This window comes from Streptococcus sp. 2_1_36FAA (genome assembly GCF_000161955.2).
In the GTDB taxonomy this organism is placed as follows: Bacteria; Bacillota; Bacilli; order Lactobacillales; family Streptococcaceae; genus Streptococcus; species Streptococcus gordonii.
In genome coordinates this window covers 1-57,671 of the sequence record NZ_KI391974.1, presented here as the reverse complement: position 1 = coordinate 57,671, position 57,671 = coordinate 1, and the positions used below count along the sequence as shown (strand labels likewise).

Below are 57,671 nucleotides of genomic sequence, written 5' to 3'. Positions count from 1 at the left end.
CAATGCTGCGACATTCGCATCATTGTCGATAAAGAATGGAATTCCAGTAGCTTTTTCAATTTTTTCTTTTACGGGTTGCAAGGTTTTCCAGTTTAGGTTATAGGCACCAATAACAGTACCTTTTTCACGGTCTACCACTCCAGGAGAACCCATTCCGATTCCCAAGAAATGATCTGCTGTTAGCTGAAGCAAGTCCAAACGATGAAGAATAGATTCAATCATATCATCAACGATATGGCTTCCTTCATCTAAAATATTTGTTTTTATAGACCATTTTTCTTGAATTTGTCCTTCTTGAGTTAAAATTGCAAATTTGATGGAGGTACCACCAAGGTCAATACCAATGATTTTTTTAGACATTGTCCTCTCCTCTGATTCTTTTATTCAACCCCATTATATCAGATTTTTTTAAAGTGGAAAAGGTTTGCATAAAGAAAAAATAAAAAGAGTCCTTAAAGACTCATAATTAGTGTAAAACTCTCTATGCTTTTATTTTATTCCTTTGCTAAGAAAACTGGTTGAAGCTAATTTTCTATCATTTTCTCCACAAGAAATCTATTAAAAGCTGGTCTACTTCGGAGTTCTCATGCAATCTGCTATGTTGGCCTCCATGCCCTGATATTTTAACTTCCTTATAGGATTTAGCATGATTGATTAACAGATATTTTAATGCTTGTGATGAAATGTTTAGGACTGATCCGTCTGTATTTCCACCAATATCACCATAGATATTCAGAACGTCTATTTGTTTGTCAGGATAAACCTCTCTTAATCCAGTAAGTTTTTGATATTGTTCATTCATCGCAGATGGCTGTCCTGTTTTGGGATCTAAGGTCAAGTTCGATGGAAGGTTCCAATTCTCTAGACCAGCTACATGATTCGCCAAATTAACCTGCTTAATCAATTTAGGTAGATTTTCTTCACTTCCATACTCTAAAAGATAATAAAGAATGGACATATTTCCCATAGAATGTCCCACCATCTTCATTTCTTGAAATCCATAAGCTTGCTTAAGTTTTTCAACTACTGCTTTAGCATATGCTGCATCTTGTAAATAGTCAGGATTTCTGTTGTCCTCATATTGAACCATGACAATTGGATTGATTGCACCTTTTGGAATACTACCTATTAAAGTGACCTGACCTGTTCTGTCAACATTCGCTTGAATTATTGTTTCTGTTACACCAGCCTTTCTAGCTGATTCTGTCATATGCCTTTCCGCATTAGCACTGGAGCCATAACCGTGAAAGAATAAGGTTGGGGTGGTAGATTGGACAAACTCATTTGATCTAAGTTTTGTATTGCTATTTTTCAGAAAAAACAAGGATGAAAAAATAATAAAGATGACTAACAAAAGGAGAACGAAATATTTCTTTTTCATATGAATCCTCCATCTTAATTTTGTACCAAATTATATCATGTATCAATGATGGTTACAAGCAAATGAATTACTGATTTATACCAATAAAAAGAAAGAAGCTTGAATGCTTCTTTCTAAAACCATTTTAAGAGTCGCATGATATGCATATTCATCTTGACCTGACGGGAATAATAATAATTTCCCCCATTGATATAGAGCTCTGGGCCGTGGAAAATTGAAATCAAGTTATAGTAGACATAGGTCTTGCCTGTTACATTTCCTAAGCTTGGCGCTACTACTTCTTTGGAATATTTCTTGGCCAGCTCCAGTGTATTTTCACCACCGTTTTTAGCTACGTAGTCGATATAGGCTTGACCGAAATTATAGGCTTGTACTGCTGTCCAGACATCTACTTTTTTCTCGCTAGCCAACTCTAAATTATCGGATAGAGTCTGAACACCCTGACGAATACTTTCTTTGTTGTCCCTGATAGCATTGGTCTGACCGGTCGCGCTTTCACTGGACTGCATAACATCAGTATCTTTCCCCTTTGTTTCTGTATAAATCATGGCCAGTACCAATTCCTCATTGGCCGCTGTGTCACGTTCGTCCAATACTTCTCTGACTAAAGTCTGATACTTCATAACCTGCTTGACATCATGATGAATCTGATAAATCTTGTAGCCAGCAAAGAGCACAAAAAGGACTAGAATCAGTCTTCTTAGAAATTTAAACATTATTTATTTTGGATATCCTCGATGTTCTTAATCAAAATAGAATAGGTCCCATTATCGTTTTGGATAAATTCTACCGACTCTGCGTCCTGATAGATATTATTTGGAACGATGAGCTCAATTCCATTTGAAAGGGAGAGTTTCTGATTTTCGAACTTTTTCTTCTGGCGACTACTGTCAATCTCATCAAACTTGACTGGCTCAGGAATAGCTTCCTTGACTTGGTCAATAAAACTAAGTCGAGCTGTTAGATTGTTATCAAAAAGATCGTCAGCCAATTTTTCAGGTGACAGTTCGTCATTTTCTTCCAGATTTTTGAAAATACTGGATTTGACCTTAGACTGGAACTGAAAATCGTCTTTATTAAAACTTTCGGCAACTTTTTGAGCAGTCTTCTCAAGTGCTTTGATTGATTTCTTAGCTGAGATTGTCGGATTGACCTGCAAGAGATTATCTGACATATAATTGAGAAAAGCACCGTTGTACTTGATGCGTTTTTCAATCAGATGGTACTTGCGAGATTTGAGATTGATGACCAAAGCCTCGTCCGCACCAGTACCAAAGCCAGGCAGGTTATTCTGCGTCAGCTTGATAGGATTGTCCACCTCGCCACCTAAGTGGGTCAGAGTTTCCCGCAGAGCAATCCGCATAAAAGCGAAGTGCTCCACACCTTCTTTGTCAAACTGGACAAAAATCAGATCGTTGGTTTTCTGGTTTTCACTGACTGAAAACTCCTCCTGCCAGAGCTTAGCGACTGTTACTGATGTTTCCAATAAGTCATCTGAAATCTGGGCTAAAAAGATGTTTTCCGAATCGAAAACACCTGTTTTAGCATCGTCAGAATAGACCCGCTCAATCTTCTTGCGCAGGTACTCTTCAATCTTGGGAGTAATGTTGAGAAACTTATCCGCCAATAGCAGTTCGGTATCAGCTGGGCTGAATTGATGAATAATCGCTTTTTTTACGTAAATATCCATCTTAGTTCAAGCCCTCATAGAGTGGAAAAGCGTCTGTCAATTCACGAACTTCAGCACGTACCTGATTCAGTATCGCTTCGTTTTCAGCATTTTCCAGAGCTTTGATAATAAGCTCTGCTACCTTGATACTTTCTGTTACACCAAAGCCTCGAGCTGCAATAGCTGCTGTACCGATACGAATTCCGCTAGTCTTAAATGGTGACAAAGTCTCGTAAGGGATGGAGTTTTTATTAAGGGTAATATTGACTTCATCCAAGAGATTTTGAGCTACTTTCCCATTTTCTACAACCTTGGTAACATCGACTAAGAAAAGGTGATTTTCAGTACCGTCAGAAATCACACGGAACTTGTCATGCTGACGGAAGACTTGCGCCATAGCTTGGGCATTATCCAAAATTTGTTGAGCATAAACCTTGAAAGCTGGATCAAGCACTTCTTTAAAAGCCACAGCCTTGGCTGCAATGACATGCTCCAATGGTCCACCTTGAATGCCCGGGAAGATAGCTGAGTTAATTTTCTTAGCCAAGTCTTCATCGTTTGTCAAAATCAATCCACCGCGAGGTCCGCGCAAGGTCTTGTGGGTCGTTGTCGTTGTGATGTCTGCATAAGGTACAGGGCTTGGATGGAGACCTGCAGCAACCAAACCAGCGATGTGAGCCATATCTACCATAAGCTTGGCACCGACTGCATCAGCGATTTCACGGAATTTTGAGAAGTCAATGATGTGAGAATAGGCTGAAGCTCCCGCCACAATCAGCTTAGGCTGAACTTCTTTGGCCTGCTGGAGAATAGCATCAAAGTCCAGCAATTCAGTTTCTGGGTCAACGCTATAGGATACAAAATTATAAGTTTGTCCAGAGAAGCTGACTGATGCACCGTGAGTCAAGTGGCCACCCGCAGACAAATCCATACCCATAACAGTATCACCTGGCTCAATCAAAGCCATATAAGCTGCGCAATTAGCCTGACTGCCTGAGTGAGGTTGCACATTGGCAAACTTGGCACCAAAGATTTCTTTTGCACGCTCAATCGCTAGACTTTCAATTACATCCACTACATCTGTCCCACCATAGTAACGGCGACCTGGGTAGCCCTCAGCGTACTTATTTGTCAAAATAGAACCTTGAGCAGCCATGACAGCTTTTGAAACGACGTTTTCTGAAGCAATCAGCTCAATATTATGTTGCTGACGTTCTTCTTCTTTTGCAACTGCTTCCCAAATCTCTGGGTCAAATGCTTTGTAGTCTTCTTGGTCAAAAATCATAAGGTGTCTCCCTTCTTTTGCGAAAATAGGACCCAAGGTCCTAAAAGTTAAAATTTTATACCATTTACTTGGGCGAGGATATCCTCGCGAGTAATCGCTCCCTGGCGTAAAATATGAGCCTTTTCTCCAGATAAGTCCAGGATGGTTGAATCCTGACCTGTCAAAGCAGCATCATCTTCTACTCCCGAGACTTGCTCTTGAAAATCCATCACAATCTGCTGAAAAGAAGTTCCACTAACTTTTCCAGAAAGATTGGCGGATGGACCAATCAAGGGACCGTACTTGCGAATCAAGTCCAGTGTAACCGGATGTTTAGGAATCCGAAAGCCAACAGTATCCATACCTGAGTTTATCCAAGTCGGCACTTGGTCATTGGCTTGGAGAATAATTGTCAATGGCCCAGGCAGAAAGGCTTGGTAGAGTTGATCTAGATAAGTGGGATGATTCTTAGAAAAGGCATAAATCTCTTCTAAGCTAGCCACATTAAGATTAAGAGCCTTGTCGCGAGGTCTTCGCTTTAACTCATAGACTCGCTCAACCGCCTCTTCATTCAATGCCTGTGCAAAGAGGCCATAAACAGTTTCTGTTGGCAGGACAACTGCTCCGCCTGCTGCCAGAGTCTTTTCTATTTTATCCATTGTCCATCGCCACCATTCTATCTTTGCCAAATTGATCTTTCAGAACTCGGATTCGTTTTTGCGGGAAGAATTGTTTCAATAAATCCACGACACCGTCTCCTTGCTTGTAACCAATTTCCAGATAGATCTTTCCCTTTTCTGTCAGATAGTCTCCTGCCTGCTCGGTTATTTTCCGGTAGACCTCATAGCCATCTTCCTCCGCAAAGAGAGCCATGTGAGGCTCTGAGGTCAAAACATTAAGTCCGACTTCGTCCTTATCCGCTTCTGAAATATAGGGCGGGTTGGAGACGATAATGTCAAAGTTCCCTTGAATTGCATCCAAGCAGTCAGATTGGACAAAAGTGAGGCTGAGTCCGCAAGACCGAGCATTTTCTCTTGCCAAGGAAAGAGCATCTTCTGAAAGGTCAGAAGCAGTAATCTGCCAGTCTGGACGGCTGTTTGCTAGTGCAAGAGCTATGGCTCCACTACCTGTTCCGATATCCAAGACAGACACAGAACTTTCAGGATTTTCTGACAAGATTAGCTCCACCAGCTCCTCCGTCTCGGGCCTTGGAATCAACACTCGTTCATCAACTTTGAGATTCAGACCGTGAAAGTCACTGCTGCCAATGATATATTGGGCAGGTTTGTGAGCAAGCAACTGTTTTTTAATTACTTTTAGTTCCTCACGTTCTTCCTGGCTGACTTCTGCCCGAAGTTTGAGAACAAAGTCGGTAAAGGAAAGCTGATTGAGAGCCCGATAAACGAAAGACAGGCTTTCTGCTTCTTCTCCCGCTGCTACTAGCTCCTGCTCTAGCTCAGCCAAATATTGAGCCAATGTCATTACTTATTCAACTCTTCTAGTTTTTGCGTTTGGTCATAGAGAACCAAAGCATCAACGACTTCATCCAGTTTACCAGCTAAAATCGTGTCCAGTTTTTGCAAGGTCAGTCCGATACGGTGGTCTGTTACTCGGTTTTGCGGGAAATTATAGGTGCGAATCCGCTCTGAGCGATCACCGGTACCAATTGTAGACTTGCGTTCTGCATCCTGCTCATCTTGAGCAATTTGAGCAAAGTGGTCTGCCACACGAGCTCGGATGATTTTCATAGCCTTATCCCGGTTCTTCTGCTGGGTCCGCTCTTCCTGCATTTCAACTTTGATGTTGGTCGGCAGGTGGACAATACGAACCGCAGTCGCAACCTTATTGACATTCTGTCCGCCGGCACCTGAAGCGTGGTAGATGTCCACCCGAAGATCTTTAGGATCAATGTCGTATTCTACTTCTTCAACTTCTGGCATCACCAAGACAGTTGCCGTCGAGGTGTGAACGCGGCCTTGGCTTTCGGTTACAGGAACCCGCTGTACGCGGTGAGCGCCAGATTCATACTTGAGTTTTGAGTAGACCGACTGACCTGAGACCATAGCGACCACTTCCTTGATCCCACCTACACCATTATAAGAAGCCTCCATGACTTCGAAGCGCCAGCCTTGGCTTTCGGCATATTTTTGATACATCTGCAAGAGGTCTCCTGCGAATAACTGCGCTTCGTCTCCTCCTGCAGCTCCGCGGATTTCAAGGATAATATTCTTATCGTCGTTTGGATCTTTAGGTAAAAGGAGGATTTTAAGCTTTTCCTCATATTCTTCTTTTTCAGCCTTGGCATCTTTTAGCTCTTGCTTGGCCATTTCTTCCAAGTCAGCATCACCACCAGATTCCTTGATCATTTCTTCAGCATCGACAATGTTTTGGAGGACTTGTTTGTATTCACGGTAAGCTGTCACCGTGTCACGAGTGGAAGCTTCTTCTTTTGAAAGCTCCATAAAACGCTTGGTATCAGAAACCACATCTGGGTCACTCAATAACTCTCCTAACTCTTCGTAGCGATCTTCAACCGCCTGTAACTGTTCATAGATATTCATAGATTTTTCATCATCTCCTTTATTTCAATCATTCAATTATTAATGTCTGGCTTAAAATAATGTTTGCGACAGACTGGGATATAAGTTTCATTACCACCAATTTGAATCTGTTCCCCGTCATACACTGGTTTGCCGTGATCTGTTCGCAAAACCATAGTCGCTTTTCGTGAACAGTATTGGCAGATAGTCTTGATTTCCTCTATCTTATCAGCCAAGAGCAAGAGGTGTTTAGAACCTTCAAAGAGTTCATTGCGAAAATCATTTTTCAGGCCAAAGGCCATAACAGGAACATCTAGCTCATCCACCACTCTAGCCAAATCATAGACATGATGGCGTTTCAAGAATTGAGCCTCATCGATTAAAATACAGTAAGGTTTTTCTGGTAAATTTTTGATATAGCCCAAAATATCTGTATCATCTTCAATTGCCATTGCCTGGCGTTTCATACCAATTCGGCTTGATACATACCCAACACCGTCTCGAGTGTCAACCGCGCTGGTCATAATCACAACACCCTTGCCCTGTTCCTCGTAGTTATGAGCAACTTTTAAGATCTCAATAGTCTTTCCTGAGTTCATTGTGCCGTATTTATAATATAATTGAGCCATAATCTCTAACTTTTTCTTCTTCCATTCTATAAGTTAATCCATTTAATTGTACCATAATTGGACAAGCATTAAAACCTAAATTGTGATAAAATAATGTTAAGAAAATAAAGGAGGCAATCTAATGCCATTTGTTAGAATTGATTTATTTGAAGGTCGTACTCTGGAGCAGAAAAAAGCTCTTGCCAAGGAAGTAACTGAAGCCGTTGTCAGAAATACTGGCGCTCCTCAATCTGCAGTCCATGTCATCATTAACGATATGCCTGAAGGAACCTACTTCCCACAAGGGGAAATGCGTACAAAATAATCTATAACCGCTAGCCAAGCGGTTTTTTTATTTGAAAAAGGCCATAAATGTACTGACTCCAAAAGTTAGACAGTAGAAATCTAATTTTTGGAGTGCAGTTCAAAAACAGCCTTTTATTTATTTTTTCGATTTAAAACAGCATTTAAAATAATTGCTATCAGACTGGCCATGACAATGCCATTTGAAAAGAACATCTGTAAACTAGAAGGCAGACTGTTAAAAAGGCTACTTCCGTTTAAACCAACCCCAGCCGAAATAGAAACTGCTGCGATTAAGAAATTGTGTTCGTTGTGTTCGAAATCAACACGAGCCAAGATTTGCATCCCTTGAATTGAAACAAAGCCAAACATGACTAGCATCGCCCCACCCAAAACAGGATTAGGAATAATTTGAGCTAAAGCACCAAATTTTGGTACAAGTCCCAAGAGAACTAGGAACCCTGCTGCATAGTAGATTGGCAGACGAGTCTTAATTCCAGACAACTTAACCAAACCAACATTTTGAGAAAAACCTGTATAAGGGAAGGTATTGAAGATACCTCCAAGCAAGACTGCCAAACCCTCAGCCCTGTAACCATTACGTAGACGTTTGCTATCAATCGGATCTTTGGTAAGATCAGACAAGGCCAAATAGACTCCTGTTGACTCTACCATAGAAACTGTAGCAATAATACACATCATGGCAATCGAAGAAAATTCAAACTTGGGAGCACCAAAGTAGAAAGGTGTAGGAATATGAACAATTGGAGCCTGAGAAACAGGAGTAAGATCTACTAGCCCCATACAACCTGCAATAAAAGTCCCAATAACCAGACCAATCAAAATTGAAATAGATTTGACAAAGCCTTTAGTAAAGATATTAATCAGTAAAATGATCAGGACAGTAACAGCTGCTAAGATTAAACTTTGAGCAGTTGGTTTCTCAACATTATTTCCCATATTACCAATCGCAACTGGAATGAGAGTCAATCCGATAGTTGTAATGACAGACCCTGTCACAACTGACGGGAAAAGATCAGCAACCTTAGAGAAAACACCTGAAATCAAAACGACATAGATACCTGACACAATGAGGGCACCAAACATGGCACCACTTCCGTGACTTTGTCCAATCATAATTAAAGGCGCAACAGACTGGAAGGCTACTCCCAAAACGACAGGTAAACCAATACCAAAGTATTTATTTAACTGCAACTGGAGAAAGGTTGCCACCCCACACATAAAGATATCTGTCGAAATTAAATAAGTCAGTTGTTCAGCAGAATATCCTAAAGCTCCAGCAATCATGATTGGAACCAAAATCGATCCCGAATACATAGCCAATAAGTGCTGCAAGCCAAGAACGGCTGCTTGCGAATGTTTTTCTTCTTTGTACTCCATCTTATGCATCTGCCTTTCCAAATACAACTTTTCCATTTTCAAACTTTTCAATCCGAGCTAGAGAAACTACTCTTTGTCCATCATCTTCCAATAATTTTCTTCCAGATTGAAAAGACTTTTCGATGACAATTCCAATAGCTTCAACACTCGCTCCTGCTTGGCGAATGATTTCAACCAAACCTTTAGCCGCCTGTCCATTGGCTAAAAAATCATCAATCACTAATACCTTATCCGAAGGACTCAAGAATTTTCCGGCAATCGAAACCGTCGAAGTCACTTGCTTTGTGAATGAGTATACTTCAGCTGTTAAAATCCCCTCAGTCATAGTAATATTTTTAGCCTTTTTAGCAAAAATCATTGGAACTCCTAACGCCTCAGCAGTATAGACAGCTGGGGCGATTCCAGATGCTTCAATCGTCACGACCTTTGTAATTCCTGACTCACGGAACCTATCAGCAAATACCCGGCCTATTTCTTTCATTAAAGAAAAATCAACCTGGTGAGTCAAGAAAGAATCTACTTTGAGAATATTTTCCCCTAAAACATTTCCGTCATGGAGGATTCGTTCTTCTAATTTTTTCATTATATCTCCTTTTTAAAACAAAATAAGGACCTGCTTAAAGCAAGTCCTCATACAACGACAGTAACCTGTTACAAAAGTAACAGGAAACTTGTAAGACTCACTTATTGTTAGATGTTTGGCATCTTGTAGAGACCTTGCCCCAATCATTAGCAAGATAAATAAGCTTTTCTTTATTATACCTTAATGTGCATCGCCATTCCAAATAGAATTTTTAACGATAACATAATCCACTCTAGTCAAACTGTGCAAATCTCGACCGCCTGCATAAGAAATCGAACTTTGCAAATCCTGCTCCATCTCAGTCAAAGTATCCTGTAAATGACCTTTAGCTGGTAGCAGAATTTTTTTGCCTTCAACATTTTTGTAGGCACCCTTTTGGTACTCAGACGCAGAACCATAATACTCTTTGAATTTATCACCATCGATTTCAATAGTCTCACCTGGGCTTTCAATATGACCGGCAAAGAGCGATCCAATCATAACCATACTAGCCCCAAAGCGAATAGACTTGGCAATATCTCCATGTGTCCGAATCCCACCATCAGCAATAATCGGCTTGCGGGCAACCTTAGAACACCATCTCAAAGCTGATAATTGCCAACCGCCTGTGCCAAAACCAGTCTTCACTTTGGTAATACAAACCTTACCTGGTCCAATCCCTACTTTTGTCGCGTCCGCACCAGCATTTTCCAATTCACGAACCGCTTCGGGTGTACCAACATTACCAGCAATGACAAAAGTCTCAGGCAGTTCTTTTTTGATATGTTGGATCATTTTAATTACACTGTCAGAGTGCCCATGAGCGATATCAATGGTGATATATTCAGGTGCATCTCCTTTCAGGCTACTGACAAAATCATATTCATAATCTTTAACACCAACCGAAATAGAGGCAATCAAGCCTTTTTCATGCATTCGTTTAACAAATGGCTTGCGCCCTTCTTCATCAAAACGATGCATAATATAAAAATACCCACCTCGAGCAAGCTCTTCCGCAACCGACTCATCAATAATCGTTTGCATATTAGACGGTACAACTGGCAAGCGGAAGGTGTGATTACCAAACTTCACTCGTGTATCTGCCTCAGATCGACTTTTAACCACACATTTTGCTGGGATGAGTTGGATATCTTCATAATCAAAAACTTGAAAATCATTTAGCATAGAGCTTTCCTCGCAATAATCTTTATTTAGACCTACCTATGCACTTTCGCATCGCTACGTCTTTCTTGACGTTTCCTAATGAAGTTTACCACAAAAATAAGATTTAGCAAAATTCTAAAGCTATTTAATGAGTAATTGTTCGGATATCACGAACTTATATCAAACAAGAAAACTATTACATTTTATTAGGATTTCTTTTCGACTTGCTTCAAACGAATTTGATAAAGAATACCAGTGACAACCAAGCTGGCGATTAAACCAATCCAGTAGCCATAAGGACCAAATTTACAAATATTATCTAAAAATAATCCAAGCGGAAGGGCTACTCCCCAATAGCCACTTAGTCCAAGGTAAAATGGTACTGTCGTATCCTTGTAGCCACGAAGAATACCCTGTAAAGGAGCCGCAAACGTATCTGCTAGTTGAAAGAATAGGCTATAAGTTAAGAAGATGGAAGTTAGAGCGATAAACTCTGAGTTTGTACCATAAAGAGAGGCAACCTGATTTCGAAGTAAAAAGAGAAATACAAGCGTAAATCCTGAAATAAGCAAAGCCGTAACCCTTCCTAAGCGACAGTATTTTTTTACATCATCATAGCGTTTTGCACCAATTTCATAAGAAACCACAATTGCCATTGCCGAAGAAATCCCAGCAGGAAAGGCGTACATAAGATTTGAAAAGTTCATTGCCGATTGATGGCTAGCTATCACTATTGATGGAAACTTGGCCATGATAAGTCCTACAACAGAAAAGATAACGACTTCAGCAAAAACAATTCCACCAATTGGTAAACCAAGCCGTAATCCCTCCTTAATTCCCTCGGCTACCACTTTTTGTCTTTTCCAAAGCTTATAGGATTTAACCTTTGGATGTTTGAATAAAATCAAGACAGAGATGAATAAGAGAACCCAGTAAGCTACAGAAGTTCCAAGACCAGCTCCCGCACCTCCCATTTCTGGAAAACCAAATGCGCCATATATCAAGGCGTAATTAAAACTGGCATTTAAGGGCAAAAGTAAAAGCATCAAGTACATGGAGAGGCGAGTTAAACCAAGTGCATCTAACAGTGAACGTACGACACTAAAAAGTAAAAGCGGTATGATGCCTAGAGATAAATACATAAGATAATGCTTAGCCACTACTGCTACTAGGTTTTCCAAAGACAAACTGTCTAAAATTAGAGGAGCTCCAAAAAGAACTAACAAAAAAAGAACAATGGATAAACCAAGCGACAGATAGATAAACTGATAAAAATCTGAGGTAATCTTTTTCTCATCGCCTTTTCCCAAATGATGCCCAACAATCGGCACTAAAGCAGATACAATCCCTGTTAAAAAGGAGAAAAAAGGACTCCATAGACTTGTAGCCATAGACACACCAGCGAGATGGAGAGTATCATACTGTCCAGTCATGGTTGTATCTACGAATGACGCTGAATAATTTGCCAACTGATAAATCAAGACGGGAATAAAAATCGAAAGAAATAACCTCAAGCGCTGGCTAAAATGATAGGTCTGATGCATAAAAATCTCCTCTAACCTTCTTTTCTCTAACTATACTATAAGCAAGGATGATAGTCAAAAAGAAAAAGGGTTACTCCCCTTTTTCTTTCTTTTCTTGCGAATCTGCATCTTTTTCATTATTGTTCATAGCATTTTTAAACTCTGAAAACATTTTTCCAATTGATTGTCCAAGCTCTGGTAAACGCTTGGGACCAAAAATTAGCAAGGCTCCTAATACAATAATAATAAGACCTGGCGCTCCAATATCTCTTAAAATGCCCATTATTCACTCCTCTTTTCTTTCTTTTTGTATATATAATAGCTGAGCAACAGACTGACTTCATAAAGTAAAATCAAGGGAACTGTCATAGCTAAATCGCTGATAAAGTCAGCAGGTGTCAAAATAACTGCTAAGACTAATAAAATAAAGTAAGCATACCTTCTATATTGTACCAAAAATTGTGGCTTGAGCAAACCAAGCGACGTAAAAAATGATACTAGAACTGGAAGTTCGAACAAGATACCAAGCGGAATTGTTGTATGAAAGAGAAATGCCAGATAATTTTGGGCGGTAAGCTGTGTCTCAAATAAGCCTTCTCCCAACGAAAGTAGGACTTGTAAAATAGCCGGACTAACCAGATAAAAACCAAAAGCCAATCCCAAAACAAAACAGATAAAGGTCGCTGGTATATAAGCAAAAATCGCTTTCGATTCCCTTGAAGTCAGAGCCGGCCTAACGAACTGCCAAATTTGATAAACCATAAAAGGCAAGGTCACACTAAAAGCTATCAGGCTAGACAAGCTGACGTAAATCCAAAGAATATCATTCGGTCCTAAGACAAGCAACTTCTTTTCAAATCCACTGGTCAACCAGCTATAAATATCACCTGCGTAGATAAAACCAAGTAAAAATACCAGAAGAAAGCAAGCTAAAGTCCAAATGAACCGTCTACGAAACTCGGTCAAGTGTTCTACGATAGTTTGTTTTTTATGATCCATGGCTATTCTCACGATTCTTCCATGTAATAATAAGTACAATAACTACAAAAATTAACTGACAAGTTACAACTTCTAGACTTGGATAAATTCCAGCCCAATCAATCGACGTGAAACCATTCATCAGATGACTTGGTAAAATGTTAGTTAGCTGGAGAGCATGGATACTAACCCCCAGCATTTTAAATGCCAGAGCATAAATGAGCCAAGTCAGAATCAAGAAAATTCGATGTGGTTTGAAATAAGCAGAAGCTTTATTCATAACTAAAGCAAGAACAAACAAAACAAGAAATGCCAGTCCTATCCCTAGGAAAAAACTTGCCTTATCAATTCTAGGATAGATTCCCGCATAAAACAGAATCGTCTCTGCTCCTTCTCGAAACACAGCGAGAAAGCTCAGTGCAAACATAGAAATGAAACTGCCGGTTGCTGTGACAGCCTTCATCTGGCTTTCCATAAAGTCATTCCACTTTTTAATTGAAGACTTGCTATGTAGCCAAATCCCGACCATAATCATCATCAAAACAGCAAAAATCCCGACTGCACCTTCGATAATCTCACGGTTAGAACCTGAGGATACTGCTGGGAAAAGGAATTGAAGCAAAACAGCAATCGCTAAGCTTGCCAAAATCCCCATAACTGCTCCTGTATAAACCCACTTTAGCCCCTTTTTCATCTTGGCTGCTTTTAGTGTTGTAACAAGAGCCATAACGATCAAGAGAGCCTCTACTCCTTCTCTCAAAAGAATGAGCATAGCATCAAAAAAGTTATAGGATGCACTCGTATCAATCTGCGACAAATCATTAATTAAGGCCTGTAGCTGATCTTGATATTTTTTTTCATTTCCCTTAACCATGATGACTGGTGTTTCACTCTCGACTCGAGTATAGAGAGTGGCGTTGCGCGTGCTGACATCTCCTTCAATACTTGGCCAGATAGTGATGAATTTTTTCATATTTGAGCTAGCTTCTTGAGTTTTTCCAGCTTTAAATCCATCCAAGGCTTTTTCGAGTAACTGAATTCCGTCTTTTAAAGTAAGATTTCCTTCGGTTGTAGCAAGCTCTTCGCCCTTTACAAAACTATCAATAGCAGTCTTTAAGTCATCAAAAGAAGATTGAACACTTGAAAAATCTACTGGCTCAGTCTCGATTGCACTACGTAAAAAAGAAATCGCAGTTTCAATCTTACCATAGTGAGCTGTACTATTATCACGAACAACACCTTCGTTCACCGTCCAGGTCGAGTTCATTTTTTTATAAGCTGAACGAGTTTGTTCAAGATTTTTTGCAGAAATAGCTGCCTGTAGATCCGCAAATCTTGACTCTAACCGACTAACCAACTTTTCTTTTTCAGCATTAAGATCGACTGGATGTTGCTCCTTATCAAACTTTAAGAGCTCAGACGAAATCGTGGTTAAGTTTTCCTTAGTCACTTCATTTATTGTCAATGCTTTGCTAACTTCTTTACCAGCTGGTGAATCGTGGTTCTCTAGTTGTTCAAATCCTTCCTTTATCTCAGCAACCAATTGCTTCGCCTTAGCCTGGTTGCCTTGCTCTACAGCTCTTGTAGCATCCGTTACCTTTACAAAAAGCTGGCTAAAGCCCTCTTCAGCAAAAACAGGTTTAGCGAAAAAAAGGAAGGCTATTGCCAAGATAATTAGGAGTTTATTCAAATAATTTTTGACCAAGGTACTCTCCTTTTTTCACACCAGCAAAGCAAGCAAAGAGGCCACTACCAATATGTGTTACATATTCATTCATCTTGTCCTGAGCTCCAAGATTAGTCTGTACTTTTACAAAACTATCCGGATTCTTTTGGAAGGCAAGAAAAAGAAGACCTGTATCAAACTGACCTGTTTTCTCGACGATACCATCGGAATAAGAATAAGATCGACGATAGATTGGTTTGTTTACTTCTTTAGCTAAGCGAACGTGAGAATCGACCGGCAAGAGAGCTAAATCAACCTCATCGAATTCATCTTTCTTACCAAAGGGGGCACCACTTTCCTTATAACGACCAAATGTGTTTTCCTGCTCCTGTAGGTTTGTCCGATCCCAAGTTTCAAGAAACATTTGAATACGACGAACAGCCATATAAGTGCCACCTTTCATCCAGTCGTCACTATCAGTCCAAATTACTTGATCAAAGTCCTTTTCTTTGGTCACGTTGGCAGTTCCATCCTTGAATCCAAAAAGATTTCTAGGAGTTGACATACGGTCTCCAATCGCTGCAAAACCTGATTGACTCCATTTCATGGTAACAGTATTTCTGGCCTTACGAACTAGATTTCTGACTGCATGAAAAGCTACTTGTTCATCATCAGCGCAAGCTTGGATTACAATATCACCACCCGTGTACTTTTCTTGCAATTGCTCTTTTGGAAATGGAGGTAAGTCACGAAATTCTTTAGGACGCTTCTTTTCCAAGCCCATTTTTTTCAAAAAATCAGCTGACACACCAAAAGTAAGAGTCAAACGATAGGGATTTAGACCCACTGTTTCACCAGTGTCGCTAGGTGGCAAAAGGGCATTAGAACCATCTTTTTTGACCAATTCTCCATCCACCAACTTGCTGCTATAATCAGTCCAGTCCTTAAACATTTGAATAACTTCTTCTTTGTCGGTACTATGCAAATCAAGCACTACAAAATAGATATTTTTTTGCATTGGAGTCGTAATTCCTGCTTGATGCTCACCGTAAAAGCTGATTTCTTCGCCACCATCGGAAATTTTCTTTTCTTCTTGTGCTTTATTAGCGAAAAAAGCAGAGGCACCAGAAACACCCAGTGCTAGACCAGCGCCTCCAATCCCTGCTTTTTTAAGAAATTCACGACGGTCCATCTTTTTTTCAAACCATTTTTCGTCGTTTGTCATATCATTACTTCCCGTTTAAAATGACTCCCATTTGGGATAAAGGTTCACCAAGTTTTGTAACACCTTCTGCTAATTCTTTAGTATCCTCTTTAGTTAAGTCTGTATATAGCTTATAGTGCTGACTATCTGTCATATGTTTATCCAAGAGGCTATTAACATTTTTAAATTCTTTTTCTAAAGAAGCTACAAGCTTTTCGTCTTTATTCTTGATAAGTGGTTTAAACAATTGGAAAATTTTCTCAGCACCCTCAATATTTGCACGGAAATCGTACAAATCTGTATGAGAGTAGATTTCCTCTTCACCAGTAATCTTGCTTGTTGCAACTTCATTTAATAAGTCAACAGCACCAGTCAGCATCATATCAGGAGTAACCTCTACTGTTGCAACTTTCGCCTTCAATTCTTTAATGTCATTAACCAATTGATTAGCATAAGTTTCTGTTCCAGAAGTGGTATTTTGTTCCCACAAGATTTTTTCAATACGGTGGAAGCCTGACCATCCTTCTTCAGTCTTGTTCTCATCCATATAATCTGCTAAACGAAAATCAATTTTTACATCAGACTCACCAAAACTTTCAGCAATCGGTTCTGATCGCTCATAGCTCATTCGAATAAGTGGATAGATTTTCTTTGCTTCGTCAAGCTTTCCTTCCTTAAGAAGAGAGGCGAATTTTTCAGTATCAGTCAGCAACTGATCAATTTGCCCTTCCACAAAAGTCTTATATTCCGACGTAGCCTTATCTAAAGCCTTCTTATCATTAGACGATAAGGTCACTTTTGCTTCACTACTACTTGAAGAAGTTTTGCTTGTGTTCGTATTTGCAGAACAAGCTGTCATGAGAACAGCTGCTGAAAATAGGACAAGTCCCATTTTTTTCATGGTCTATCTCCTTTAAATTCTAAATAATGTTCAAGAAATTATATCAAAAATTTTCTCATTTTTCAATAAATTGTCAGATAATTTAATCCAAATAAAAATCCCTTGTCAATTTCAAAAAACAAGGGAAGTAAATCTTATAGTAATAAGTCTTTTATTTTTCCAATTTCATGTTGTTTAACTACCAAATAAATCGTATCCCCTAAGTAGAGTTTAGTACTTCCGTTAACAGTATTCTTCTTACCTTTATGAATATTCATAACAATCAGAATGTCTGGCGGAAGATTTAAATCCCTCACCTGCCTATTCGAAATTTTTTCGGAAACAGGGATTTCTATTAAAGTTGTCTCTCCATCATCTCCTATATTATCTGGGAGCATTCTTTCTAACATAGCTTCATAAACTGGTGCTCCGCCTAGCAGATCCATTATGATATAGGCTGTTAAAGTCACGATTGCTAAAGGCATTAGGTTTCTGATATCGCCAACCATCTCAGTTACCAAGATCATAGCTGTCAGGGGAGCTTTTGATATCGCACCAAAATAACCACTCATGCCTAGAATGATAAAAATTGGAAATTGATTCCAACTAACAAGGCCAAACTGCACACAGATATTTCCAACAATCGCTCCTAATAGAGATCCCAGTGCTAAAATCGGAAGAAAAATACCACCTGGCAAACCACTTCCATAAGAAATCATACTCCAAATAAATCGAATAAGAAAGAAAGCAATAAGGCTTGTAAGTAAATAATTTTCTGAATGCAAGGAGAGAATCAATTGATTCCCTCCTCCTAAAATTTGAGGCAGAAAATAACCAAGAGGTATAATCAAGACAAATGCCACTGCCGGGTAGTAGTTCGGTGATAAGTGTAAAATCTTACCGATTTTTTTATATAAGTCTGGCATATACAGGACAACTTTTTCGTAAACATAACCTGAAATTCCTAAGAAAAGGCCCATAAGTAGATAAATCCAGTATTGTTGCAATTGCATTGCTGGGATATTATCAGGCATATCTAAAACAGGTGTAAGTCCAAAAATCACCAAGGAAACAAAATTTGCTACCAGACTAGCTACCAGAGTTGAGATCCAAAAAAGTTTTGAAAAATGGCGATAAACTTCTTCGACCACAAACAATAAACCCGCTATCGGAGCATTGAAGGCAGCAGCCAGACCAGCTGCAGCTCCACTAGCAATCAAAACCCTTTCTTCAACGGGACTAAGCTTAAGCCATTTTGCTAGCCCTTTGCCTCCAACAGCCCCTAGTTGAATACTAGGTCCTTCCCTACCTAACATGAGACCACTTGAAATAGCTAAAAAGCCAGCAAGAAATTTTTTCCATAATACACTCCACCAGTCCAAGGACATGAGCCCCTTCAGCTCAGCCTCTACTTGAGGAATACCCGATCCTTTAATATTCTTTTCAGACTTCATTAGCCAAGCAACCAAAAACATAATAAGTAGGTAAAGGATTAAAATTATTCCTAGGAAAGTAAAATTTTCATGGCTTTTTTCATACAAGGATTGAATCCAATGAAAACTCTTCTCAATCATGAGGCGAAAAAGACCTACAATACCTCCAACAAACAAGCCCACTAAAATCCCACGAAAAACTTGAGAAATAATAGAACTATTTGCCGACTGAAACTCTCTTTCAGGAAGAGATTGAACTACTTTTTCTTCCATATCTTCTCCTACCCTTTTTGAAACTATTGTACCATATTTTAAAATGGACCTAAACTATTTTTAAAAGTGGAACTGACAAGCAAAAAGCTCCTCAAAAAGGAGCTTTCTTCGTTTTATTCAGCTGAAAGTGCAGCCATAGTGATGTAATTATATGGCTTGTTGAAGTGTGGTAAGAAGAACAAGTCCATGAGAGCAAGCTTATCTATTGTTACTTGTTCTTGAATTGCTAATGAGAACATGTGGATACCCATTGAAATCGAGATATCACGAGAAACCATTTGTGCACCTAAAACAATACGAGTATCCTTGTCATAAACAATTTTCAATGCTACTTCATGGTTATCGTGCTTGATAAATTCTGGTTTTTGCAAGTCGTTGAAACCAGTTTCTACAGCATTATAACCTGCTGCTTTCGCTTTTTCAAGAGTTAAACCAGTTGACACCATATGAAGGCCGTAGATTGAAATACCATTTGAACCTTGAACACCGATTCCTTCCAATTCATGTCCGCAAGCATTGTGTGCACCCACGATACCAGAACGAACAGCGTTAGATGCTAAAGCAATGTAGCTTGTTTCTTGACGAGCATTGTCGTAAATCGTTGCACAGTCACCAATAGCAAATACACCAGGGATTGAAGTTTCCTGTTTCTTATCTACAAGGAAAGCTCCGTTTCGGAACAATTCAATCTTTCCTGCTCCCAATTCTGTATTTGGACGGAAACCAACAGCAAGAACAACCATATCTACATCAAATGTTTCTTTATCAGTTACTAAGCGTTCAACCTTACCATCGCCTTCAACTGCCTGTACAGTTTGACCAAGCGCTAAGCGAATATTGTGGTCTTCCAAATTCTTAGCCATCATTTGAGTAAAGTCTTTATCATAGTATCCATTCAAGACAGTATCTACGATGTCAACCAAAATAACTTCTTTTCCGAGACGCTCAAAAGCTTCAGCAAGTTCAACACCAATGTAACCACCACCAACTACAGCAACACGTTCAATATGCTTGCTCTTGTCTTGAAGTTTTTCAATAACTTCTTCTGCATTTTGGTATAGTTTTACAAATTGAAGATTTTCAAGAGTTGCTTTGAATTCACGATTTCCTTCAACAATTTCAGCACCTTTGATTGGAGGAATGATTGGAGTAGAACCTGTTGCAAAAATTAACTTTTCATAAGATTCAACATGTTCTTTACCATCTACTAATGCTGTAACTTCTTTTTTATCATAATCAATTGAAAGAACCGGAGCATTCATGTGAACTGTTGCGCCTTTTGCTTCTAACTTTTCTTTATCAGAGTAAAATAGGCCCTCAGCTCCATCGATTTGCTTTCCAATCCAAAGAGCCATACCACAACCAAGGAAAGAAATGTTTGAATTTTGGTCAAAAACTACAATTTCATTTTCTGAACCATAATTATCAAGCATAGTATTAATACATGCTGTACCCGCGTGGTTAGCACCTACTACAACAATTTTACTCATAGAATAAATCCACCTTTAAAATTTAATTTACCAGAGTATTATACCATCAATCTGTTAGCGGTTTCAACAAAAATGCTCATTATTTTTCAATTTTCTAAAAATCATATAAAACATCAAGTCATAGACCTTCATTAAAAATCAGATCAACAGTAGGGTTATCTGCAAAGAAAGCTACTTATTTTTTTCTGAAAATATATAAAATTCATTTGTGAAAACGTTGTCTTTTTGATATACTAATAACGTAGATTATGAACTATTTAGGAAAGGTTGTGATAAAAATGGATCTCACTTCTAGATCCATTCGTTTAATGGGATCAACAATTAGCATTTCTATTTTACATGAGAATGCTGACTTTCTTCTAGATGAGGTTTTTTCCTTATTAAAAATATACGAAAATCGTTTCAGCGCTAATGATGACAGCTCAGAACTAATGCAGGTCAACCACGCTGCTGGAAAAGAGCCGATCTGTGTTCATCCTGATTTGTTCGAGCTAATAGAACTAGGAAAAAAACACAGTCTTATTCCAGGCAGTCATCTCAATATCACTATAGGGCCCCTCATTCAAACTTGGCGTATTGGTTTTAAAGATGCCAGAGTTCCGAGTGCTTCAGAGATTGAAAAGGTTCTTTCCTTGACCAACCCCGAAAATATTGAATTAGATCCAATATCCCGTTCAGTATTTTTGAAACAGTCTGGGATGAAGATTGACCTTGGTGCCCTCGCTAAAGGATATATCGCTGATAAAATCTCCCATTTCCTAAAAGAAAAAGGTGTCACTTCTGCACTCATTAATCTTGGAGGAAATATCCTGACTATTGGCCAGAACCAACAAAATAATCGTTTATGGCGCATCGGTATTCAGAATCCAAAGCTAGCTCGCGGAAACAACTTAGCATTACTATCCATCCAAGACCAGTCCGTTGTTACTTCCGGAATCTATGAAAGAAATCTGAAAGCAAATGGCAAAGTATATCATCATATTTTCGATCGAAATACTGGCTATCCAATTGATAATCAGTTAGCCAGCCTCACCATTGTTTCAGATAAATCAGTTGATGGAGAAATATGGACAACACGCTTATTTGGTGACAGCCCTAGTTCTATCTTAGAAAAAGTTGAGCAAGAAAATGGAATCGAAGCCTTCGTTATTACAGAAGATAATCAAATTTTTTATTCATCTGGTCTTACCCCAGAAATTATATCCTAAATCCAGAAAGGAACCTACTATGTTAAAACTTATCGCAATTGTTGGAACAAATTCTAAACGTTCCACAAACCGGCAACTTCTTCAATATATGTCTAAGCACTTTGCTGACAAGGCTGAAATCGAGCTGGTAGAAATTAAAGATATCCCAATGTTTAATAAACCTGCTGATAGAAGCGTGCCTGAGTTAGTATCAGAAATTGCCGAGAAAATCGATGCAGCAGACGGTGTACTCATTGGAACACCTGAGTACGACCACTCTATTCCAGCTGTACTCATGAATGCTCTAGCTTGGCTTTCTTATGGCATCTATCCCTTGCTGAACAAGCCGGTCATGATTACTGGTGCTTCTTATGGTACACTTGGTTCCTCTCGTGCCCAGTTGCAGCTCCGTCAAATTTTGAACGCTCCAGAAATCAAGGCAAATGTACTTCCAGACGAGTTCTTGCTCTCACATTCTCTTCAAGCTTTTGATCCAAGCGGAGATTTGGTGGATCTTGATGTTGTCAAAAAATTGGATGCTATCTTTGATGACTTCCGTATCTTTGTCAAAATCACTGACAAATTGCGCAACGCTCAAGAATTGCTTCGCAAAGATGCTGAAGAATTTGACTGGGAAAAATTGTAAGATAGGAGACTGAAAGAATGAAATTTGTTGGAATTGTAGGATCAAACTACGAACAATCATATAACCGAAAATTATTGGAATTCATCCGTCGCCAGTTCAAAATTAAATTTGAATTGGAAGTCTTAGAAATCGATGAAGTCCCAATGTTTAACCAGGATGAAAAATGGGATGAAAGCTTCCAATTGCGTTATTTGTATAACAAAATCACGCGTGCAGACGGAGTCATCATCGCAACACCTGAGCATAACCATACTATCAGCGCTCCTTTGAAGAGTGTCTTAGAATGGCTCTCTTACGAGGTTCATCCTTTCGAAAACAAGCCTGTCATGATTGTTGGTGCATCATACTACGACCAAGGAACTTCCCGTGCTCAAGTTCACCTGCGTAAAATCCTAGACGCTCCTGGTGTCAATGCTTACACTCTTCCAGGCAACGAGTTCTTGCTGGGCAAAGCCAAGGAAGCCTTTGACAATGATGGCAATATCACTAACGAAGGAACTGTTAAATTCCTTGAATCATGCTTAGATAACTTTATCAAATATGTAGAGGTGGTTTCAAAATTGAAAAAACCAAAACCAATTGAACCTGAAGACTTAGACTGTGGAAAACCAATCGCTACAACGGTTACAGAAGTTGATCCGGATGATCCAGAATGGGTAGAAAAAGTCGCTGAAATCACTGGTGCTGTTTCTGGTGATACCTATGTCAAACTTGACCATGGTATCTTGACTGTTAACCAGATTGATATGTTCTTAAAAGCTATGCCATTTGAATTGACATACGCTGACGATAACAACCAATTCCTCTACTATAACAACGCTCATCAAGATCCAGATACCATGTTTGCCAAACGCGTGCCACCTCAATCAGGTAGCCGTATGTCAACCGTTCATGGTTCTCTTCCGCCAGCACGTATGAAGAATGTAGAGTGGGTTATCGGAACGTTGCGCAACGGAAACCAAGAATACGTACGTACCATTGTTCCAGGTTCTCCTGCTGGTGTAATCAACACTCACAACTACCAAGCTATGTACTATCCTGATGGATCATATGCAGGTATCAATGAAATCGTCTTTAACTTCCAACCATGGCTTGACTGGTATCTAAAAGAAACTGGACAACGTTTGGTAGGAGGCAGCGGACCATTTGCTCCTGCTGGAGGTCATGGAGACGCAGATGCTACTTCTGGCGCTTCAGATACTGGTGGTCACGGTGACGGCGGAGGAGATGCGGATGCCTCTTCTGGTGCAAGTGCTTAAGTAAAAAAAGAATGGAAATTTTATCCATTCTTTTTATATTCTATTTACTTCATTTCTTTAAAGGCTGCTTCAGCATCTTCATTGCTGATAGCTCCAAATTGAATTTTACCAATTTTTCCTTGACTATCAATCAAGATTTCTGTTGGAATACTTCTGATTTGATAGGCCTGGAAGGTAGTTGCTTGACTATCATATAAAACCGGAACATCTTTATAGCCCTGTTCTTCAAACCATTTAGGGAAGTCTGTTTCAGACTTTTCACCCTGTATTCCTGGGGCAATGACACTTAAAATTTCGAAATCACGGTCTTTCTTTCCAGCCAATTCTATTAGTTCTGGCATACTTTTCTTACATGGTCCACACCAAGAAGCCCAGAATTTCAAGTAAACTTTTTTTCCTTTATAATCAGATAACTTAACAGTTTTTCCGTCCATAGACTTCAAAGTAAAGTCAGGAGCTTCCTGACCTACAGCTATCTGACCTACAGCATTCTGAGCAGGTTGATTGCTACTGCTTTTTGTTTCCATTCCCATCTCGTCAGAGCAAGCAGTTAAAAACACTGCAGCTAACAAACCAACACCAAAAGTTAAATATTTTTTCATCACTTTCTCCTTTTATTAGAAAATATCAAATCAAAAAACATCAAAAAATTTTTTTCAATCTGTTTAAGACACTTATACTTATCCAAATAGACCTGACAAGGCGTTCAATTGTCCAAGCATGAGCAAGATTCCCATCAGAATAATAATAGCACCACCGATTTTTTTCAGAAGCCCCATGTAAGGTTTAATTTTATTAAAATACTGCATAACAAAGCTTGAAGCCAGAGCTAGAATTAGGAAAGGTAAGGCCATACCCAAGGTATAAATCAAGGTCAGAATAGCTCCCTGAAAAGCACCATTCCCTCCTGAAGCAGCCAGCGCTAAGACTGAACTTAGAATAGGACCAATACACGGAGTCCAACCAAAACTAAAAGTAATCCCCAATACAAATGCTGAAAGAAACTCGTTGCGTTTACTATCTTTTTTAAAGGCGACATTTTTTTGCATTTGCAAGGGTTTAATATTGATTAATTCCATTTGGTGAACACCAAGTAGGATAATGATGATACCCATAACATAGCGGAACCAAGAAGAATTAATAATAGCTCCTAAAAAGCCCGCCCCAAATCCTAAAATGAAGAAAATACATGATATACCCGCAATAAAACAGAGAGTTTTAACAAGTCCATACCAGGCGATTTCTCTGCCTAAAAATCGAACTGTTCTGGGCTTATCTTCTGAATCTAATAAGATTCCGATATAAACAGGAAGTAAGGGAAAAATACAGGGAGAGAAAAACGATAGCACTCCCGCTAAAAAAACTGAAACTGAGAAAAGAAATGTTTGCATATCTAATCCTTCTTTTTTATTTATAATAGAAAAAATGGTTTTCACAATAACTCTATTCGTTTTCTTCTGAACGGAGTTCTATTAATCCTATAAACCATTATAAATGAAAGCGGATTATTTTTCACAAATTTGCTACGGTATTTTTAGTTATCATTTTCGTTCTAGCAAAATAATAAATTTTATTTAGAAAGTTTCAAACAGAAAAAGCCGGAAAAATTCTTTCCGACTATATGTCATTTTATTCAATAAACTACTATTTATCATTGGATAGTGGCAGATATATTTTGATCAGAGTAAAGATATCTTGCTCCGACTGGATTTCCATACGATAGCCTTCTCCAAACTGCAATCTCAAGCGTTGATCGACATTTTTGAGACCAACCCCACCTAGGCGAAGAAGAGTCTTTTCTGATGAATCTTGGAGATCAAAGCCACAGCCGTTATCATAGATAGACAATACCAGTTTTCCTTCTTCAACTGTCGACGTCACACGAATTATACCTGGTCGGTCGATTTCTTTGATTCCATGATAGATAGCATTTTCAACCAAAGGCTGAAGTATCAGCTTGGGCAGTTTATAATCAGCTAGAGATTCATCCTCTTCAATCTCATATCGGAGCTTGTCACCATAGCGTTGCTTCTGTATAAAAAGATACTGACGAACGTGATCAATCTCATCCTTGAGAGCAATCTGTTCATGCCCTTGATTGAGCGCCAAGCGGAAATACTGAGCGAGTGATTTTGTTAGCTCAACAACACGCTTGCTGTCGTTAAACTCGGACATCCAGACAATAGTATCTAAGGTATTATAAAGGAAATGTGGGTTAATTTGAGCCGAGAGAGCTCGAAGCTCATAGCGACGGACATTTTGCTCTTCAGTCTTAACAGCTTCCATCAGTTGTTCAATTTGGTCCAGCATTTTATTGAACTGCTGAGCTAAGTCAACCAACTCTGGAGAACCTTTTTCTTCTGCCCGAAGGTTTGACTCGCCCGAGCCAATCTTCAGAATGACAGCTTGCAGATTCTGCAGAGGCTTAATCCACAAACGTAGGACAAACCAAATACCAATCAAACACATCAGAAGCGCTAGAACACCCATTCCTACAAATGAATAAAGCATCTGTGACTGAAGCATCTGTAATTGCTCTAATGAGGTGATGCCAATTAAAGTCCAGTCACTATCTGGAATATCAATCTGATAGACAAAAGCCTGCTTCTGGTCTGCATAACCATCCTTGACCGAGATATAGGGCTGCATAGCTTTCATTTCTTGACTAGAAGAATAAACACTTTTCTTGGGATGATAGACAAATTCATGCTGGCTATTGACAATAAAGCTAAAGCCCTTCTTTCCTAGCTGAAGCTGATCCAAATAGGCTTTGAGACTGTTATAGCCGATATCAAGACGCAAAACACCAAGATTCTGCCCTGCTTCATCCACTACTTCCTGAGTGACAGAAACAACCCACTTCTCCTTCTCTGACGACAGAGACTCTTTGCGAGCAGGGGTCAAGACAGGCATGGCTCTGGTATGGACAGCTTCCTGATACCATTTTTCATTCATCATATCAGAAGATGTCTGCATGCTGATTTGAGAATCTGTTGAGACCACGCGCCCGTCCTTGGTAACCAATACTGCCGACACCAAATCCGGATCAGTCTCAATGATGGTTTTCATCAAAGCTTGCACTGACGTTTCACTGCTTTCTTGATTCTGAGCAAACTTCCGAATCGTTTCTTCCTTACTCAGTGTAGAGGTGGTTTGTTTTAATTTTTGCAAATAGGAAGCAATGAACTGTCCGCTTTGCTCCATGCTATTACGCGTCGTCCGCTCTGTCAGCTGCCGAATAGTACCCGAGCTAGTCTGATAGTAGAGGCTTCCAACAAAGCCCAAGAGTAAAAGAACCAGCAGAAAAATATAGACAATCAACTGGATAAGAAGCGGATATCGTTTCATTTCTCCTCTCCTTTTTTAAACTGCCGAGGTGTCAGCCCAACCACCTGCTTGAAGCGCTGAGAAAAATAGTTCATATCTTCAAAACCTACCTGCTCTGCTATTTCATAAATCTTCAAATCTGTAGTCAAGAGTAAGAGTTTAGCTTTTTTCATCCGTTCTTGAATCAAATAATCTTGAAAGGGCAAGCCTAGTTCTTTTTTTATGAGAACACTTAGGTAGGATGGGCTAAATCCTAGTTGAAAAGCCAAATTTTTCAGACTTAACTCTGAATCAGCTAGACGCTCGTGAATAGCCTCTTCCAACTCAGAGTGCTGTCCCTGATCGACCAAGTTTTGAATCTGGGCTTTTTTTCGTTCCTTATCAAGTTTGGTCTGCACCTTTGCCAACATCTCCTCAACATCATCCTTGGAAAATGGCTTGAGAAGATAGTCATCTGCACCTAGCTTAATGGCTGTCCGAGCATAGTCAAAATCATCATAGCCCGTCAGAAAAACGATATGGCACTTAGGAGCCTGGTCTCTGACTAGCTTGGATAGTTCAAGGCCATTCATCTGTGGCATATTGATATCGGTCAGTAGGATGTCAGCAGGATTATCCTGAAATTTCTGCCAAGCTTCTATTCCATTTTCAGCCTGGGAAATAACTTGCATACCAAACTGCTCATAGTTTACTAAGGACGCAATTCCCTGTCTTACCAGATATTCATCCTCTACAATCATAATTGAATACACAAGATTCAACTCCTTATTCTTACTGGATTTATTATAGCAAATTTTCAATCAAAACGCTCTTAAACGTAATCCAAAAGATAACCGTAGCCCTTCTCCTCCATCTCGGCTTTTGGAATGAACTTGATTGACAAACTATTAATACAATAGCGCAAGCCACCCTTGTCCTTAGGACCGTCTGTGAAAACATGGCCCAGATGGGAATTTCCAACACGACTGCGTACTTCAGTTCGAGTCATATTGAAGCTCTTGTCTTCTTTGTAAGTCGCAACATCTGGACTGATAGGACGGGTGAAACTTGGCCAACCGCACCCTGAATCAAATTTATCCTTTGATGAAAAGAGAGGCTCGCCTGTCACCACATCCACATAGATACCAGCATCGAACTTATCCCAATAGCGGTTAGAAAAGGCCCGCTCTGTGTCATTCTTTTGTGTGACTGCGTATTCTTCAGGAGAGAGCTTGGACTTAATCTCTTCATCACTGGGCTTAGTATAACGACTAGCATCAATAACAGGGTAGGCGGCTTGATTAACATCAATATGGCAATATCCATTAGGATTCTTTTTTAGGTAATCCTGATGATAGTTTTCAGCCTTAACATAGTTTTTTAATGGTTCTTTCTCAACAGCTAGAGGTTTATCGTACTTCTTAGCCACTTCATCAAAAACTTGATTGATGGTATTCAAATCAGCTTCATCCTTATAATAAACACCTGTCCGATATTGTGTACCTTGATCATTACCTTGTTTATTTTTAGAAGTTGGATCAATAATACGGAAATAATGAAGTAAGATTTCTTTGAGAGATATCTTTTTAACGTTATAGGTAATTTTTACAGTCTCAGCATGACCAGTTTGGGAAACTAATTCATATTTGGTCGTGTCATCCTTACCATTTGCATAGCCGGACTCAGCATCAATGACACCTGGTACTCTAGAGAAATATTCTTCTACACCCCAGAAACAGCCACCTGCCAGATAGATTACCCGCTTATCAGCTTCTTTAACATCTTCTTTCTTTTTCTTTACTACTTCCGTCTTACTCATTGAAGCTTTCTTAATCTGTTCAGGAGATGACTGATTGCTATTTCCTGCAATCACATAGACTAGTCCAAAGCAGACAAACAAGCTAAGGATAACCAGAATAATTTTCCATTTTCCTCCCATGTTTATTGCTCCTTTCTACTTGATTTCTTTCAGTGTTTTCTCAATATCTTCCTTGCTCATGTAGCCAATGTGTGTCTTGGCAAGAGAACCGTCACTGCCTACGAAAAGAGCAGATGGGTAAGAGCGAATGCCATATTCTTTCAGCAATTCTCCCTTGGTGTCCATCAGAACTGGGAAGTCTTTGTAGTCCAAAGACTTATACCATTTCTTAAAATCATCTGCTGACTTTTCTCCATTAAAAGTCGGAGAAACAACTGATAAGACGACATAGTCCTTTCCCTCCTGCTCCTTAGCCAAATCATTGGTATCTCCAAGGGTGGATAGACAGATAGAACACCAAGAAGCCCAAAATTTTAGATAGACTTTCTTACCTTTAAAATCAGATAACTTGTAAGTCTTGCCGTCCACACCCTGCAGACTAAAGTCTTTAGCCATCTTGGTAGATTGACCAGAATCAGCTTTTGTTTCTATATTACTTTTAGCACTTTTAGAAACTTCCGAGTTTGTCTTCTGATTTGAACAGGCTCCCAAAAAGCCGACACAAAGTAGACTGACAGTCAATATTGATAACTTCTTCATCGTTTTCTTTCCTTTCAAAATAAGGAGAAAGCCGACAAAACTGACGACTTTCTTTCCTATGGTGGATTACTATTTGTCAGATGACATTTCGGATGAATCTTTCATGTCATCCTTCATGCTTGAATCGCTTGACTTCATATCATCCTTTTTCATATCATCTTTCATATCAGACTTGCTGTCGGACATCATAGAAGAGTCCTTCATGTCATCCTTTTTCATTTTATCATCAGACATGCTGGAGTCTTTCATATTCTCCTTCTTCATGTCGTCTTTTTTCATATCGTCTTTCTTCATCATACTGCTGTCATCCGTCTTCTTCATATCAGAATCTGATTTTTGATTAGAGCAGGCAGCTAGGACAAAGATACTAAGTGCAGCGATTGTAAGTGAAGCAATTTTTTTCATGATAAGTCTCCTTTAATTATATAATATTTATCCAAATAATGATGCTAAAGCGTTTAGATTCCCAAGCATCAGCAAAATTCCCATAAGTATAATGAGAGCACCACCGATCTTTTTGAGAACTCCCATATAAGGTTTTAGTTTAGAAAAGCGTTGTAATACCCAACCGGAAGCCAAAGCCATTGCTAAAAAAGGAAGCGATAAGCCCAAAGTATAGACTAGCATGAGCAAACCACCTTGCAAAGCACCATTACCTCCAGAAGCCGCAATTGCTAAAACAGAACTTAGGACTGGTCCTACACAAGGTGTCCAACCAAAGCTAAAGGTAATCCCCAAGAGAAAAGCATTAAGAAAGTCACTTCTTTTACTATTCTTTTTAAGTTGAATACTCTTTTGCTTTTGCAGTTGTTGGATATTGATAAGTCCCATCTGGTGGATTCCCAGTAGAATGACAATCCCGCCCAAAACGTAGCGAAACCAAGGGGCATAGAGGACTTGCCCTAGAGCACCAGCTCCATAGCCCAAAACCAAAAATACAGTTGATAAGCCAGCTATAAAGCAGAGCGTCTTAACTAGACCATACCAGGAAATATCTTTTCCCATAAATCGAACTGTTTTCGGCTGATCCGAATCCAGTAGAATTCCTACATAAACTGGCATAAGCGGTAAGATACAAGGCGAGAAAAAAGATAGAATCCCCGCCAAAAAAACAGAAATAAAGAACAAAAAACTTGTTGCCATTTCAAAAACCTCTCTATCAATTTCTGACTCTAGTATAAAATAAAAATCTCCCTAAAAATAGGGAGATCGATTTGAAAAAACTTGAATTTGGTTTTATCTTTGCTAAATCAAAAGTTAAAAATATTTATCACTTATTGTGGATTTATGTTAAGTTGAGAGTAAATGTAAAAGTGCTTCCTAGGCCATACTGGCTTTCGACCGTTATTTCCCCACCCAGCTGATGAGCCAACTCACGTGCAATAGCAAGGCCCAGACCATGCCCACCTGTCTTCATATTTCGAGAAGTTTCCACACGGTAAAGGCGTTTAAAAATCTTATCCAAATTCTCAGGAGCAATACCCCGTCCCTCATCCTTCACACTGATTGTCAAGATTTGCTCAGTTAATTGAGCCACGATCTCAATTTTAGTTCCAGGTTCCGAGTATTTAAAGGCATTATTTAGCAAGTTGACCAAAATACGGGAAAGCTTATCGTAATGGCTCTTAATTTTCGCTGACTCGGGAGACACTTGAATGTAGATATCCCGCTCCTCCCGCTCAATCAATAGTTGAAATTCACTCATAGCCTCAATCAATAGCTGGTCTAGAAAGACTATTTCAGCTTCTCCATCTGATTCTATTTGAGGCTGGGCATTAAGAGTCAAAACATCCAATTCTTCCACCAATTTATTCAAACGCTCTGTCTGACGGCTAATCGTGGTTAAGTAATGAATCTGCTCCTCTTCTTCAATCACTCCATCTAAAATCCCCTCCACAGTCGCCTGAATAGAGGTAATAGCAGTTTTAATATCGTGAGAAAGCTGGGCAATCATCATTCCTTTTTCTCGTTCACTTTCATTAAGCGATTCAAATGTTTCTTGCAAATTATGCGACATATCATTAAAAGCCTGACCCAACTCTTGAAATTCGATAGGGCCCTGGCCCTTGGCGTCAATCTCTGTACTAAAATCCTTGTCAGCTATACTCTGAGCCTGTTTTTCAGATGCCAAAGGGAAGAAAATACTGGCGATAAAAGAAAGAGACTGACTGCCGCTCCTATAAAACTAGCAATCAATGTCATTCCAACTAGGAAATAAATCTCGCTTTTTACAATCAACATTCGCTGGACTGCCCAGAAAACGAGTAAAATCGTTAGTAGGCTAGAAATTAGGTACCCTACTAGAATGTAACTTTTTAATTTCATTTTCCACCTCGTAATCTTTCCATTTTATAACCAAGACCCCAGACAGTTTTGATAGCAGGAGTTTCTGAACTGGCATACTTGGTCAATTCCTGTCTCAGAGCATGGATATGAACATTAAGTGTATTGGTATCATCTACGAAGTCTTCCTGCCACACCTTCTCGTAAAGCTCCGTCTTTGAAAAAACTCTCTCAGGATTACTAGCTAAAATCCAAAGCAGTTCAAAGGACTTCACTGTTAATTCCAAAAAATACTCCCCTATACGAGCCTCATGAACCACATGATGCATCGTCAAGTCACCGAGCTCAATTTGTTCGATCTCTCCTCCACGATGAAGTCGGCGCAAAATATTATTGACTCTTAGAACTAGCTCGCGCGGACTAAAAGGTTTGGCTATAAAATCATCTGCTCCTAAGCTCAAGCCATAAATTTGGTCTTGCTCGCTGGTCTTAGCCGTTGTAAAAAGAAAAGGTTGATCAGGTACTATATACTGGACCTCACTGATAAAGTCATAACCGTCCATATTTGGCATCATGATATCCGTGATAATCAGGTCAACAGATTTCTTTCTGAAAAGATCTAATTCCTCCACACCATCTCAAGCCACTAAAACATGGTAGCCTTCCTGCATAAGATAGCGCTTTTGAATATCTAGAATATCCATCTCATCATCAACGAGTAAAATTGTCTTTCCCATTTGCCAATCTCCTGATAAAAACAGTGTTATACTGGCTTTAGTATAACACTATTTTTAGTAATTATTAAATGATTTGAACCTTAATTTTTTTGTTTTTCTTTCAAACCTAGAAGGCTAAGAATTCCTGCCAAAGCTAGTCCTAAGAAACCAATGGTAGCTGTAGCTGTTTGAGCTTCACCAGTTGTGGGTAACGTAGCCTTATCATTTTTTTTCATCGTATCTGCCATCGGCTTAGAAGTTGGGTGTTCCCCCTTCACATCAGTCATGCGATGATCTACTTCCTTCGTACCCTCAGCTGTACTCATAGAATCTGTTGCAGAAGGCTTCTTATTCATCTGACCTTCTTGAGATGGTGTTGTAGAAGGTTTCATATTCATTTGACCTTCTTGAGATGGTATTGTAGCCATTCCTTTTCCACGAAGCTGAATCGTTACTTGACGAGTCGCGATAAGATTTGTCAAATCTGGTTTGCCATCTTTGGCACCATAGACCTTGACAGTAGCTTGGTAACTGCGAGTGCCATTAGCACGAAGTTGGTCGAGAAGGGCTTGTCCGTCTTTACCTGTAGTATTGTCGTTCAAATCCACTTCGTAGAAGTATTGACCTTTCGCCAAGCCTTCAAGTGGCAAGAGGGCTGGATTGTTAGCTGAACCATTATCTGACCAAGGGGCTTTATCAGAAGATTTGAGCAAGAGACGCGTCAACATACCATCTCCACCGAAAGCTTCATACGGAATGACTTGATTGACACCAGCCAAGAATGGACCGGGAACGTTCGCTTTTTCTAAATAGCTAGCTGGGACATCAATATGGTCTTTGATATTTTTAGTGACTGAATCTTTGACTGCTTCTTTTGAAACAAGGCCGTTCAAGTTAACAGTTACATTTTTTGTAGCTACGAGATTGGTTAAATCTGCTTTTCCATCTTTAGCACCATAGACTTTGACAGTCGCTTGGTAAGCATATGTTCCATTAGCACGAAGTTGGTCAAGAAGGGCTTGCCCGTCTTTACCTGTAGTATTGCCGTTCAAATCCACCTCGTAGAAGTATTGACCTTTCGCCAAACCTTCAAGCGGCAAGAGGGCTGGATTGTTAGCTGAACCATTATCTGACCAAGGTGCCTTATCAGAAGATTTGAGTAAGAGACGCGTCAACATACCATCTCCACCGAAAGCTTCATACGGAATAACTTGATTAACACCTGCCAAGAATGGACCAGGAACGTTTGCCTTTTCTAAATAGCTGGCTGGGACGTCTACTGAGTCCTTAGTATTTTCTTCAACTCCTTTTCTAACTTCATCTGGAGTTGTTACCGATTGAGAAGTAGTCGCTTCACGATCTTGGTTTGAAACATCAACAAGAGTTGCCTCCGGTTTAGCTTCTTCTTTTTGATTGCTAACTTCTGCCATAATCTGTTCTTCTTTTGGTTTTACCACTTCTTCCTTAGGAGCTAGGCTAGACTTATCTAGAGAAATAGTTTCATCAACCTCTTCCTTAGGAGTTGACTGATTTGCAGGTAGAGCCGAATCCATTTCTTCTTTTAAAGCTGTCTCTGGCAAATTATTCTTTTCTAATAATGACGAATCTTCTTGAAGAACTTTAGTAGGAGTTGAGGTGAGATCATCCGCATGTACGGTATTTGGTTGACCAACTAGCAAAAAGAAACCACTGGCAACAACGACGGAAGCCACACCCACGCTTAAACGACGGATTGACCAGCGGGTATATTTTTGATTTATATTGAATTTCATAAGATTCTCCTTTAGGTTTGTTTTTTTATGACTCTAGTATAAAATAAAAATCTCCCTAAAAATAGGGAGATCGATTTGAAAAAACTTGAATTTAATATCTTGATAAAGAACTTTTTATTCATTTTAGGATTCCTCTGCTTCTCTTTCTGCTTCATATTCTTTATTCCATTCTTCAAGATGTTCAAGATAACTATTTAAATACTTTTCAAAATCTGCTTCATTCTCATAAGGATATGAATACAGACGTTTGGTATACCACTTAAGTCCTTTTTCTCCTTTGTAAAAATAATCAATTTTTGTAGGAAGAAAATCTTTATTAAAAGATATCCGAACTTTGCTAAAGCCAAACTCTTTATCCATGAATAATTCTTCAAATTCTGGAGATTTTTTAGCTTTGTAGAGCGATTTATTCACAAGAGTCTCTGGGGACATGATGATTTCATAATTTGCATTTTTAATTTGATTGGGCGTCACCTTAAGGGTAAGGAGAGCTGAGGTAACTTCGCTGTATAGAGCCTTATTATAAGAATCTTGCGCATCTTCTCGCCCATACTTGCTATACTCTTGCCCATCTTTAATGGCCCATCCATTACTAGTATCAAAGAATTCCCTTTTCTTTAAATCAAATGCAATTCCTTTCGAATAAAACTCCTCTTCTACATCTGTCACTTCCTGTACAAATACAAAATGTTTTTGCAGAAGAATGCTAGAAGCTTTGGAAGTGTAAAAAAATAACAAGTTCTGCATTACGAGGACTAGGACAATAAAGATAAATAGAGCTATGCAAGCCCTAATATAACTTGACCATTTTTTAAACATTCTCACTCCTTTTGTTATGAAGGTAATTATCTATTATAAGAAATCCTACTTTTTACTTTTCTTTTTATCTGCTTCTATTTTCTGTTGATCCTTGTATATCTTGTAAACACTATCCAAGTCTTCTTTAAAATCAGCTTCATTCTTGTAAGGATAGGAATAGGTTCGCCAGCTATACCAAGCTAGACCATTTTCACCCTCATAATAAAGTTCAACTTTCGTAGGTAAGTTTTCTTTATTAAAGCTAATCCTCACTTTTTTAAAACTATCTTGATAAATTGAATAAAGTCGTTCAAGTTTTGGTATATGCCTTTCCTTCAGCAGATCCTTATTGATAACTTCATCTGCCGAAAGTGTGATCTGATAACTTTCTATAAATATTTGATCGCTCGTCAATTTAGGGTGAGACAAGATAAATGAAAACTCATCTAAAAGAAGCTGGTCAAATCGATCTTTTGCATCTTTTTCCCCAACGCCATCATATAATTTTCCGTTTTTTATAAGGTATTGGTCATTTTCAAAAGCCTCTTTATTTTTAAAATCAATTCCTCTGACACTATGATATCGGCTTTCAACGTAGACAAAACCTTTATTTTCTAACAGCTCATACATGGGACCTTTTTGAAGAGAATCCCTAGGAATCATAAAGAAATAAAAGGCAATAGAAAGAAAAGGTAAAGAAGCAAGGATTAAAATCAAACTTTTCTTATTTTTCATTCTTTCAATTCACACCTCCTTAAAGAAAATAAAAAGCTGTTTCATAAATATATCTTAACTGTTCTAAAAAAAGCTATTCACTAGAACAATATTATACCAAAATACTTCAACAAGAGCTTGAAACAAATAAAATCCCCAAGCAACAAAAACTTGAGGATTATACTCTAGATCATTTCAAAAGATTCACTTTTTTGTTTATCAGGTAAAATGAGTGACAAAATAATTCCTAAAAGAGCTGGAAGTAGCCAAGGCAGAGAAGCTTGTGAAAAAGGCAAAGTATTTATTGTATCCATAACTTCCTTGACTTTGAATAAAGAGCCCAAAATGCTTGCAAGAGCAATCAAAGTCACTAGCGCAACCGTCACTTGCATACCAATTTTTGACAAGGGTAAGAATTTATTTACAATAACGATCATCACAATCACAATCGTAACTGGATAAAGAATTTTCAAAACTGGTTCTGAATATTGGATAATCGCATTCAAACCAAGGTTCGCAATGGCATAACCAATCAAAGTAAAGATGGTTGCATAAGTTTTATAAGATACTTTCGGGAAAGTATTGTTAAAGAACTCTCCTGTTGAAACGATCAAACCAGCTGTGGTCGTAAAGCAAGTCACTGTTACCATAGCTGCTAGGAAAATTTGAGCCGTTGGGCCAAAAATAGCCTGAGTAGCTTGAGATAGAACATAAACACCAGCATTGCCCTTAGCAATCACTTCGGCAGGAACTGGAAAATGATTACCTAGATATCCTAAACCAATATACATAGCACTAAAGGCAAGGGCAACAATTAGTCCGACAATCCAAATAGTTGAAACGTATTCTTTTTTATTTTTGAACCCCAGTTGATTCAGTGTAGTTACAGCAATTACGCTAAAAGCTACCGAAGCCAAGGCATCTAAAGTATTATATCCTTCCAAGAAGCCTTGTCCAAATGCTGATGCAGCGTAGGCAGCTGATGCCTGCTGAGGTGCTGCTGAACCATATTTAAAGGCACCCAGTATAATTAAAACAATAATTAAAATCGCAAAAACTGGAGTTAGAATGCGACCAATCCGATCTAAAATCTTTGATGGATTTAAAGAAATCAGATACGCTGCAGCAAAATAAATTGTCGTGAAAACAATCAAACCAAGACCAGTCATATCTTTAGGAAGTAAAGGAGATATCCCAACTTCATAGGCTACTGTTGCAGTCCGCGGAATCGCAAAGAAGGGACCGATGGACAAATAGAGAGCAACCAGATAGACGATAGCAAACCAAGGTGCAATTTTCTGAGAAATCTCATGAATGTATCCCTTAGGATTGAGAGTCCCAATAACCAAGGTTAATACAGCAATCCCGACCCCAGACAAGACAAAGCCACCAATAGCTGGCCAAAAATTAGAACCCGACTGAACACCCAAAGATGGTGGAAAAATCAAGTTTCCTGCACCAAAAAATATTCCAAACAAGAGCAAGCCTGTTAAGGCACCTTTTTTTATCATAATAACTCCTCTTTATTTATAACATTTTCACATTATAACAAAAATATTATATTTTGCAAAACAAGTGAAATCAAGAACAAATCAATCATAAAAAAGACAAGTACATTCAGACAAAGACCTCTGAAAAACAGTTCAGAGGTCTTATTTATTTACGCATCACTAAATCTTCTATACTTAATTTCAAATTCAAAAAAGTTCTTCTCTTGGAGCATATGAAAAATATCCCGATAGGCTTCCTCATCAAAGTGATCGCCTAAATATAAGATTTCAAAGCTTAGGTCATCATATTCTAGAAAAGCATTACTCGTTTTGAATCCATTTCTTTTATAGAAATCCATACGTGCTTGACGTTGCTCTAGATTATCACACTCTTCATCTAAACGTTCTACTTCTAAAACCATGGTTTTTTGGTAAAACTCTGTTAGTTTATGGATGATTTCTCCACCATAACCGTGACTTCGAAGATGTGGCATAATCGCAAAAAAACTAACATAAAAGCATTTTTCATTGTAGATCGCAAAAGCAAAGCCCACAAACTCTTCTTCATTGTAAAAAGCAAAGAAATGGGACTGCTCATCATTGGTATAGCGGAGAAATTCACTAATAGGAACTCTCTCTTCTTCAGGAAAAGCTTCTCGATTAAGAGCTTCTACCTTATCTAAATCAGGAAATTCTGCTGTAATAATTTGACTAGTTAAAGACATTGCTACCTCACTTCGTTTAATATTCTAGCAGTTACCAAACATTTTAGCAAGTTTTTCAAGCTTCTTCTGCTTTCTTAGAAAATTGACTTTGATAAAGGTCATAATAAAATCCTTTATCTGCCAAGAGACTCTCGTGATTGCCTTGCTCGATAATCTGACCATCCTTGAGCACCAAAATCTTATCTGCCTCCTGAATGGTCGACAGTCGGTGAGCAATGACAAAACTGGTCCGCCCTTGCATGAGTGTCTTCATAGCCTTCTGAATCAAGAGCTCCAGACGTGTATCGACAGACGAAGTTGCTTCATCCAAAATCAGAATCTTAGGATCTGCTAAAAGCGCTCGTGCAATCGTAAGCAACTGTTTCTGACCCAGCGAGATATTGCTGGACTCTTGGTTCATTTCCATATTATATCCACCTGGTAATGTACGGATAAAGTGATCCACATTAGCTGCCTTGGCCGCTTCTACAATTTCCTCATCAGTAGCTTGTAAATTCCCGAAACTAAGATTTTCCTTGATCGTTCCCTCGTAAAGCCAAGCATCTTGCAACACCATACCAAACTGTTTGCGGTAGTCCTGACGGGAAAGATCTCGAATATCGTGACCATCCACCGTAATCGCACCTTTGGTCACATCGTAGAAACGCATGAGCAAATTAATCAATGTGGTCTTACCAGCACCAGTCGGACCGACTATGGCTACCATTTCTCCAGGTTTGACTTCCAGATTGAAATTCCGAATGAGTGGCTTATCTGCCACATACTGAAAGTCTACATCATGAAAGCTGACCTGCCCAGTTAAATCATGTTCCAGTCTTTCAGACACATCATTGACTTCGTCTGCCTCATCCAGCACTTGGAAAACCCGGTCTAAAGAAGACTTGGCGCTTTGCAATTGACCTGCTAACTGTGTTAGGTTTTGAATTGGCTGACTAACCTGCCAAACATATTGAACAAAAGCTTGCATATTCCCAATTGTTAATTGACCAGAAATAACTTGCAATCCACCAATAACTGCTACAAGTAAATAAGTCAAATCAGAAATCGCGTTCAAAACAGGCATCATCAAACCTGAAATAAAACTAGCCTTAAAACCTACTTCTTGAAGATTTTGTGTAATAGCTTCAAAGTCTTGACTGGAAGCCTCTTCTCTTCCGTAAAGTTTTAAAACATTAAAACCACTTAGATTCTCTTGGACAAAACCATTCATTTCTCCCAAAATATCAGCCTGCTTTTTAAAGTAAGGTTGAGATTTCTTCAATATAAAGTTTGCCGCAAAATAGGTCAAAGGAATACTGATAATCACAAGCAGAGCAAGTGACAGGTTTAGATACAGAACCATAAACATAACCAAGGAAATAGTAAATACAGCATTCACTACTTGCAAAAAACTTTGTTGCAAGGCGTTTGATACTGTCTCTACATCACTAGTAAATCTGCCCAGTAAATCCCCAAACTGGTGCTTATCAAAATAAGATACGGGAATCTGATTAATTTTATGGCTGAGTTCATTTCTCAAATCTCGAATGGTATTTTGTACTGCATTGGTCATGAAATAGTTGGAATAGTAAGAACCGATTTCATAGAAGAGTGCTCGAACAAAGTACAAGACCATGACCCAACCAACATAACTGGCATTAATGTGAGCTCCTTCAACTCCCTTAGCCATATCCAAAAGATTGCTAGTCAGTTCTGTAATTGCAAGCCCCAACACAAATGGCTCCAAAACACTCATAACGACACTGAGAATCTTGAGGAAAACAGCTAAAATGACAGATACTTTATAGACTTTTAAATAGCTCCATAAACGAGCAAAAGAATGTTTTTTCTCCATGTTTCCCTCCTATTCTTCTGTTAATGATTGACTGTTAAGCTGGGATTGGGCAATTTCTCGATAAATGGCATTGGATTCCATGAGTTCTTCATGTCTTCCCCGACCAACGATTTCACCCTTATCCAAAACGATAATCTGATCCGCATCCATAATCGTACCAACCCGCTGGGCAACTATTAAAACTGTTGCATCTTTGGTTACTTCTTTCAAACGACGACGTAAGATAGCATCCGTCTTGTAGTCGAGAGCAGAAAACGAGTCATCAAAGATATAAATATCCGGCTCTTTTACAACAGCACGAGCGATTGACAGACGTTGTTTTTGCCCACCAGAAAGATTACTTCCCCCTTCAGCCAAGTGTGTTTCAAATCTCTCTTCGCGACTTTCGATAAATTCTTTAGCTTGAGCCACATCTGCAGCTTGATTTAGTTCTTCGTGACTTGCATCTTCTTTACCATACCTCAAGTTTTCTGCGATGGTACCTGTAAATAACAGAGCTTTTTGGGGAATGAAACCAATCTTTTGACGTAAAGCTTTAAGCTGATAGTCTCTGACATCAACTCCATCTACCAAAATTTTCCCTAGAGTAACATCATAAAAACGTGGAATCAACTGTACTAGGGAAGACTTACCTGATCCTGTAGAACCAATAAAGGCGATAGTTTCACCAGGTTTTGCTTTGAAAGAAATATTATGAAGAACTGGACTTTCCGTCTCACCTGGATAAGCAAAGGTAACATTATCAAACTCCAGGTAACCATGACTTTCAGTTTCAGTAATACCATCTTCATTAGGATTAATGGAGATAGGCATATCCATAACTTCCTTTAGACGCTCACTAGAGACGGCTGTTCTAGGATACATGGTAAAGAGACTTGATAAAAATAAGAAAGACAGTAAAGCATGAAAACTGTACTCAATAAAGGCAACCAAGTCACCAATTCTTAATTCACCACTTCCTAAAGGCTGCAAAGCAAACCAAACAATAGCGACAATCATGGCAATAATGATTTGAACAAATAAAGGTTCTGTTAATCCTGTCAGTTTGAATAGTTTATTGGAGTTATCAGCATAGATTTCATTTTCTAAAGCAAAACGTTCCTCTTGAAACTCTTCTCTTGCAAATGCACGAATGACCCGTAAACCTGTTAAATTTTCCCGAGCATATTGGTTAATTTTATCCAAAGTCTTTTGCTGCTTCTCTGATAGAGGACGCGTCTTAACAGCCACATACCAAACCACTACCGCCAAAAAAGGAACAGAAATGGCAACAATCCAAGCCAAGGACGGACTTGTTAAAAAGATCATAAAAACACTTGAAAGCATCATCATGGGTGTAATAACCCCCATTTTTAAGCTCTGCTCAGCAAATTGCATGAGAACAAAAGCATCACTTGTAATCCGTGTCACAAGCGAAGACACACCAATCTGTTCATATTCATGATGAGAATACTCTTGTAGCTTAGCGTAAAGATCATTTCTCATATCACGAACCATACTAGTTGTTAATTTACCAGCCGCATAGGATAGGACAATTCTTCCAAAGACGCCTGCTACAATAACTAATAACATTATAAATGCCCAAAAATACAGACGACTGGTATCTCCTTGGTTAATCCCCTCATCAATCATACGAGCAAGAACTGTAGGAAGACCTAAATTTACAACGACAAAGAAAATCGCTCCTAGGAAATCCAATAAGAGCCATTTAGGATATCTTCTTAAATAAGACCAAATATATTTCATCTCTCCTCCTAAAAACCATTTTTAAACAATAAAAAAGCACTCTCCAGCACTTTTTCATACTCAACTGAAAAATTGAATTCTTTTGCTTCAATTCATCAATATTATACCAAAAGCTATCTCTTTTCTGCAAGAGAAATCTGAAGAAAATGAGCATATCTTCTTTGAAAGTTTGTAGTTTCAATAAAGCTATTCATATCTGCTATTAATTTTGTAAGTTATAAATCATTGAAAAAAGTGAGATTAAAAATCTCACTTCGTTCACTATTTAGTTCGTTTAAACTTAGCATCTTTGAAGATTGCCAGAGTAGCTTTATCAGCTTGACCAGATTCCAACTGAGAAAGATCCAATGTCAACACATCGCCTTCAATTTTGTACTTAACTTTGTCGTTGCCACCCTTTTCTGATTCAAGAGTTTTATTCTTTTGATCAACTTTTAATTTATAATCTTGATTTTTCTTATTTCCCATAGCTTTAGCTTCAAGAGTTACTTTACCTTTGGTATCTTTGATTTCAATCGTCATTTTCAAAGAAAATTGATCAGCGTATTTTTCTGCTTCTTCACTTGAAGCACCTTGCTCCTTAAGTGTGTTCTTGATAAAATCCTTAGAAGCTTCATAAACATAGGTTCCGTTGTCACTCTTAGCAGCACCTGAACATGCTACAAGGATAATAGCACCAATTGCAAAAATTGTAGCTAAAACAATATGTTTGATAGATTTCATTGTATACTCCTATAAATTTGATATTGCTATTATAACAAAAATTTCACTATCTAACAATAGCTTGAAAAGAGAAATTGATTTTTGGAAGTTATATAGTCTTATTAGAAGAGGAGATTCTTTTTTTAAACCTTAGAAAATGATATAAACTAAAAATCACATACTAAAAAAACCGAAGCCTAAACTTCGGTTTGATTTTTGATTGGAAACTCTATTATTTAAGAGTAACTGAAGCTCCAGCTTCTTCCAATTTAGCTTTGATTTCTTCAGCTTCTGCAGTTGCAACGCCTTCTTTGATGATACCAGGTGCACCATCAACAAGTTCTTTAGCTTCTTTAAGGCCAAGACCAGTGATTTCACGTACAACTTTGATAACGCCAACTTTTTTGTCACCAGCAGCTGTCAATTCAACGTCAAATGAATCTTTAGCAGCACCAGCGTCAGCAGCACCAGCTGCAGCAACAGCTACAGGAGCAGCTGCAGTTACACCAAATTCTTCTTCGATAGCTTTTACAAGGTCGTTCAATTCAAGGATTGAAGCTTCTTTAATTTCAGCAATAATGTTTTCAATGTTCAATGCCATTGTTATTTCCTCCAAATAAGTTTTTTAATTTTAAATATTTTTTCGTAGCTAGGCTACGCTGCGTAGCTTAAAATTAAGCTGCGTCTTCTTTGTTGTCTGCGACTGCTTTGACAGCAAGTGCAACGTTGCGCACTGGCGCTTGAAGTACAGAAAGGAGCATAGAAAGAAGTCCTTCGCGGTTTGGTAAGAGTTGCAAGTGCAAGAATCTCTTCTTTTGATGCGACAGCGCCTTCGATTGCACCACCTTTGATTTCAAGTGCGTCAGCGTTTTTAGCAAAATCGTTCAAGATTTTCGCTGGTGCGATAACATCTTCGTTAGAAAATGCTACTGCAGATGGTCCAACAAAAACTGATGCAAGATCTTCAAGACCAGCTTTTTCAGCTGCACGACGTAAAATTGAGTTTTTGATAACTTTATACTCAACTTCGCTTCCACGAAGCTCACGACGAAGAACTGTATCTTGCTCAACTGTCAAACCACGAGCGTCAACAACGACGATTGATGCAGCAGCTTTCATTTTTTCAGCTACTACGTCAACTAGTTCCGCTTTTTTAGCAATAATTGCTTCACTCATTAGTGTGTTCACCTCCGTAATTATTTTGCTTGGGGAATTTTTCTAAAAGAAAAACGCGCCCAAACCTAGACACGAAAGTACAATACGCTTCTTTTTACATGATACGTTTTGTCCTCGGTAGGATCTTTATGAGTCGAGCTCCCCTACTGTCTTAGGCAGTTTTTTCAAACCATTGATAATCATATCATAGATAAAAAAAGATTGCAAGGCTTTTTTGCAATCTTTTAAAAATATTTTTTATCAAATTTCTTATTCATCTAGATAAGGTGCTAAATCCTGTAGAGCCCGTTCGGCAATCTTCTCATAACGTTCTTTCTTGTCACGAATCCGAGGGCCATCCAGCTCTTTTATAATGCCAAAATTGACATTCATGGGTTGGAAATGCTTGCTGTCAGCATGGGTAACATAATGTGGCAGGCTACCGATAGCTGTTGTTTCTGGAAAGACAAGCGCTTCTTCTCCCTTGAAGAGTCGAGCAGCGTTAATACCAGCAACCAAACCAGAAGCCGCTGACTCAACATAGCCTTCAACTCCAGTCATTTGACCTGCAAAGAAAAGATTTGGCTGTTTCCTAGAGCGGAAAGTTTGTTCAAGCAGATTTGGAGAGTCCATATAGGAGTTACGGTGCATGACACCATAGCGGACAAATTCTGCATTCTCAAGACCTGGAATCATCTGAAAGACCCGCTTTTGCTCGCCCCACTTGAGATGAGTTTGGAAGCCGACTATGTTGTAAAGGCTGCCTGCAGCATTATCCTGGCGAAGCTGCACCACAGCGTATGGCGTCTTATATTCACCATCTCGAGGTCCTTGGTAGTCATCTGGATATTCTAAACCAACTGGCTTCATCGGACCATAAAGCATGGTTTTAATGCCACGTTTGGCCATAACTTCAATAGGCATGCAGCCTTCAAAGTATTTTTCCTTCTCAAAGGAATTGAGCGGTGCTTCTTCGGCATTGACCAAAGCATCATGGAAATCCATAAACTCTTGCTTGGTCATTGGCGCGTTGAGATAGGCTGCTTCGCCCTTATCATAACGAGATTTGAGATAGACCTTGGTCATATCAATGGTATTGACATCAATGATTGGCGCTGCTGCGTCGTAGAAATAAAAACCGTCGCCTCCATTGAGCGCGTGAATTTTTTCGGCCAGAGCATCACTAGTCAAGGGTCCTGTCGCAATGACTGTGATAGCATCCTCTGGAATTTCAGTGATTTCTTCGCGAATAACCTCAACCAATGGATGATTGGACACTAGCTCTGTTACCATCTGAGAAAAACCTTCTCTATCAACTGCTAGAGCACCACCTGCTGGCACCCGAGTCGCTTCTGCTGACTTTAAGATGACCGAGTCCAATCTTCGCATTTCTTCCTTGAGTAGACCAACTGCATTGGTCAGCGCATCCCCTCGCAGAGAGTTGGAGCAGACCAGTTCTGCAAAGTCTGTAGTCTTGTGTTGAGGCGTCAACTTAACACCCCGCATTTCATAGAGTTTGACTGGAATTCCACGCTTGGCAATCTGGTAAGCTGCTTCACTACCAGCCAGACCAGCACCGATAACATTGATATAAGATTGAGACACGACACTAATACCTCTTTGGGTGGAGCCTAAGTCCATATCAAAACAATCCACTGAACTGTTTGACACCCACAAATCTTTCTAAATTAATACTTGGTCCATTATAACAAAAAGCCAGCAAAAAAGACAGACAGGAGGATTCCTGTCTATCCATCATTTTGTCATTTTTTCCAAATAAGCAATCTTAGCAAAATCCTTATGATTATTATTATCATTTCGGTAAGAATCTTGGGAAGAGGCACGGTAGATAGCTAAAAATTGTTCTGCAGTTGGCAGTAGAAACTTTACACCTTCTACTTCTTTTCTAGTCAGCTTCTCTAGCGGCACACCTGAAAATGCCTCCAAGGTTTCCATGGCTCCGAATTCAATAGATAAGCCTTCTTTTTGAAATTCATGCTCGTGCAGATCGACTAAGCGATAGCCCAAGCGCTCCATCATAGGCTCAATCTTGTCCATATCATAAATACGTTCTTCATCTGGTGCTTCCCAGCCACGTTCATCACCATGAACATGAATATCAATATCCCGCGCCTGCCAGTCCTGACCAGTAACCTGCTCCAGCCCCAAGGAACCCATCAGCAGAGGAACAATTCCCATCTTATTCAGTTGAGACGCGATTTTTAGAAATTCTATAAATTTATTATCCATACTATTTTCTTTCAAAACTTTACTTTATACCAATCCAGGCTGCAAGCAAGGCTGACAAAATACTGACCAAGGATCCAATCAAGTAATACTCTGCAAATGCTGGACTTTCTGATATTTTGTTATAGCGGGCAATGGATTTAGCTGTAAACACTAAACCAATCGAAGCAAACTGTCCATAAAGAAGACAAGCTCCGATAACCAAACGCTCTAAGAAACCAATCATGGCTCCTGCCCCATCTATCGTATCTAACTCCAGACTCGTTTCAGGTTGAAATTTACCAAATAAAATTCTAAAAGCAATATTGGTTGGCTTTCCTACCAATAAGACAAACAAAACGGCTTTTAAGAAAGTTAATGGAAGGAAACTTGGCAAAAACTCAGTATTCATATTAGAGAGTCCGTAGATAATAGCCAAATGAAGGAGTTGATCAAGCACAAAAATGATTGACACTTTTAACTTGAATATCCTTTGTAGGATTGGTTTGAAATAATCAATAAGAGCATGGCTTAAGAAAACAATGAAAGTCTTCCACCACAAACTTGGTATTATAATAGTTAAGACAAATAAAGGTAGTCCTACAAGTAAAATATGAAATGCAAGGACTCGAATGTTTTTGTCCTTTTTGTCAGCCATTTTTTGACTTTGAAAGTAATAATCTGATAACAAATGACAAATCAACAAAAGTACGAAAAGGTGATATGAATCCATACTAGAAAATCCGTTCATTCTGACCTCCTTCTGTAACATCAATGGCTTGGATAGCTGCAAGTGCAGCTGCTCTACTTCGAAGATAGACTCTGATGCTACTACTCTTTAGGCGTTTAGAAAGGGCACTGGGATTTAATGAAAGTGCCTGAGCCAGCTCTTGCTGACTAAAATCCTCACTATAGATGGATAGTTTGAGTAAGCCCCTTAAAAGTTCTTCCTGACTTTCTCGCCAGTCTGATTTGATTGCCTCTCCTGCAGCTAATAAAGCATTTATTTGAAAATCTTCTTCCTTTTTTCCACTAGAAAAATACAACTGAGTATTTCCATAATCATTCTTTTGATGAACGAGATTAATAGCAGCTCGTGCATTCCAATAGGCAGGTCCATCAGCACCGATACTCTGTAAAGGGTCAATGTCAGTCACTATTTTCCCCAAACCAATCCCAAAGCGTAGCTGAGCAGGCTTCAAATCTTGACGTAGGGAGTCAATAATTTGAAAAATTGGTGCATCTAAAGTAAACAGAGCCTGAAATTCATCTCCAAGAGTCAAAGTTAATCGCGAAGCTAAATAAGTTTCAAAGCGATTGTTTATATGAAAGAGAACTGCTTCCAACTTCTTTTGTAAGTCTGATCTCTCTTTAAACAGTTTTGAGTCAATGACGTCTGCAATTAAGGCTATATACACTTCACTACCTCCTTTTGTCTATTATAACAGACAAAACAAAAAATGTCCATTTTAACAGACATTTTTTGTTTTTGCCGTTAAAATGGACTAAATTGATTGGTAAAAAGACTTATTTGACCTTTTCTTCTTCATAATCACCATTGCTACAAACTACCTGCTTGCCGCCGCCACGAACTTTCTTTTCAATCAGATAATGGTCGCATTTTGGACAGTTCCGGCCGACAGGCTTATCCCAAGATGTAAAGTCACAGTCTGGATAACGATCACAACCGTAGAAAATACGATTCCTCTTAGTCTTACGTTCAATAACATGGCCTTTTTGGCACTGCGGGCAGGTCACGCCAATTTCCTTGACAATAGCCTGAGTATGACGACAATCCGGGAAATTACTGCAGGCATAAAATTTCCCAAATCTACCCAACTTGATGACCATCGGACTGCCACAAACCTCGCAGTCAAAACCAGCTGGCTCATCTTTGATTTGGATTTTTTCCATTTCAGACTCAGCTTTGGCTACTTCTTTTTCGAAAGGTCGGTAAAACTCGTCAATAACCTTCTGCCATTGCTCTTTTCCGACTTCTACATCGTCCAGTTTTGCTTCCATTTCAGCGGTAAACTTCACATTTACGATACCTGGGAAAAATTCAACAATTAGAGAATTGACGATTTCACCAAGTTCTGTTGGCTCAAAACGCTTGGAAACCAGCTTAACATAATAGCGTTTTTGAATGGTCTCAATGGTCGGTGCGTAAGTAGACGGCCGGCCAACTCCATTTTCTTCGAGAGTCTTGATAAGAGTAGCTTCAGAATAGCGAGCAGGTGGCTGAGTAAAGTGCTGTTCTGGATTAGTATTGACACGTTTGACAGTATCACCCTTTTCCATATCTGGAAGCATCTTATTTTTATCAGAGTCATTATAAATAGCTAGATAACCATCAAACTTGACCTGACTTCCATTGGCCGTAAATTGAACACCATTTTGTTCAATTTTAACATTCATAGTATCAAAGACTGCAGCTGTCATTTGACTGGCTACAAAGCGGTTCCAGATCAGTGTATAGAGCTTCAGCTGATCTTTATCCAAGTATTTCGCAATGCTCTCTGGTGTATTAAAGACACTAGAAGGTCGGATAGCTTCGTGGGCATCTTGAGCTCCAGAGGCATTTTTAATCTTGCTACCGTGTTTTGAATACTTAGCTCCAAAACGATCGGTAATGTAATTAGCAGCTTCATTTTGCGCAACAGGACTAATACGAGTTGAATCCGTACGCATATAAGTAATAAGACCTTGAACGCCAGAACCGATATTGATACCTTCATAGAGTTGCTGAGCCACCATCATAGTCTTACGAGTCCGGAAATTGATCTTATTAGCCGCATCCTGTTGCATAGAAGAAGTCGTATACGGCAAGGGAGCATTACGGCGACGTTCTTTTCTTTCGACACTTTCAACCTTAAAGTCATCTCCCTTAAGATGTGAAAGAACTTCTTTCACTTCATCGTTATTGGTCAGTTTCATTTTTTTGCCATTTAAGCCATAAAAACTAGCTTGAAATTGTCGACTGCCCTTTTTAAAGGTAGAGTCAATAGTCCAATACTCTTCAGGCTTGAAAGCATTTATTTCATTTTCCCGGTCAATAATTAACTTGAGAGCAACAGACTGAACCCGACCAGCTGACAGACCTTTCTTGACTTTTTTCCATAGAATAGGAGAAATAGAATAACCAACTAAACGGTCTAAAACACGACGAGCTTGTTGGGCATCGACCAAATCCATATTAATCTGACGAGGCTCTTTGAAAGCATTCTTGACTGCGTCTTTAGTAATTTCGTTAAAAACTACACGATTCTTTTCTTTTTCATCCAAGTTAAGAATGTGTGCCAAATGCCATGAAATAGCCTCTCCTTCTCGGTCTGGGTCACTTGCCAGAAAGACTTGTTTAGCTTTTTTTGCTTCTTTCCTTAAATCATTGATGAGCGGTCCCTTGCCTCGGATATTGATATATTGTGGTTCATAATTATTTTCAAAATCAATGGACATTGTTGACTTTTTCAAATCACGAATATGCCCAACACTGGCTAAAACTTTATAGTTCCTTCCCAGGTATTTTTCTATTGTTTTTGCCTTGGCAGGCGACTCCACGATAACCAGATTTTTCTTGGTTGTGGACTTTTTACTTGTTTTTGTTACCAATTTATACACCTTCTATCAGAATAAATCTCATAGAGTGTAAACTATTTTTCTAGGCTTGTCAACTGTTAAATTCTCCTATAGGAAAACTTGTTTTAAAAATCAAACTCAGACAGGACATCAGAGCCTGACATAATGCACTTAGCGCCTTCTTGAATCAAATGATGGCAGCCATCAGATTTTCCATCTAGAATTGATCCAGGGATAGCAAATACATCTCTTCCTTCTTCCATCGCTCGCTCACAAGTTATCAAGCTTCCAGATCTCATCTTAGCTTCAGCAACAATGACGCCCCTGCACAAACCTGCAATAATTCGATTTCGCTCAGGAAAATGAAACTTCAAAGGCTGTTCACCGGGACCGTATTCTGATAAAACCAGATGATTTTTGCCAATATAGGACTGAAGTTTTTTATTGGCTTTAGGATAAAAAACATCTAATCCAGTTCCAATAACAGCTATAGTCCTTCCGCCATTCTGTAAAGCTGCCATATGAGCAGCCGTATCAATCCCACGCGCTAACCCGCTCACAATGATTAATTCATTATTCAGTTCTTTAATAATTTTTTGAACGGACTGATTTCCAAGCTTACTACTATCACGACTTCCGACTACTGCTACTTTTGGCAATTCAAGCAGATCAATATTTCCCTGATAAAACAAAAGAGCAGGTGGGTTATATATCTCACTCAAATCCCATGGATAAATATCATCCAAGATAGAAAAAGAGGGAAATTCCTCAAAGGATTTTTTTAAGAAATCGTCGTCAATTTGCTTATAGCGTTCTATAAACAGGGCGGGATTACGGCACTCTGAAACCACCTCAATATCACGCAAAGAAAGCTCCTTTTCCTTGTTTTCAGCATATCTCAAGACATTAAGAACTTGTCCATTAGTCAGTCCAGCATGTTTCAATTTATAAATATCATAGTTTTTCATTTTTTCACCTCACTATTATATTCGTAAAATCTACAAAAAAAGACTGTAAAACAGTCTTTTTTTATATCCTGACTAATTTCTTTAAAAAAGCATCTCTTCTCATTGAAAGTAAATAGTCGAATATTAATCATACCAAGGCTTTATCTGTCATAGCATTAGGAATTTCTTTGATAATCCGAGCAGGATTTCCAGCTAAAACTACATTGTCTCCAAAAGACTTGGTCACAACTGATCCTGCTCCTACTACCACATTATCTCCCAGTGTCACACCAGGCAGAATAGTCACACCGCCTCCAGCCCAGAAATTATCACCAATGGTAATGGGAGCTCCATACTCAATACCAGAATTTCTTTCCACAGGATCCAATGGGTGTAATGGCGTTAGCAATTGACAATTGGGACCAAACATGGCATTATCTCCAATCCTAATCGGACAAACATCTAACATTGTCAAATTCCAGTTAGAGTAAAAGTTCTCTCCTATATGGATATTAACACCATAGTCACAAACAAAAATTGGATGAATTGAGAGATTCTCACCAGTAGAACCAAACCATTCTTTGACAATAGCTTTTCGTTTATGACCATCTTGTTCTTGATTAAAAGTATATTGATATTCCCTTGATTTAGCTGCTAATTGCCTTAATTCCTGATCTTGAGGGCGATAGGGTTCACCAGCAATCATTTTTTCGTATTCTGTTTTCATGGCAACTTCCTTTTCATACGAGATAAATGGATGATTAAATAGAGCTGTTCATCTTCTGATGTGATGTAATTGCGAGTTTTTTCAAGATGACCAACAATCTTTTGGGTTGTTTCAAAAGCATAAGGGTATTTTGACTTCATCATCATAAACATCTCATTATCTTCTAAATCTCTATATCCAGAACCTGTCAACACCCGCTCGCAAAAAAATTTCAAATGAGTCACAAAGCGTTGTACATATATATCTTCCTCATCTAGAGAAATTTCTAAACTGTACTTGACAATAGTCATGATTTCTTCCATCAACATGGTCAAATCTCTTGCAGCTGCACCGTTCTCTAATTCCGCATTCACAATTGTTAAGGCCATAAAACTAGCCTCATCATCTGGTAAGTCTTTACCAAAATATTGACTTAGAAGCTGATTTGCATATTTTCCAACTTCAAATTCCTCCGGAAAAAATCGCTTGATATCCCACATAAGAAAATTTTTCAAATAGATGTCATCCTTCTCTCGCAAAACGACTCCATGCATGTGGTCAGCCATTGCTATAAAAGCATGATGATTTAACTTCTTAGAAATCTTTTTATGGGCAAATGCAATAACTTCACCAGCCATTTCTATAATTTCAGGATCAATTTCGTTAATCAACTGCTTCCTGTCTGCTGACAAAATAAATTTTTTCTCAATCAGATCAAGCGAGATCTCCTGACCCACTTTTCTACCAAAAGCCAGCCCTCTTCCCATGAGCACAATTTCTTCTTGGTTTTCTTCAGAAATAACGACATTATTGTTTAAAATTTTAATAATCTGCATTTCCAACCTCTTCATGACTAGTCAAGCATAGACTTAACAGGTTCAAATGTCTTCCGGTGAATTGGGCTCACCCCATAATGTTCTAGGCCCTCCAAGTGACTCTTCGTTCCGTAGCCAGCATTTTGCGCAAAGGCATAACCAGGAAATTCTTTATCGTAGTCTGCCATCAGCCGATCACGAGTGACCTTAGCTACGATACTAGCTGCTGCAATAGATAGTGAATTAGCATCGCCCTTGATGATGGAATCTTGCGGGATATCAACATCCAGTTTCATGGCATCAATCAGCAGATAATCGGGCTTGAGAAAAAGCTTAGACAAAGCCTCTTTCATAGCAAGCTTGGTCGCTTCATAGATATTGACTTGGTCTATAATATCATTGTCCATCAGGCCAATACCAACTGTCAAGGCTTTATTCATAACTGCTTGATAGATTTCATTATGCTTTTTCTTAGGAATCTTCTTACTGTCGTTTAGCCCCTTGATTTTACATCCTGGAGGCAAGATAACAGCAGCAGCGACAACTGGTCCAGCTAGAGGACCACGACCAACTTCATCAATCCCGGCGATTGCCTGGTAGCCAGCTTGATAAAGCTCTTTTTCATACCGTAACATCTGCTCCAGACGCAAATCCTCATCTAACTCTGCCTGAATAGCTCTTTTACGCTTTTCAATAGCCTTTTGAACTCCACTACGCTGATCCTTCGCCACCTCTTCTAAAAAAGAATCAGACAACTCTGTCACTAACTCCAAGCGCTGCTGAATTTCCTTAATCGTTGCCATCTAATTCTCCTACTGTATCCAGGCAGAAACGGCCCAGCTTACCATCACGAACATCTTTGACAAATAAGCTATAAAAACGATCGTAGTCATCACGGAAACCAAGTTTTGGGGTCATATCCATAATTATATCTGGCGCTTCTTGACTTAGATCTAACTGTTTATAGCGACCCACTAGCTCTTCAGGATAATGCTCCTTAAAATAATTGAGTCCAAAAATCGTCACTTCATCCATAGGTAACAGATTATCCTTGATTGCACCAGTCAGAGCAAGCTTAAGAGCAACCATCTCGTCTTCAAACTTAGGCCAAAGGATACCTGGTGTATCCAAGATTTCCAAATCTTTATTTGACTTGAGCCATTGCTGCCCTTTTGTCACACCGGGCTTATTCCCTACAACAGCAATTTTCTTACCAGCCAAGCGATTCATCAGAGTTGATTTTCCAGCATTGGGAATGCCGATTATCATGGTACGCAGAGTTTCGATGCGAATTCCCCTCCCCTTCTGACGAGCTAATTTATCAGCCATCAGTTTCTTAGCAGCATCTGTCACCTTTTTAACGGCAGACTGTTCTTTAGAATTAAGAGCCAAAGTAGGAATTCCTTGACCTTCAAAATAAGTCTGCCACTCCTTGAGACGGACAGGATCAGCTAAATCTGCTTTATTTAGAATCAAAAGCTTTGGTTTATCACCTACAATTTTAGTTAGCATGGGATTTTGACTAGATAAAGGGAGACGGGCATCAACCAAGACAGTCACAAAATCAACAAACTTAATACTTTCTTGGACCTGTCTCCGAGCTTTGGACATATGCCCAGGGAACCATTGAATCGTTGCCATATTTTTTCCTTTCAGCGAATATCTTTCAGAATAATTTCATCTTTATCTATTTTAACATATTTCAAAATTTTAAGAGGCAAGATTAAAAATTCTCAGTGAAACAAAAAAGCCCCAATGGGCTTTATCATTTATCTAACTTGTTCAAAGTGAAGGTGCACTGCAATATGATCTCCATAGCCACTGCGCTCTAGATCACGTTGCAAGCGATAAGAAATGTAATGTTCAGCAATAGTAATGTAGCCTGCTCCCAAGAGACGGCTTTCAACCATTGATTGAATCATACTAATAGTTGCTCTCTCTACTTTTGCTTCTTGCAAATCAAGAACTACCTTTTTTGTAACTTGTGCCAAATTTTGCCGTAAATCATCAGTCAAAACATAGACTGTCTGAGCAGCCTTTAAGACAGCTTGATAGATTTTATCCGGATCAAAATCTACAACTTCACCACTGCGCTTAATTACTTGCATAATAAACTCCTTTATTTATCTATTTCTAATATAATGTAAGTCACTAACATGACTTCTGCCAATCTAGTTCTTTACAGCCTGCTCAAAAAGAAAACTCAAAGCTAGACCATACCTTAACATTATATAATTTTTTCCAATATTTTTCAAAGGTAGCTTTCTTTTTTTAGACTTTAAAAAGCGAAAAAGAAAGGAAAGCACTTGGCAATCCTTTCTTAAATGCTCTTCATAAACTATCAGATACTGAATTCACTTTTCAGTTTAAATAAATACGACTAAATAGAAAGCCAAACATTATGTATCGGATTTCTCTAATGCTATGTCCTGTCTTTTATAACGATAGTGCATTTTCCAGTGATTTTCAGATACTTCTTCTAATTCCAGAGTCTTGTTAATCTTATTAAAAGGTAATTTCTCTTCCTCGACTTTCCTTAGAAGCTCAACTAATAAGTCACCCCCAGCGTTTAGAGAGATCAAACTATCATCCTCACTATCGTATTGAAGTAAAACTTTCTTTGTTGGTTTGTGAACGACATTATAAAGATTAAAAGCCCTTTTAATGTCAAAATTCTTCTCTTTATCTGCTATCATTGACACAGTATGTAACTCTAACCGACCAATTTTAAAAGCTCCAAAAAGACTGACAACAATCCCTAATCCAGCAAGTGTTTCCCAGATGAGAGAGAAAAGTTTTAAATCCCAATCTGTTATAACATTAAGAAGTAGATAAAGAGCCCCTAAACCAAACCCTAACAAAATTAAACCTGCGCCATAAAAACTGGCCTTATCACCAGTTCGAATAATTGGCTTGTCGTAAACTCTCTTCCCCTCAAGTTTTTCCAGACTGCGCTTTGCCTTATACTCCTCAATTCGTTGACTATACTTTTCTGGCATATTATGAAATTACACCTCACTTATTTATATAAACTCTAAACTCAAATTGCCGATCAATAATCCGGTCTCAGGACACCTTTAACAGTCTCTTTGGTTGCTTGGTAGTCTCCATCAACGACGACCTTAATAATTCGTTTGGCATCTTCTTCAGGTGCAGGCACAAGTGGTAAGCGAGTTGGGCCTGCCGCAAAGCCCAAGTAATTAAGAACAGCCTTGACTGGAGCTGGGCTCGGGTAAGAGAAAAGAGCATTGACTTTGGGAATGAATTTCCGTTGAATAGCTGCTGCTTTTTTGATGTCATTGTGCTCAATTGCGTCCAGCATTTCAAACATTTCATCACCGTTTGTGTGAGAAGCAACAGAGATAACTCCATCAGCCCCCAGATTCATAGCATGAAAGGCATCACCGTCCTCACCAGTATAAATCAGAAACTCTTCTGGACGATGCTCAATCAAATAAGCCATATTAGCAAGACTAGTACATTCTTTAACGCCGATAATATTTGGATGTTCTGCTAGTCTCAACATGGTCTCGGGAGTCATCTCAACTACTACCCGTCCTGGTATATTGTAGATAATGATAGGCAGGTTTGAAGCATCTGCAATGGCTTTAAAGTGTTGGTACATGCCTTCCTGTGAAGGTTTATTATAATAAGGAACAATAGCTAAACCAGCTGCAAAACCACCAAATGCATCTACTTCTTTAACAAATTCGATAGAGTCGCGTGTTTCATTGGTACCAACACCCGCTATTAAAGGGACACGTCCTTTAACAACCTTTTGAACTGCCGCAAATAATTCCAACTCTTCATCGTGAGTCAGAGTGGGACTTTCTGCTGTTGTACCTGCTAATAGAATCCCATCCGTGTGGTGAGCCAAAAGATGCTCTATCAAGTCAGGAATAGCATCAAAATTAATTGATCCATCTTCATGAAAGGGTGTAATGAAAGCAGTGATTATTTTACAATTAAGCAAATCTTTATAAGCCATAGGAAAACCTTTCTATATAAGGAAAGGAGGCTTAAAGAATTTCTTCTTAGCCTCTTTTTGTTATAGCAAAACTTGTTTGAGGTTTAATTGACTTAATGATACTAGTTATTTACCAGCTCACTCATCTAAAAACTGAACAAAAACCAGAAACATTAAAATTCAAACTAGCTTTATCCTATTTTGAAAACTATTAAGTCTTCTAATTAACCTTTTATTTTAGCTCGTAAACAAGCTCTTCAGTCGGACGAACTAAGCCACGCTCATGCAAGGTCTCAGCAATCTGTACTGAGTTCCATGCAGCACCTTTAAGAAGATTATCAGATACAATCCACATGTGAACGCCATTTTCAATATCAAGGTCTTTTCGAATCCGACCAACAAAAGTTTCTTTTCTACCAACTGCGTTGACAGCTTGCGGATAAATTTGATGAGCAACATCATCTTCTAAGACTGTACCCGGAAAGGCAGCAATGGCAGCCTTTATTTCTTCGATAGAGGCAGTTTCTTTAGTTTCAATATAGACAGATTCAGAATGCGCTGATAAGACAGGAATACGGACACAAGTTGCAGAAACTTTAACAGATTCATCTTCTAAGATTTTCTTAGTCTCCTTGGTCATTTTCATTTCTTCATAAGTATAGTCATTGTCCGTGAAAACATCGATTTGTGGCAATGCATTAAACGCAATTGGATAATGCTTCTTGTCCCCACCAGAAGGCAAGATATTAGCAGTCAAATCCTTTGGATCAACACCATCATTTAATACCTGACGCAACTGATCCTGCGTTTCCAAAATTGCACCCATACCAGCACCAGATACAGCCTGATAGGTTGATACAATCACGCGCTCAATTCCCCATTTATCAGCGATTGCTTTCAACGGAAGCATCATTTGAATCGTAGAGCAGTTTGGACAAGAAATAATTCCGTTGTGATGGTCCAATGCATGGGCATTAACCTCTGGTACTACTAATGGAGTTTTGCTGTCTTGGCGGAAGTAAGAAGTATTATCAACAACTACTGCCCCAGACTTAACTGCATAAGGAGCATACTTTGCTGAAGTCGAGCCACCAGCAGAAAAAAGAGCAATGTCAACGCCATCAAAAGCAGTTTCAGTAGTTTCTTCAATTACAATGTCCTGCCCCTTAAACTGCAAAATCTTTCCAGCTGAACGTGCAGACGCTAAAAAGCGCACTTTATCAATAGGAAGACTTGATTCTTCCAACATTTTAATCATCTGAGCTCCAACGGCTCCAGTAGCACCCACTACAGCAACTGTATATCCCATACAATCTACCTCTGAATTTTCTAAAAATTTTGTATATTCTATAATTATACTATTTTTTAAAAAAATTGTAAATCCAATCTGAGACTATAAAGGGATAAAATTGATTTTTTTTGATCTTAAATATGTTATATATTTTACATAAAATGATTTATCTACATCAACATACACAACAACTCTTACCTTAAAAATAAATCTTTATATGGTTACTGCTTTTCCCTCACGAACAAAACTGCATCCATTGCTCTACGACTCAACCGCCTTCTTCGAAGTCATTTCATCAAGAGCAATAGCACTCTCAACTCCGACCGTATCAGCATCAATTTCTCTAAGTTTGGCTTCGACTAATGGTCTTGCCTCTCTAAGAGAGGTATCAAAGTTTACAGCTTTTGTTCTTACGAACCAAACTGCATCCATTGCTCTACGGCTCAACTGCCTTCTTCGAAGTCATTTCGTCAAGAGCAATAGAAAATCCCCAATCCGTAGACTGGGGATTCGAGGCATCTTTCGATGAGAACAGCTGGTTCACACAACTGCTCAAGGTCCGCTCCTGCGTTACAATTGAATGTAGACCTCCTCAGCGCAAAAGGCTCCTAGGAGCCAATCGACTCATCGCATGAAGTCTAGTTTACCCTATCTTTCACCACTTTGTCAAGGTATTTAATCTAAAAGTATGTGTCTCAATTTTTGAGAAGATAAAAAAATAGCAGAAATTCAAGGAAATGAGATGCAAACGTATACAATCGTTCACTTCAGCCTTGACATTCTCTACTTTATGCTGTAAACTAGATTAAAGACTGAGTAACACAACTGTACTTGTTTACTCGGTGGAGGTAGGTGTTAGCGCACCTGCCTCTTTTTTTGTTTCTTATTGCTATAATTATACAACTAATTTCAAGCGATGTCAACAGAAAAATGATGACGGCATGTCAAAT

General features: G+C 38.9%; 56 protein-coding genes, 3 pseudogenes, 1 riboswitch and 1 other annotated feature (1 of these 61 running past the window's edge). Of the genes and pseudogenes, 4 read left to right on the top strand and 55 right to left on the bottom strand.

Going from position 1 to position 57,671, the window contains the following annotated elements:
* From HMPREF0847_RS02715 to HMPREF0847_RS02675, 9 genes are all read right to left on the bottom strand, one after another.
* Window positions 1-360: the 5' end (the start) of an ROK family glucokinase gene (locus HMPREF0847_RS02715; protein ID WP_008808662.1), read on the bottom strand. Its footprint begins 600 nt before the window's first position; only the first 360 of its 960 coding nucleotides appear in the window; the start codon lies at window positions 358-360; its stop codon lies beyond the left edge, outside the window.
* A gap of 175 nt (window positions 361-535) precedes the next feature.
* Window positions 536-1,381, bottom strand: coding sequence for an alpha/beta hydrolase (locus HMPREF0847_RS02710; protein ID WP_008808661.1), 846 nt, complete (start codon window positions 1,379-1,381; stop codon window positions 536-538).
* 113 nt (window positions 1,382-1,494) lie between these two features.
* On the bottom strand, window positions 1,495-2,097 hold the full coding sequence (locus HMPREF0847_RS02705) for a lysozyme family protein (protein WP_008808660.1): 603 nt from the start codon (window positions 2,095-2,097) through the stop codon (window positions 1,495-1,497).
* Window positions 2,097-3,071, bottom strand: coding sequence for a nucleoid-associated protein (locus HMPREF0847_RS02700; RefSeq protein ID WP_008808659.1), 975 nt, complete (start codon window positions 3,069-3,071; stop codon window positions 2,097-2,099). Before HMPREF0847_RS02700 ends, HMPREF0847_RS02705 begins: the two co-directional genes overlap by 1 nt.
* A gap of 1 nt (window position 3,072) precedes the next feature.
* Window positions 3,073-4,335: a serine hydroxymethyltransferase gene (gene glyA, locus HMPREF0847_RS02695; protein WP_008808658.1), complete on the bottom strand. Its 1,263-nt coding sequence runs from the start codon at window positions 4,333-4,335 to the stop codon at window positions 3,073-3,075.
* Between the two features lie 47 nt (window positions 4,336-4,382).
* Complete coding sequence (locus HMPREF0847_RS02690) at window positions 4,383-4,973, bottom strand: L-threonylcarbamoyladenylate synthase (RefSeq protein WP_008808657.1); 591 nt, start codon at window positions 4,971-4,973, stop codon at window positions 4,383-4,385.
* Complete coding sequence (gene prmC / locus HMPREF0847_RS02685; protein ID WP_008808656.1) at window positions 4,966-5,796, bottom strand: peptide chain release factor N(5)-glutamine methyltransferase; 831 nt, start codon at window positions 5,794-5,796, stop codon at window positions 4,966-4,968. Before prmC ends, HMPREF0847_RS02690 begins: the two co-directional genes overlap by 8 nt.
* Entirely contained in the window at window positions 5,796-6,875 is a 1,080-nt protein-coding gene (prfA, locus tag HMPREF0847_RS02680) for a peptide chain release factor 1 (RefSeq protein WP_008808655.1), read from the bottom strand. The genes prmC and prfA overlap by 1 nt, the downstream gene beginning before the upstream one ends.
* 32 nt (window positions 6,876-6,907) lie before the next feature.
* Window positions 6,908-7,483, bottom strand: coding sequence for a thymidine kinase (locus tag HMPREF0847_RS02675; RefSeq protein WP_008808654.1), 576 nt, complete (start codon window positions 7,481-7,483; stop codon window positions 6,908-6,910).
* Window positions 7,484-7,604: 121 nt separating this feature from the next.
* Between HMPREF0847_RS02675 and HMPREF0847_RS02670 the strand changes: the two genes are divergently transcribed.
* The gene (locus HMPREF0847_RS02670) at window positions 7,605-7,787 is read left to right on the top strand and encodes a 4-oxalocrotonate tautomerase (protein ID WP_001117401.1); all 183 of its coding nucleotides are present in this window, start codon (window positions 7,605-7,607) and stop codon (window positions 7,785-7,787) included.
* A 113-nt stretch (window positions 7,788-7,900) separates the two neighbouring features.
* Here HMPREF0847_RS02670 and HMPREF0847_RS02665 read toward each other — a convergent pair whose 3' ends face one another.
* The 11 genes from HMPREF0847_RS02665 to nox all read right to left on the bottom strand — a co-directional run bounded on the left by HMPREF0847_RS02665 (window position 7,901) and on the right by nox (window position 20,339).
* Window positions 7,901-9,166 carry a nucleobase:cation symporter-2 family protein gene (locus tag HMPREF0847_RS02665; protein WP_037622361.1) on the bottom strand — a complete coding sequence of 422 codons (1,266 nt, stop codon included), beginning with the start codon at window positions 9,164-9,166 and terminating at the stop codon, window positions 7,901-7,903.
* Between the two features lies 1 nt (window position 9,167).
* Complete coding sequence (locus HMPREF0847_RS02660) at window positions 9,168-9,749, bottom strand: xanthine phosphoribosyltransferase (RefSeq protein ID WP_008808652.1); 582 nt, start codon at window positions 9,747-9,749, stop codon at window positions 9,168-9,170.
* Between the two features lie 84 nt (window positions 9,750-9,833).
* Window positions 9,834-9,931: riboswitch (purine riboswitch) on the bottom strand.
* Window positions 9,930-10,913: a GMP reductase gene (guaC, locus tag HMPREF0847_RS02655; protein WP_008808651.1), complete on the bottom strand. Its 984-nt coding sequence runs from the start codon at window positions 10,911-10,913 to the stop codon at window positions 9,930-9,932. Its footprint overlaps the riboswitch before it by 2 nt.
* Window positions 10,914-11,098: 185 nt before the next feature.
* Entirely contained in the window at window positions 11,099-12,436 is a 1,338-nt protein-coding gene (locus HMPREF0847_RS02650; RefSeq protein WP_008808650.1) for an MATE family efflux transporter, read from the bottom strand.
* Between the two features lie 70 nt (window positions 12,437-12,506).
* On the bottom strand, window positions 12,507-12,698 hold the full coding sequence (locus HMPREF0847_RS02645; RefSeq protein ID WP_008808649.1) for a twin-arginine translocase TatA/TatE family subunit: 192 nt from the start codon (window positions 12,696-12,698) through the stop codon (window positions 12,507-12,509).
* Window positions 12,698-13,414, bottom strand: a complete 717-nt coding sequence (gene tatC / locus HMPREF0847_RS02640; protein ID WP_020992630.1) for a twin-arginine translocase subunit TatC — start codon at window positions 13,412-13,414, stop codon at window positions 12,698-12,700. Before tatC ends, HMPREF0847_RS02645 begins: the two co-directional genes overlap by 1 nt.
* Window positions 13,404-15,098 carry an FTR1 family iron permease gene (locus HMPREF0847_RS02635; protein ID WP_008808647.1) on the bottom strand — a complete coding sequence of 565 codons (1,695 nt, stop codon included), beginning with the start codon at window positions 15,096-15,098 and terminating at the stop codon, window positions 13,404-13,406. Before HMPREF0847_RS02635 ends, tatC begins: the two co-directional genes overlap by 11 nt.
* Entirely contained in the window at window positions 15,076-16,284 is a 1,209-nt protein-coding gene (gene efeB / locus HMPREF0847_RS02630) for an iron uptake transporter deferrochelatase/peroxidase subunit (RefSeq protein ID WP_008808646.1), read from the bottom strand. The genes HMPREF0847_RS02635 and efeB overlap by 23 nt, the downstream gene beginning before the upstream one ends.
* Window positions 16,285-16,288: 4 nt before the next feature.
* Window positions 16,289-17,164 (bottom strand): iron uptake system protein EfeO, encoded by an 876-nt coding sequence (gene efeO, locus HMPREF0847_RS02625; RefSeq protein WP_008808645.1) that lies wholly within the window; start codon window positions 17,162-17,164, stop codon window positions 16,289-16,291.
* Between the two features lie 134 nt (window positions 17,165-17,298).
* The gene (locus tag HMPREF0847_RS02620; protein ID WP_008808644.1) at window positions 17,299-18,849 is read right to left on the bottom strand and encodes a ClC family H(+)/Cl(-) exchange transporter; all 1,551 of its coding nucleotides are present in this window, start codon (window positions 18,847-18,849) and stop codon (window positions 17,299-17,301) included.
* Between the two features lie 113 nt (window positions 18,850-18,962).
* Window positions 18,963-20,339 carry a H2O-forming NADH oxidase gene (gene nox, locus HMPREF0847_RS02615; protein ID WP_008808643.1) on the bottom strand — a complete coding sequence of 459 codons (1,377 nt, stop codon included), beginning with the start codon at window positions 20,337-20,339 and terminating at the stop codon, window positions 18,963-18,965.
* A gap of 278 nt (window positions 20,340-20,617) precedes the next feature.
* Here nox and HMPREF0847_RS02610 point away from each other — a divergent pair, with 278 nt between their 5' ends.
* From HMPREF0847_RS02610 to HMPREF0847_RS02600, 3 genes are read left to right on the top strand one after another with little or no spacing between them, the layout of a single operon-like run.
* Window positions 20,618-21,547, top strand: a complete 930-nt coding sequence (locus HMPREF0847_RS02610; RefSeq protein WP_008808642.1) for an FAD:protein FMN transferase — start codon at window positions 20,618-20,620, stop codon at window positions 21,545-21,547.
* A 19-nt stretch (window positions 21,548-21,566) separates the two neighbouring features.
* A complete protein-coding gene (locus HMPREF0847_RS02605; RefSeq protein WP_008808641.1) occupies window positions 21,567-22,172 on the top strand; it encodes an NADPH-dependent FMN reductase in 606 nt (201 codons plus the stop codon).
* A gap of 17 nt (window positions 22,173-22,189) precedes the next feature.
* Window positions 22,190-23,431 (top strand): NAD(P)H-dependent oxidoreductase, encoded by a 1,242-nt coding sequence (locus tag HMPREF0847_RS02600; protein WP_008808640.1) that lies wholly within the window; start codon window positions 22,190-22,192, stop codon window positions 23,429-23,431.
* Window positions 23,432-23,475: 44 nt separating this feature from the next.
* Here HMPREF0847_RS02600 and sdbB read toward each other — a convergent pair whose 3' ends face one another.
* The 35 genes and pseudogenes from sdbB to HMPREF0847_RS11200 all read right to left on the bottom strand — a co-directional run bounded on the left by sdbB (window position 23,476) and on the right by HMPREF0847_RS11200 (window position 57,168).
* Complete coding sequence (sdbB, locus tag HMPREF0847_RS02595) at window positions 23,476-24,033, bottom strand: thiol-disulfide oxidoreductase-associated lipoprotein SdbB (protein WP_008808639.1); 558 nt, start codon at window positions 24,031-24,033, stop codon at window positions 23,476-23,478.
* A 78-nt stretch (window positions 24,034-24,111) separates the two neighbouring features.
* On the bottom strand, window positions 24,112-24,822 hold the full coding sequence (gene ccdA2, locus HMPREF0847_RS02590) for a thiol-disulfide oxidoreductase-associated membrane protein CcdA2 (RefSeq protein ID WP_008808638.1): 711 nt from the start codon (window positions 24,820-24,822) through the stop codon (window positions 24,112-24,114).
* A gap of 253 nt (window positions 24,823-25,075) precedes the next feature.
* Complete coding sequence (locus HMPREF0847_RS02585; protein WP_008808637.1) at window positions 25,076-26,779, bottom strand: cache domain-containing sensor histidine kinase; 1,704 nt, start codon at window positions 26,777-26,779, stop codon at window positions 25,076-25,078.
* Window positions 26,776-27,510, bottom strand: coding sequence for a response regulator transcription factor (locus tag HMPREF0847_RS02580; RefSeq protein WP_008808636.1), 735 nt, complete (start codon window positions 27,508-27,510; stop codon window positions 26,776-26,778). The genes HMPREF0847_RS02585 and HMPREF0847_RS02580 overlap by 4 nt, the downstream gene beginning before the upstream one ends.
* Window positions 27,511-27,569: 59 nt before the next feature.
* A complete protein-coding gene (msrB, locus tag HMPREF0847_RS02575) occupies window positions 27,570-28,676 on the bottom strand; it encodes a peptide-methionine (R)-S-oxide reductase MsrB (protein WP_008808635.1) in 1,107 nt (368 codons plus the stop codon).
* 15 nt (window positions 28,677-28,691) lie between these two features.
* Window positions 28,692-29,255: a redoxin family protein gene (locus tag HMPREF0847_RS02570; RefSeq protein ID WP_008808634.1), complete on the bottom strand. Its 564-nt coding sequence runs from the start codon at window positions 29,253-29,255 to the stop codon at window positions 28,692-28,694.
* A 69-nt stretch (window positions 29,256-29,324) separates the two neighbouring features.
* Window positions 29,325-29,660, bottom strand: coding sequence for a hypothetical protein (locus tag HMPREF0847_RS02565; RefSeq protein WP_008808633.1), 336 nt, complete (start codon window positions 29,658-29,660; stop codon window positions 29,325-29,327).
* A 27-nt stretch (window positions 29,661-29,687) separates the two neighbouring features.
* Window positions 29,688-30,398 carry a thiol-disulfide oxidoreductase-associated membrane protein CcdA2 gene (gene ccdA2 / locus HMPREF0847_RS02560; RefSeq protein ID WP_008808632.1) on the bottom strand — a complete coding sequence of 237 codons (711 nt, stop codon included), beginning with the start codon at window positions 30,396-30,398 and terminating at the stop codon, window positions 29,688-29,690.
* 142 nt (window positions 30,399-30,540) lie between these two features.
* Window positions 30,541-31,580, bottom strand: a pseudogene (locus HMPREF0847_RS02555) (sensor histidine kinase).
* Window positions 31,577-32,275, bottom strand: a pseudogene (locus HMPREF0847_RS02550) (response regulator transcription factor). Before HMPREF0847_RS02550 ends, HMPREF0847_RS02555 begins: the two co-directional pseudogenes overlap by 4 nt.
* A gap of 80 nt (window positions 32,276-32,355) precedes the next feature.
* Complete coding sequence (locus HMPREF0847_RS02545) at window positions 32,356-34,026, bottom strand: SSURE domain-containing protein (RefSeq protein ID WP_008808629.1); 1,671 nt, start codon at window positions 34,024-34,026, stop codon at window positions 32,356-32,358.
* A gap of 123 nt (window positions 34,027-34,149) precedes the next feature.
* Entirely contained in the window at window positions 34,150-34,845 is a 696-nt protein-coding gene (locus HMPREF0847_RS02540; protein ID WP_020992627.1) for a hypothetical protein, read from the bottom strand.
* Between the two features lie 45 nt (window positions 34,846-34,890).
* Entirely contained in the window at window positions 34,891-35,559 is a 669-nt protein-coding gene (locus HMPREF0847_RS02535) for a hypothetical protein (RefSeq protein WP_008808627.1), read from the bottom strand.
* 164 nt (window positions 35,560-35,723) lie between these two features.
* Window positions 35,724-37,049, bottom strand: coding sequence for a branched-chain amino acid transport system II carrier protein (gene brnQ, locus HMPREF0847_RS02530; RefSeq protein ID WP_008808626.1), 1,326 nt, complete (start codon window positions 37,047-37,049; stop codon window positions 35,724-35,726).
* A 149-nt stretch (window positions 37,050-37,198) separates the two neighbouring features.
* Window positions 37,199-37,753: a GNAT family N-acetyltransferase gene (locus HMPREF0847_RS02525; protein ID WP_008808625.1), complete on the bottom strand. Its 555-nt coding sequence runs from the start codon at window positions 37,751-37,753 to the stop codon at window positions 37,199-37,201.
* A 55-nt stretch (window positions 37,754-37,808) separates the two neighbouring features.
* Entirely contained in the window at window positions 37,809-39,587 is a 1,779-nt protein-coding gene (locus HMPREF0847_RS02520) for an ABC transporter ATP-binding protein (RefSeq protein ID WP_008808624.1), read from the bottom strand.
* A 9-nt stretch (window positions 39,588-39,596) separates the two neighbouring features.
* Window positions 39,597-41,333, bottom strand: a complete 1,737-nt coding sequence (locus tag HMPREF0847_RS02515) for an ABC transporter ATP-binding protein (RefSeq protein ID WP_008808623.1) — start codon at window positions 41,331-41,333, stop codon at window positions 39,597-39,599.
* Window positions 41,334-41,594: 261 nt separating this feature from the next.
* Window positions 41,595-42,056 (bottom strand): hypothetical protein, encoded by a 462-nt coding sequence (locus HMPREF0847_RS02510; RefSeq protein ID WP_008808622.1) that lies wholly within the window; start codon window positions 42,054-42,056, stop codon window positions 41,595-41,597.
* 211 nt (window positions 42,057-42,267) lie between these two features.
* Window positions 42,268-42,636 carry a 50S ribosomal protein L7/L12 gene (rplL, locus tag HMPREF0847_RS02505; protein WP_008808621.1) on the bottom strand — a complete coding sequence of 123 codons (369 nt, stop codon included), beginning with the start codon at window positions 42,634-42,636 and terminating at the stop codon, window positions 42,268-42,270.
* 73 nt (window positions 42,637-42,709) lie between these two features.
* A pseudogene (rplJ, locus tag HMPREF0847_RS02500) lies at window positions 42,710-43,211 on the bottom strand (50S ribosomal protein L10).
* A gap of 38 nt (window positions 43,212-43,249) precedes the next feature.
* Window positions 43,250-43,385: a sequence feature (ribosomal protein L10 leader region), on the bottom strand.
* Between the two features lie 75 nt (window positions 43,386-43,460).
* Entirely contained in the window at window positions 43,461-44,795 is a 1,335-nt protein-coding gene (gene trmFO, locus HMPREF0847_RS02495; RefSeq protein ID WP_008808619.1) for a methylenetetrahydrofolate--tRNA-(uracil(54)-C(5))-methyltransferase (FADH(2)-oxidizing) TrmFO, read from the bottom strand.
* Window positions 44,796-44,945: 150 nt separating this feature from the next.
* Window positions 44,946-45,440, bottom strand: coding sequence for a phosphoribosylanthranilate isomerase (locus HMPREF0847_RS02490; protein ID WP_008808618.1), 495 nt, complete (start codon window positions 45,438-45,440; stop codon window positions 44,946-44,948).
* Window positions 45,441-45,459: 19 nt separating this feature from the next.
* Window positions 45,460-46,167, bottom strand: a complete 708-nt coding sequence (locus HMPREF0847_RS02485; protein ID WP_008808617.1) for a DUF3307 domain-containing protein — start codon at window positions 46,165-46,167, stop codon at window positions 45,460-45,462.
* A complete protein-coding gene (locus HMPREF0847_RS02480; protein ID WP_008808616.1) occupies window positions 46,151-46,834 on the bottom strand; it encodes a SatD family protein in 684 nt (227 codons plus the stop codon). The genes HMPREF0847_RS02485 and HMPREF0847_RS02480 overlap by 17 nt, the downstream gene beginning before the upstream one ends.
* A gap of 109 nt (window positions 46,835-46,943) precedes the next feature.
* Window positions 46,944-49,037, bottom strand: coding sequence for a type I DNA topoisomerase (gene topA / locus HMPREF0847_RS02475; protein WP_008808615.1), 2,094 nt, complete (start codon window positions 49,035-49,037; stop codon window positions 46,944-46,946).
* An 83-nt stretch (window positions 49,038-49,120) separates the two neighbouring features.
* Window positions 49,121-49,963, bottom strand: coding sequence for a DNA-processing protein DprA (gene dprA / locus HMPREF0847_RS02470; protein ID WP_008808614.1), 843 nt, complete (start codon window positions 49,961-49,963; stop codon window positions 49,121-49,123).
* Between the two features lie 127 nt (window positions 49,964-50,090).
* Window positions 50,091-50,669: a sugar O-acetyltransferase gene (locus HMPREF0847_RS02465; RefSeq protein ID WP_008808613.1), complete on the bottom strand. Its 579-nt coding sequence runs from the start codon at window positions 50,667-50,669 to the stop codon at window positions 50,091-50,093.
* Window positions 50,666-51,484, bottom strand: coding sequence for a PRD domain-containing protein (locus HMPREF0847_RS02460; RefSeq protein ID WP_020992624.1), 819 nt, complete (start codon window positions 51,482-51,484; stop codon window positions 50,666-50,668). Before HMPREF0847_RS02460 ends, HMPREF0847_RS02465 begins: the two co-directional genes overlap by 4 nt.
* Before the next feature lie 17 nt (window positions 51,485-51,501).
* On the bottom strand, window positions 51,502-52,266 hold the full coding sequence (locus tag HMPREF0847_RS02455) for a ribonuclease HII (RefSeq protein ID WP_008808611.1): 765 nt from the start codon (window positions 52,264-52,266) through the stop codon (window positions 51,502-51,504).
* A complete protein-coding gene (gene ylqF / locus HMPREF0847_RS02450) occupies window positions 52,253-53,104 on the bottom strand; it encodes a ribosome biogenesis GTPase YlqF (protein ID WP_008808610.1) in 852 nt (283 codons plus the stop codon). Before ylqF ends, HMPREF0847_RS02455 begins: the two co-directional genes overlap by 14 nt.
* Window positions 53,105-53,232: 128 nt before the next feature.
* Complete coding sequence (locus tag HMPREF0847_RS02445) at window positions 53,233-53,571, bottom strand: ATP cone domain-containing protein (protein ID WP_008808609.1); 339 nt, start codon at window positions 53,569-53,571, stop codon at window positions 53,233-53,235.
* A 291-nt stretch (window positions 53,572-53,862) separates the two neighbouring features.
* Window positions 53,863-54,462: a hypothetical protein gene (locus HMPREF0847_RS02440; RefSeq protein ID WP_008808608.1), complete on the bottom strand. Its 600-nt coding sequence runs from the start codon at window positions 54,460-54,462 to the stop codon at window positions 53,863-53,865.
* Between the two features lie 53 nt (window positions 54,463-54,515).
* The gene (gene dapA, locus HMPREF0847_RS02435) at window positions 54,516-55,451 is read right to left on the bottom strand and encodes a 4-hydroxy-tetrahydrodipicolinate synthase (RefSeq protein ID WP_008808607.1); all 936 of its coding nucleotides are present in this window, start codon (window positions 55,449-55,451) and stop codon (window positions 54,516-54,518) included.
* Window positions 55,452-55,662: 211 nt separating this feature from the next.
* Entirely contained in the window at window positions 55,663-56,739 is a 1,077-nt protein-coding gene (locus tag HMPREF0847_RS02430) for an aspartate-semialdehyde dehydrogenase (RefSeq protein ID WP_008808606.1), read from the bottom strand.
* A 243-nt stretch (window positions 56,740-56,982) separates the two neighbouring features.
* A complete protein-coding gene (locus HMPREF0847_RS11200) occupies window positions 56,983-57,168 on the bottom strand; it encodes a hypothetical protein (RefSeq protein ID WP_037622288.1) in 186 nt (61 codons plus the stop codon).
* Window positions 57,169-57,671 lie beyond the last annotated feature (503 nt).

Bases quoted from the DNA above. Each gene is read 5' to 3' on its own strand.
- glyA (WP_008808658.1), bottom strand. From the start codon at position 4,335: ATGATTTTTGACCAAGAAGACTACAAAGCATTTGACCCAGAGATTTGG.
- HMPREF0847_RS02610 (WP_008808642.1), top strand. From the start codon at position 20,618: ATGGATCTCACTTCTAGATCCATTCGTTTAATGGGATCAACAATTAGC.
- prfA (WP_008808655.1), bottom strand. From the start codon at position 6,875: ATGAATATCTATGAACAGTTACAGGCGGTTGAAGATCGCTACGAAGAG.
- HMPREF0847_RS02490 (WP_008808618.1), bottom strand. From the start codon at position 45,440: ATGGATAATAAATTTATAGAATTTCTAAAAATCGCGTCTCAACTGAAT.
- HMPREF0847_RS02455 (WP_008808611.1), bottom strand. From the start codon at position 52,266: ATGGCAACGATTAAGGAAATTCAGCAGCGCTTGGAGTTAGTGACAGAG.
- nox (WP_008808643.1), bottom strand. From the start codon at position 20,339: ATGAGTAAAATTGTTGTAGTAGGTGCTAACCACGCGGGTACAGCATGT.
- HMPREF0847_RS02585 (WP_008808637.1), bottom strand. From the start codon at position 26,779: ATGAAACGATATCCGCTTCTTATCCAGTTGATTGTCTATATTTTTCTG.
- HMPREF0847_RS02570 (WP_008808634.1), bottom strand. From the start codon at position 29,255: ATGAAGAAGTTATCAATATTGACTGTCAGTCTACTTTGTGTCGGCTTT.
- brnQ (WP_008808626.1), bottom strand. From the start codon at position 37,049: ATGATAAAAAAAGGTGCCTTAACAGGCTTGCTCTTGTTTGGAATATTT.
- dprA (WP_008808614.1), bottom strand. From the start codon at position 49,963: ATGAAAAACTATGATATTTATAAATTGAAACATGCTGGACTGACTAAT.
- HMPREF0847_RS02690 (WP_008808657.1), bottom strand. From the start codon at position 4,973: ATGGATAAAATAGAAAAGACTCTGGCAGCAGGCGGAGCAGTTGTCCTG.
- HMPREF0847_RS02565 (WP_008808633.1), bottom strand. From the start codon at position 29,660: ATGAAAAAAATTGCTTCACTTACAATCGCTGCACTTAGTATCTTTGTC.
- HMPREF0847_RS02445 (WP_008808609.1), bottom strand. From the start codon at position 53,571: ATGCAAGTAATTAAGCGCAGTGGTGAAGTTGTAGATTTTGATCCGGAT.
- rplL (WP_008808621.1), bottom strand. From the start codon at position 42,636: ATGGCATTGAACATTGAAAACATTATTGCTGAAATTAAAGAAGCTTCA.
- HMPREF0847_RS02660 (WP_008808652.1), bottom strand. From the start codon at position 9,749: ATGAAAAAATTAGAAGAACGAATCCTCCATGACGGAAATGTTTTAGGG.
- ccdA2 (WP_008808638.1), bottom strand. From the start codon at position 24,822: ATGCAAACATTTCTTTTCTCAGTTTCAGTTTTTTTAGCGGGAGTGCTA.
- HMPREF0847_RS02515 (WP_008808623.1), bottom strand. From the start codon at position 41,333: ATGAAATATATTTGGTCTTATTTAAGAAGATATCCTAAATGGCTCTTA.
- HMPREF0847_RS02650 (WP_008808650.1), bottom strand. From the start codon at position 12,436: ATGCATCAGACCTATCATTTTAGCCAGCGCTTGAGGTTATTTCTTTCG.
- HMPREF0847_RS02600 (WP_008808640.1), top strand. From the start codon at position 22,190: ATGAAATTTGTTGGAATTGTAGGATCAAACTACGAACAATCATATAAC.
- msrB (WP_008808635.1), bottom strand. From the start codon at position 28,676: ATGGGAGGAAAATGGAAAATTATTCTGGTTATCCTTAGCTTGTTTGTC.
- HMPREF0847_RS02485 (WP_008808617.1), bottom strand. From the start codon at position 46,167: ATGAACGGATTTTCTAGTATGGATTCATATCACCTTTTCGTACTTTTG.
- tatC (WP_020992630.1), bottom strand. From the start codon at position 13,414: ATGGATCATAAAAAACAAACTATCGTAGAACACTTGACCGAGTTTCGT.
- dapA (WP_008808607.1), bottom strand. From the start codon at position 55,451: ATGGCTTATAAAGATTTGCTTAATTGTAAAATAATCACTGCTTTCATT.
- HMPREF0847_RS02645 (WP_008808649.1), bottom strand. From the start codon at position 12,698: ATGGGCATTTTAAGAGATATTGGAGCGCCAGGTCTTATTATTATTGTA.
- efeB (WP_008808646.1), bottom strand. From the start codon at position 16,284: ATGACAAACGACGAAAAATGGTTTGAAAAAAAGATGGACCGTCGTGAA.
- HMPREF0847_RS02465 (WP_008808613.1), bottom strand. From the start codon at position 50,669: ATGAAAACAGAATACGAAAAAATGATTGCTGGTGAACCCTATCGCCCT.
- HMPREF0847_RS02605 (WP_008808641.1), top strand. From the start codon at position 21,567: ATGTTAAAACTTATCGCAATTGTTGGAACAAATTCTAAACGTTCCACA.
- HMPREF0847_RS02705 (WP_008808660.1), bottom strand. From the start codon at position 2,097: ATGTTTAAATTTCTAAGAAGACTGATTCTAGTCCTTTTTGTGCTCTTT.
- HMPREF0847_RS02540 (WP_020992627.1), bottom strand. From the start codon at position 34,845: ATGTTTAAAAAATGGTCAAGTTATATTAGGGCTTGCATAGCTCTATTT.
- HMPREF0847_RS02440 (WP_008808608.1), bottom strand. From the start codon at position 54,462: ATGCCAGAAAAGTATAGTCAACGAATTGAGGAGTATAAGGCAAAGCGC.
- HMPREF0847_RS02700 (WP_008808659.1), bottom strand. From the start codon at position 3,071: ATGGATATTTACGTAAAAAAAGCGATTATTCATCAATTCAGCCCAGCT.
- HMPREF0847_RS02665 (WP_037622361.1), bottom strand. From the start codon at position 9,166: ATGGAGTACAAAGAAGAAAAACATTCGCAAGCAGCCGTTCTTGGCTTG.
- HMPREF0847_RS02430 (WP_008808606.1), bottom strand. From the start codon at position 56,739: ATGGGATATACAGTTGCTGTAGTGGGTGCTACTGGAGCCGTTGGAGCT.
- efeO (WP_008808645.1), bottom strand. From the start codon at position 17,164: ATGAAAAAAATGGGACTTGTCCTATTTTCAGCAGCTGTTCTCATGACA.
- HMPREF0847_RS02545 (WP_008808629.1), bottom strand. From the start codon at position 34,026: ATGAAATTCAATATAAATCAAAAATATACCCGCTGGTCAATCCGTCGT.
- HMPREF0847_RS02535 (WP_008808627.1), bottom strand. From the start codon at position 35,559: ATGAAAAATAAGAAAAGTTTGATTTTAATCCTTGCTTCTTTACCTTTT.
- ccdA2 (WP_008808632.1), bottom strand. From the start codon at position 30,398: ATGGCAACAAGTTTTTTGTTCTTTATTTCTGTTTTTTTGGCGGGGATT.
- ylqF (WP_008808610.1), bottom strand. From the start codon at position 53,104: ATGGCAACGATTCAATGGTTCCCTGGGCATATGTCCAAAGCTCGGAGA.
- HMPREF0847_RS02460 (WP_020992624.1), bottom strand. From the start codon at position 51,484: ATGCAGATTATTAAAATTTTAAACAATAATGTCGTTATTTCTGAAGAA.
- HMPREF0847_RS02510 (WP_008808622.1), bottom strand. From the start codon at position 42,056: ATGAAATCTATCAAACATATTGTTTTAGCTACAATTTTTGCAATTGGT.
- sdbB (WP_008808639.1), bottom strand. From the start codon at position 24,033: ATGAAAAAATATTTAACTTTTGGTGTTGGTTTGTTAGCTGCAGTGTTT.
- HMPREF0847_RS02525 (WP_008808625.1), bottom strand. From the start codon at position 37,753: ATGTCTTTAACTAGTCAAATTATTACAGCAGAATTTCCTGATTTAGAT.
- HMPREF0847_RS02710 (WP_008808661.1), bottom strand. From the start codon at position 1,381: ATGAAAAAGAAATATTTCGTTCTCCTTTTGTTAGTCATCTTTATTATT.
- HMPREF0847_RS02620 (WP_008808644.1), bottom strand. From the start codon at position 18,849: ATGGAAGAAAAAGTAGTTCAATCTCTTCCTGAAAGAGAGTTTCAGTCG.
- guaC (WP_008808651.1), bottom strand. From the start codon at position 10,913: ATGCTAAATGATTTTCAAGTTTTTGATTATGAAGATATCCAACTCATC.
- HMPREF0847_RS02670 (WP_001117401.1), top strand. From the start codon at position 7,605: ATGCCATTTGTTAGAATTGATTTATTTGAAGGTCGTACTCTGGAGCAG.
- prmC (WP_008808656.1), bottom strand. From the start codon at position 5,796: ATGACATTGGCTCAATATTTGGCTGAGCTAGAGCAGGAGCTAGTAGCA.
- HMPREF0847_RS02520 (WP_008808624.1), bottom strand. From the start codon at position 39,587: ATGGAGAAAAAACATTCTTTTGCTCGTTTATGGAGCTATTTAAAAGTC.
- HMPREF0847_RS02675 (WP_008808654.1), bottom strand. From the start codon at position 7,483: ATGGCTCAATTATATTATAAATACGGCACAATGAACTCAGGAAAGACT.